The organism is Paenibacillus sp. QJM3NY_38, assembly GCF_056173265.1.
In genome coordinates this window covers 6537501-6592991 of sequence record NZ_CM149665.1, presented here as the reverse complement: position 1 = coordinate 6592991, position 55491 = coordinate 6537501, and the positions used below count along the sequence as shown (strand labels likewise).

General features: G+C 48.0%; 70 protein-coding genes and 1 other annotated feature. Of the genes, 67 read left to right on the top strand and 3 right to left on the bottom strand.

The window, feature by feature from the left end; all coding sequences use genetic code 11:
- Positions 1–118 precede the first annotated feature (118 nt).
- Positions 119–514 (bottom strand): nucleoside triphosphate pyrophosphohydrolase family protein, encoded by a 396-nt coding sequence (locus tag AC0VZ8_RS30775; protein WP_071221035.1) that lies wholly within the window; start codon positions 512–514, stop codon positions 119–121.
- A gap of 397 nt (positions 515–911) precedes the next feature.
- Between AC0VZ8_RS30775 and AC0VZ8_RS30770 the strand changes: the two genes are divergently transcribed.
- From AC0VZ8_RS30770 to AC0VZ8_RS30450, 65 genes are all read left to right on the top strand, one after another.
- Positions 912–2000, top strand: coding sequence for a PIN/TRAM domain-containing protein (locus AC0VZ8_RS30770; RefSeq protein ID WP_071221034.1), 1089 nt, complete (start codon positions 912–914; stop codon positions 1998–2000).
- A 77-nt stretch (positions 2001–2077) separates the two neighbouring features.
- The gene (gene ispD, locus AC0VZ8_RS30765; RefSeq protein ID WP_475485319.1) at positions 2078–2773 is read left to right on the top strand and encodes a 2-C-methyl-D-erythritol 4-phosphate cytidylyltransferase; all 696 of its coding nucleotides are present in this window, start codon (positions 2078–2080) and stop codon (positions 2771–2773) included.
- The gene (gene ispF / locus AC0VZ8_RS30760; protein ID WP_071221032.1) at positions 2770–3258 is read left to right on the top strand and encodes a 2-C-methyl-D-erythritol 2,4-cyclodiphosphate synthase; all 489 of its coding nucleotides are present in this window, start codon (positions 2770–2772) and stop codon (positions 3256–3258) included. The genes ispD and ispF overlap by 4 nt, the downstream gene beginning before the upstream one ends.
- Before the next feature lie 70 nt (positions 3259–3328).
- A complete protein-coding gene (gltX, locus tag AC0VZ8_RS30755; RefSeq protein WP_071221031.1) occupies positions 3329–4792 on the top strand; it encodes a glutamate--tRNA ligase in 1464 nt (487 codons plus the stop codon).
- A 688-nt stretch (positions 4793–5480) separates the two neighbouring features.
- Positions 5481–6170, top strand: coding sequence for a serine O-acetyltransferase (gene cysE, locus AC0VZ8_RS30750; RefSeq protein ID WP_260069226.1), 690 nt, complete (start codon positions 5481–5483; stop codon positions 6168–6170).
- A gap of 57 nt (positions 6171–6227) precedes the next feature.
- Positions 6228–7634, top strand: coding sequence for a cysteine--tRNA ligase (cysS, locus tag AC0VZ8_RS30745; RefSeq protein ID WP_260069227.1), 1407 nt, complete (start codon positions 6228–6230; stop codon positions 7632–7634).
- Positions 7631–8074, top strand: coding sequence for a Mini-ribonuclease 3 (locus AC0VZ8_RS30740; protein WP_475485318.1), 444 nt, complete (start codon positions 7631–7633; stop codon positions 8072–8074). Before cysS ends, AC0VZ8_RS30740 begins: the two co-directional genes overlap by 4 nt.
- An 87-nt stretch (positions 8075–8161) precedes the next feature.
- Positions 8162–8914 (top strand): 23S rRNA (guanosine(2251)-2'-O)-methyltransferase RlmB, encoded by a 753-nt coding sequence (rlmB, locus tag AC0VZ8_RS30735; RefSeq protein ID WP_475485317.1) that lies wholly within the window; start codon positions 8162–8164, stop codon positions 8912–8914.
- Between the two features lie 5 nt (positions 8915–8919).
- The gene (locus AC0VZ8_RS30730) at positions 8920–9438 is read left to right on the top strand and encodes an NYN domain-containing protein (RefSeq protein WP_071221026.1); all 519 of its coding nucleotides are present in this window, start codon (positions 8920–8922) and stop codon (positions 9436–9438) included.
- Between the two features lie 205 nt (positions 9439–9643).
- Positions 9644–10288 (top strand): RNA polymerase sporulation sigma factor SigH, encoded by a 645-nt coding sequence (gene sigH, locus AC0VZ8_RS30725; RefSeq protein ID WP_194544959.1) that lies wholly within the window; start codon positions 9644–9646, stop codon positions 10286–10288.
- A 575-nt stretch (positions 10289–10863) separates the two neighbouring features.
- Complete coding sequence (rpmG, locus tag AC0VZ8_RS30720) at positions 10864–11013, top strand: 50S ribosomal protein L33 (RefSeq protein ID WP_006212941.1); 150 nt, start codon at positions 10864–10866, stop codon at positions 11011–11013.
- Positions 11014–11037: 24 nt separating this feature from the next.
- Positions 11038–11229 carry a preprotein translocase subunit SecE gene (gene secE / locus AC0VZ8_RS30715; protein ID WP_006212940.1) on the top strand — a complete coding sequence of 64 codons (192 nt, stop codon included), beginning with the start codon at positions 11038–11040 and terminating at the stop codon, positions 11227–11229.
- Positions 11230–11250: 21 nt separating this feature from the next.
- Positions 11251–11784 (top strand): transcription termination/antitermination protein NusG, encoded by a 534-nt coding sequence (nusG, locus tag AC0VZ8_RS30710; RefSeq protein ID WP_006212939.1) that lies wholly within the window; start codon positions 11251–11253, stop codon positions 11782–11784.
- Positions 11785–11855: 71 nt separating this feature from the next.
- Complete coding sequence (gene rplK, locus AC0VZ8_RS30705) at positions 11856–12281, top strand: 50S ribosomal protein L11 (RefSeq protein ID WP_006212938.1); 426 nt, start codon at positions 11856–11858, stop codon at positions 12279–12281.
- 80 nt (positions 12282–12361) lie between these two features.
- Positions 12362–13054, top strand: coding sequence for a 50S ribosomal protein L1 (rplA, locus tag AC0VZ8_RS30700; protein ID WP_009591966.1), 693 nt, complete (start codon positions 12362–12364; stop codon positions 13052–13054).
- A gap of 69 nt (positions 13055–13123) precedes the next feature.
- Positions 13124–13282: a sequence feature (ribosomal protein L10 leader region), on the top strand.
- Positions 13283–13340: 58 nt separating this feature from the next.
- The gene (rplJ, locus tag AC0VZ8_RS30695) at positions 13341–13844 is read left to right on the top strand and encodes a 50S ribosomal protein L10 (RefSeq protein ID WP_009591975.1); all 504 of its coding nucleotides are present in this window, start codon (positions 13341–13343) and stop codon (positions 13842–13844) included.
- Positions 13845–13912: 68 nt separating this feature from the next.
- Positions 13913–14275 (top strand): 50S ribosomal protein L7/L12, encoded by a 363-nt coding sequence (gene rplL / locus AC0VZ8_RS30690; RefSeq protein ID WP_071221025.1) that lies wholly within the window; start codon positions 13913–13915, stop codon positions 14273–14275.
- Between the two features lie 182 nt (positions 14276–14457).
- Positions 14458–15063 (top strand): class I SAM-dependent methyltransferase, encoded by a 606-nt coding sequence (locus AC0VZ8_RS30685; protein WP_475487787.1) that lies wholly within the window; start codon positions 14458–14460, stop codon positions 15061–15063.
- A 348-nt stretch (positions 15064–15411) separates the two neighbouring features.
- Complete coding sequence (rpoB, locus tag AC0VZ8_RS30680; RefSeq protein WP_071221023.1) at positions 15412–18957, top strand: DNA-directed RNA polymerase subunit beta; 3546 nt, start codon at positions 15412–15414, stop codon at positions 18955–18957.
- 93 nt (positions 18958–19050) lie between these two features.
- Entirely contained in the window at positions 19051–22665 is a 3615-nt protein-coding gene (gene rpoC / locus AC0VZ8_RS30675; protein WP_071221022.1) for a DNA-directed RNA polymerase subunit beta', read from the top strand.
- A gap of 171 nt (positions 22666–22836) precedes the next feature.
- A complete protein-coding gene (locus AC0VZ8_RS30670; RefSeq protein WP_015737626.1) occupies positions 22837–23088 on the top strand; it encodes a ribosomal L7Ae/L30e/S12e/Gadd45 family protein in 252 nt (83 codons plus the stop codon).
- Between the two features lie 140 nt (positions 23089–23228).
- Entirely contained in the window at positions 23229–23648 is a 420-nt protein-coding gene (gene rpsL, locus AC0VZ8_RS30665) for a 30S ribosomal protein S12 (RefSeq protein WP_006212930.1), read from the top strand.
- Positions 23649–23701: 53 nt separating this feature from the next.
- Positions 23702–24172: a 30S ribosomal protein S7 gene (gene rpsG / locus AC0VZ8_RS30660; RefSeq protein WP_006212929.1), complete on the top strand. Its 471-nt coding sequence runs from the start codon at positions 23702–23704 to the stop codon at positions 24170–24172.
- 48 nt (positions 24173–24220) lie between these two features.
- Positions 24221–26302, top strand: coding sequence for an elongation factor G (fusA, locus tag AC0VZ8_RS30655; RefSeq protein ID WP_071221021.1), 2082 nt, complete (start codon positions 24221–24223; stop codon positions 26300–26302).
- A gap of 95 nt (positions 26303–26397) precedes the next feature.
- Positions 26398–27588, top strand: a complete 1191-nt coding sequence (gene tuf / locus AC0VZ8_RS30650) for an elongation factor Tu (protein ID WP_071221020.1) — start codon at positions 26398–26400, stop codon at positions 27586–27588.
- Positions 27589–28048: 460 nt separating this feature from the next.
- Positions 28049–28357, top strand: coding sequence for a 30S ribosomal protein S10 (gene rpsJ / locus AC0VZ8_RS30645; RefSeq protein WP_009589214.1), 309 nt, complete (start codon positions 28049–28051; stop codon positions 28355–28357).
- 41 nt (positions 28358–28398) lie between these two features.
- On the top strand, positions 28399–29022 hold the full coding sequence (gene rplC, locus AC0VZ8_RS30640; RefSeq protein WP_009589211.1) for a 50S ribosomal protein L3: 624 nt from the start codon (positions 28399–28401) through the stop codon (positions 29020–29022).
- A gap of 26 nt (positions 29023–29048) precedes the next feature.
- Positions 29049–29672, top strand: a complete 624-nt coding sequence (gene rplD, locus AC0VZ8_RS30635) for a 50S ribosomal protein L4 (protein WP_071221019.1) — start codon at positions 29049–29051, stop codon at positions 29670–29672.
- Positions 29672–29965, top strand: coding sequence for a 50S ribosomal protein L23 (gene rplW, locus AC0VZ8_RS30630; protein WP_006212919.1), 294 nt, complete (start codon positions 29672–29674; stop codon positions 29963–29965). The genes rplD and rplW overlap by 1 nt, the downstream gene beginning before the upstream one ends.
- A 29-nt stretch (positions 29966–29994) precedes the next feature.
- The gene (rplB, locus tag AC0VZ8_RS30625) at positions 29995–30825 is read left to right on the top strand and encodes a 50S ribosomal protein L2 (RefSeq protein WP_006212918.1); all 831 of its coding nucleotides are present in this window, start codon (positions 29995–29997) and stop codon (positions 30823–30825) included.
- Positions 30826–30896: 71 nt separating this feature from the next.
- Positions 30897–31172: a 30S ribosomal protein S19 gene (gene rpsS, locus AC0VZ8_RS30620; protein ID WP_006212917.1), complete on the top strand. Its 276-nt coding sequence runs from the start codon at positions 30897–30899 to the stop codon at positions 31170–31172.
- Between the two features lie 36 nt (positions 31173–31208).
- On the top strand, positions 31209–31541 hold the full coding sequence (rplV, locus tag AC0VZ8_RS30615; protein ID WP_015737624.1) for a 50S ribosomal protein L22: 333 nt from the start codon (positions 31209–31211) through the stop codon (positions 31539–31541).
- Positions 31542–31554: 13 nt separating this feature from the next.
- Positions 31555–32220, top strand: a complete 666-nt coding sequence (rpsC, locus tag AC0VZ8_RS30610; protein ID WP_006212915.1) for a 30S ribosomal protein S3 — start codon at positions 31555–31557, stop codon at positions 32218–32220.
- Between the two features lie 2 nt (positions 32221–32222).
- Entirely contained in the window at positions 32223–32657 is a 435-nt protein-coding gene (gene rplP, locus AC0VZ8_RS30605) for a 50S ribosomal protein L16 (protein ID WP_009589221.1), read from the top strand.
- The gene (gene rpmC / locus AC0VZ8_RS30600) at positions 32647–32844 is read left to right on the top strand and encodes a 50S ribosomal protein L29 (RefSeq protein ID WP_007132561.1); all 198 of its coding nucleotides are present in this window, start codon (positions 32647–32649) and stop codon (positions 32842–32844) included. The genes rplP and rpmC overlap by 11 nt, the downstream gene beginning before the upstream one ends.
- 45 nt (positions 32845–32889) lie before the next feature.
- The gene (rpsQ, locus tag AC0VZ8_RS30595; RefSeq protein WP_009589223.1) at positions 32890–33156 is read left to right on the top strand and encodes a 30S ribosomal protein S17; all 267 of its coding nucleotides are present in this window, start codon (positions 32890–32892) and stop codon (positions 33154–33156) included.
- A gap of 36 nt (positions 33157–33192) precedes the next feature.
- Positions 33193–33561, top strand: a complete 369-nt coding sequence (gene rplN / locus AC0VZ8_RS30590) for a 50S ribosomal protein L14 (protein WP_006212911.1) — start codon at positions 33193–33195, stop codon at positions 33559–33561.
- A 77-nt stretch (positions 33562–33638) separates the two neighbouring features.
- A complete protein-coding gene (gene rplX, locus AC0VZ8_RS30585; RefSeq protein ID WP_006212910.1) occupies positions 33639–33995 on the top strand; it encodes a 50S ribosomal protein L24 in 357 nt (118 codons plus the stop codon).
- Positions 33996–34023: 28 nt separating this feature from the next.
- Positions 34024–34566 carry a 50S ribosomal protein L5 gene (gene rplE, locus AC0VZ8_RS30580; protein WP_007132558.1) on the top strand — a complete coding sequence of 181 codons (543 nt, stop codon included), beginning with the start codon at positions 34024–34026 and terminating at the stop codon, positions 34564–34566.
- Positions 34567–34612: 46 nt separating this feature from the next.
- Positions 34613–34798: a type Z 30S ribosomal protein S14 gene (locus AC0VZ8_RS30575; RefSeq protein WP_074961883.1), complete on the top strand. Its 186-nt coding sequence runs from the start codon at positions 34613–34615 to the stop codon at positions 34796–34798.
- A 33-nt stretch (positions 34799–34831) separates the two neighbouring features.
- Positions 34832–35230 carry a 30S ribosomal protein S8 gene (gene rpsH, locus AC0VZ8_RS30570; RefSeq protein WP_006212908.1) on the top strand — a complete coding sequence of 133 codons (399 nt, stop codon included), beginning with the start codon at positions 34832–34834 and terminating at the stop codon, positions 35228–35230.
- Between the two features lie 29 nt (positions 35231–35259).
- Positions 35260–35802: a 50S ribosomal protein L6 gene (gene rplF / locus AC0VZ8_RS30565; RefSeq protein WP_071221018.1), complete on the top strand. Its 543-nt coding sequence runs from the start codon at positions 35260–35262 to the stop codon at positions 35800–35802.
- A gap of 111 nt (positions 35803–35913) precedes the next feature.
- The gene (gene rplR, locus AC0VZ8_RS30560) at positions 35914–36282 is read left to right on the top strand and encodes a 50S ribosomal protein L18 (RefSeq protein WP_071221017.1); all 369 of its coding nucleotides are present in this window, start codon (positions 35914–35916) and stop codon (positions 36280–36282) included.
- A gap of 26 nt (positions 36283–36308) precedes the next feature.
- Positions 36309–36806 carry a 30S ribosomal protein S5 gene (gene rpsE / locus AC0VZ8_RS30555; protein WP_009589212.1) on the top strand — a complete coding sequence of 166 codons (498 nt, stop codon included), beginning with the start codon at positions 36309–36311 and terminating at the stop codon, positions 36804–36806.
- 12 nt (positions 36807–36818) lie between these two features.
- Positions 36819–37004, top strand: a complete 186-nt coding sequence (gene rpmD, locus AC0VZ8_RS30550; protein WP_006212904.1) for a 50S ribosomal protein L30 — start codon at positions 36819–36821, stop codon at positions 37002–37004.
- A gap of 46 nt (positions 37005–37050) precedes the next feature.
- Positions 37051–37491 (top strand): 50S ribosomal protein L15, encoded by a 441-nt coding sequence (gene rplO, locus AC0VZ8_RS30545; RefSeq protein WP_071221016.1) that lies wholly within the window; start codon positions 37051–37053, stop codon positions 37489–37491.
- Positions 37491–38789, top strand: a complete 1299-nt coding sequence (secY, locus tag AC0VZ8_RS30540; protein ID WP_071221015.1) for a preprotein translocase subunit SecY — start codon at positions 37491–37493, stop codon at positions 38787–38789. Before rplO ends, secY begins: the two co-directional genes overlap by 1 nt.
- An 89-nt stretch (positions 38790–38878) precedes the next feature.
- Complete coding sequence (locus AC0VZ8_RS30535; protein ID WP_071221014.1) at positions 38879–39523, top strand: adenylate kinase; 645 nt, start codon at positions 38879–38881, stop codon at positions 39521–39523.
- 5 nt (positions 39524–39528) lie between these two features.
- Positions 39529–40281 (top strand): type I methionyl aminopeptidase, encoded by a 753-nt coding sequence (gene map, locus AC0VZ8_RS30530; protein ID WP_006212900.1) that lies wholly within the window; start codon positions 39529–39531, stop codon positions 40279–40281.
- Positions 40282–40290: 9 nt separating this feature from the next.
- On the top strand, positions 40291–40596 hold the full coding sequence (locus tag AC0VZ8_RS30525; RefSeq protein WP_113061149.1) for a KOW domain-containing RNA-binding protein: 306 nt from the start codon (positions 40291–40293) through the stop codon (positions 40594–40596).
- A gap of 2 nt (positions 40597–40598) precedes the next feature.
- On the top strand, positions 40599–40814 hold the full coding sequence (infA, locus tag AC0VZ8_RS30520; RefSeq protein ID WP_006212898.1) for a translation initiation factor IF-1: 216 nt from the start codon (positions 40599–40601) through the stop codon (positions 40812–40814).
- Between the two features lie 131 nt (positions 40815–40945).
- Positions 40946–41059: a 50S ribosomal protein L36 gene (gene rpmJ, locus AC0VZ8_RS30515; protein WP_003333770.1), complete on the top strand. Its 114-nt coding sequence runs from the start codon at positions 40946–40948 to the stop codon at positions 41057–41059.
- A gap of 20 nt (positions 41060–41079) precedes the next feature.
- Entirely contained in the window at positions 41080–41448 is a 369-nt protein-coding gene (gene rpsM, locus AC0VZ8_RS30510) for a 30S ribosomal protein S13 (RefSeq protein ID WP_006212897.1), read from the top strand.
- Positions 41449–41467: 19 nt separating this feature from the next.
- Positions 41468–41863, top strand: a complete 396-nt coding sequence (rpsK, locus tag AC0VZ8_RS30505; protein ID WP_009589209.1) for a 30S ribosomal protein S11 — start codon at positions 41468–41470, stop codon at positions 41861–41863.
- 134 nt (positions 41864–41997) lie between these two features.
- Positions 41998–42942, top strand: a complete 945-nt coding sequence (locus AC0VZ8_RS30500) for a DNA-directed RNA polymerase subunit alpha (RefSeq protein ID WP_071221012.1) — start codon at positions 41998–42000, stop codon at positions 42940–42942.
- 39 nt (positions 42943–42981) lie between these two features.
- The gene (gene rplQ, locus AC0VZ8_RS30495; protein ID WP_071221011.1) at positions 42982–43347 is read left to right on the top strand and encodes a 50S ribosomal protein L17; all 366 of its coding nucleotides are present in this window, start codon (positions 42982–42984) and stop codon (positions 43345–43347) included.
- Positions 43348–43660: 313 nt separating this feature from the next.
- The gene (gene truA / locus AC0VZ8_RS30490; protein WP_475485316.1) at positions 43661–44443 is read left to right on the top strand and encodes a tRNA pseudouridine(38-40) synthase TruA; all 783 of its coding nucleotides are present in this window, start codon (positions 43661–43663) and stop codon (positions 44441–44443) included.
- 309 nt (positions 44444–44752) lie between these two features.
- On the top strand, positions 44753–45190 hold the full coding sequence (gene rplM / locus AC0VZ8_RS30485) for a 50S ribosomal protein L13 (RefSeq protein ID WP_071221009.1): 438 nt from the start codon (positions 44753–44755) through the stop codon (positions 45188–45190).
- Between the two features lie 20 nt (positions 45191–45210).
- Entirely contained in the window at positions 45211–45603 is a 393-nt protein-coding gene (rpsI, locus tag AC0VZ8_RS30480; RefSeq protein WP_006212891.1) for a 30S ribosomal protein S9, read from the top strand.
- Between the two features lie 320 nt (positions 45604–45923).
- Positions 45924–46376, top strand: coding sequence for a MarR family winged helix-turn-helix transcriptional regulator (locus AC0VZ8_RS30475; RefSeq protein ID WP_071221008.1), 453 nt, complete (start codon positions 45924–45926; stop codon positions 46374–46376).
- 9 nt (positions 46377–46385) lie between these two features.
- Positions 46386–48035, top strand: coding sequence for an MDR family MFS transporter (locus AC0VZ8_RS30470; RefSeq protein WP_475485315.1), 1650 nt, complete (start codon positions 46386–46388; stop codon positions 48033–48035).
- 190 nt (positions 48036–48225) lie between these two features.
- Positions 48226–48918 (top strand): phosphoadenylyl-sulfate reductase, encoded by a 693-nt coding sequence (locus AC0VZ8_RS30465; protein WP_475485314.1) that lies wholly within the window; start codon positions 48226–48228, stop codon positions 48916–48918.
- 56 nt (positions 48919–48974) lie between these two features.
- Positions 48975–50144, top strand: a complete 1170-nt coding sequence (gene sat / locus AC0VZ8_RS30460) for a sulfate adenylyltransferase (protein WP_475485313.1) — start codon at positions 48975–48977, stop codon at positions 50142–50144.
- A gap of 70 nt (positions 50145–50214) precedes the next feature.
- The gene (cwlD, locus tag AC0VZ8_RS30455) at positions 50215–50988 is read left to right on the top strand and encodes an N-acetylmuramoyl-L-alanine amidase CwlD (RefSeq protein WP_475485312.1); all 774 of its coding nucleotides are present in this window, start codon (positions 50215–50217) and stop codon (positions 50986–50988) included.
- 63 nt (positions 50989–51051) lie between these two features.
- The gene (locus AC0VZ8_RS30450; protein WP_216535514.1) at positions 51052–52146 is read left to right on the top strand and encodes an Mrp/NBP35 family ATP-binding protein; all 1095 of its coding nucleotides are present in this window, start codon (positions 51052–51054) and stop codon (positions 52144–52146) included.
- Positions 52147–52227: 81 nt separating this feature from the next.
- Here AC0VZ8_RS30450 and gerD read toward each other — a convergent pair whose 3' ends face one another.
- Positions 52228–52947, bottom strand: coding sequence for a spore germination lipoprotein GerD (gene gerD / locus AC0VZ8_RS30445; protein ID WP_216535515.1), 720 nt, complete (start codon positions 52945–52947; stop codon positions 52228–52230).
- Positions 52948–53185: 238 nt separating this feature from the next.
- On the opposite strand from gerD, the gene AC0VZ8_RS30440 reads away from it, so the two are divergent.
- Positions 53186–53779, top strand: coding sequence for a KinB-signaling pathway activation protein (locus AC0VZ8_RS30440; protein WP_076326206.1), 594 nt, complete (start codon positions 53186–53188; stop codon positions 53777–53779).
- 57 nt (positions 53780–53836) lie between these two features.
- Here the strand turns inward: AC0VZ8_RS30440 and pdaB are convergent, their stop codons facing one another.
- Complete coding sequence (pdaB, locus tag AC0VZ8_RS30435; RefSeq protein WP_475485311.1) at positions 53837–54640, bottom strand: polysaccharide deacetylase family sporulation protein PdaB; 804 nt, start codon at positions 54638–54640, stop codon at positions 53837–53839.
- A gap of 94 nt (positions 54641–54734) precedes the next feature.
- Between pdaB and AC0VZ8_RS30430 the strand changes: the two genes are divergently transcribed.
- Positions 54735–55343, top strand: coding sequence for a stage II sporulation protein M (locus tag AC0VZ8_RS30430; protein ID WP_475485310.1), 609 nt, complete (start codon positions 54735–54737; stop codon positions 55341–55343).
- The last annotated feature ends 148 nt before the right edge of the window (positions 55344–55491 follow it).

Below are 55491 nucleotides of genomic sequence, written 5' to 3'. Positions count from 1 at the left end.
ATTCGGACATATCTCCAAATAAAAAGCATTTATTTCCCTGCTAGCGCAGCGAGATAAATGCTTTTTTTTGTATGCATGGAGTGCCTTGCCGTTACGAACCGTCATCATGGTAACGGTCTTACGACAGGTTGAAAATACCCAATGTGGAGCATTTCTGCGACTCCTTGACAACAACCTCATCCAGTTGAATGTCCAGAAGATTCGCAAGGGCAGACATATAAAATAGGTTGCGGCCAAGCTCGGTGCTTACCGCTTCACGGCAATTCTCGCACAGATGGCCTTCGACGTGCGTGCCGGCTAATTCCCGGGCTGATTCGAGATCAGCACCGATATCGAAGGTTTGCTTCGTAGCGTGGAGCTCGATGCATCCGCATTCTGTGATGGCCTTGGTTACGGCCCGGTTGACTGAAGCATTGCTTTGACCATTTTTAGACAGAACATCCAAGAGACTGCGGTGACGGAGCAACAATTCGGAAACTTGGTCCTGAAAAGCCTGTAAACTAGGAGCGCTCATTTATACATCCACCTCGATATTATGAATTGAGTTCATTATATTCCACTACTTCAGGCGATTTCAACCAATTTCAGGTGTCTGCAGGCGGTCAATTCCATTTGTGAGGTTGATGTCAGTACACGTCAAAGCCTGATGGGGGTAGGCGAAACCGGTAGAATATGGGGATATGGAAATATTATAAAAAAAACGTCAATCGATGCACTTCAACAGAAGAGACACCGCGTTTTTGAGGATGTTTATCTTGCGATTATCCAATTTATTGGGTTCCACCGAAAAACGTTACATTCGATAATCTTAAAAAAAGATGGGTCGGCACGATTACGACTTTATAAATTGGACCATACTGGAAAATAGAAGCAAAGATATTCAGGTATAAAAAGGAGGTGTGCGGAAGCTCATGTTAAAAAAAGCTATTTTAGCATTTACAGTATTATGCGGAGCATGGGGCGGGTATACGTTATATCATACAATGGAACGGTCTTTCTCAGGGCTCTCGCCTATTTTTGGACAAGGTTTATTTGCAGCGGGAAGCGGAGCCTTCGCGGTGCTTGGAGGATTATTGTTTGGCATGATCGGCGTGCTGTCAGCGGATCGGGTCACGAGATGGCTGCACAGCCTGATCACTTCGTTCTCCCGGATTCCGATGAATGAGCTGGCTGCGGGTACAGCGGGACTGTTGAGCGGCCTGCTGCTGTCGCTATTGCTGTCACCGGGGTTGTCCTTGCTTGGACAAGCAGGGCAGCTGCTGCAGGTTGGCATTACGCTGCTCGGCGGTTACATCGGGTTTCGCATTGGACTGGAGAAGAAGGATGAATTGGCGTCCTTGTGGATGTCGGGCAAGTGGAGCCAAGCCGCTGAGCCTGAGGGCCGGCGCATAGAGGAACATAAGATTTTGGATACGAGTGTCATTATTGACGGGAGAATTGCGGATATTTGCAAGACCGGATTTATCGAAGGAACGATTGTCATTCCTGAGTTTGTTCTGGAGGAACTTCAGCATATTGCGGATTCCTCAGACCTTCTTAAGCGAAATCGCGGCCGGCGCGGCCTTGATATTTTGAACAAAATCCAGAAAGAACTGGACGTCAAGGTACTCATTTATGAAGGCGACTTTGAGGAAATATCTGAGGTCGACAGCAAGCTGGTGAAGCTGGCCAAAGTGCTTCAAGGCAAAGTGGTCACCAATGATTTTAACTTAAATAAGGTTTGTGAGCTGCAGGGTGTGTCGGTCCTGAACATTAATGATCTCGCTAACGCGGTCAAACCGGTGGTCCTGCCAGGGGAAGAAATACTGGTACAGATTATCAAGGACGGCAAGGAGCATGGTCAAGGCGTCGCGTATCTGGATGACGGCACGATGATCGTCGTGGAGGGCGGTCGCGAGTACATCGGCACGATGATGGAAGTGCTCGTTACCAGCGTACTGCAAACCTCGGCGGGCCGAATGATCTTCGCAAAACCAAAACTGTTGGAAAAAGCCCAGTAAAGGGGTATGATGGGGATATACATATCCGCTATTCGTCCGTTTAGGGCGTGTTGGGTGAGACAGGAGTTTGGTGCTTGATGAGTAACTTCGGCGCTGTCATTGTAGCAGCGGGAAAAGGAACGAGGATGGGCACCCGGGAGAGCAAGCAGTACCTGGCTCTGAACGGAAAGCCCATTATCGTTCATACGCTTGAAGCATTCAGCCGGATACCATGGCTGCAGGAAATTGTGCTTGTGACGGGGATGGAGGATGTCCATCGCTGCGAATCCTGGATACAGGAATACGGTTTGGGCAAGGTGTCCGCTGTAATCCCGGGGGGAAGCGAGAGGCAGCAGTCCGTATACCAAGGCATCAAGCAAATTTCTTCAGAATGGGTAATGATACATGACGGCGTAAGGCCGTTTGTAACGCAAGAAGAGATTGAAGCCTGCCGCGATGCGGCAATCCGCGAGGGCGCCTCGGTACTTGGGGTTCCCGTGAAGGATACGATTAAACAGGTGAACGGTAAGGGGCAGATTACAGGCACCCCGGACCGTCAAAGTCTGTGGGCCGTTCAGACCCCACAGGCTTTTCGTCTTTCCGACCTGCTGTCCGCCCATGAGGCAGCGGCGAAGGATGGGTTTACAGGCACCGACGATGCCATGCTGATGGAGCGGGCAGGACATCCGGTAACCGTGGTGGAGGGGAAATACAGCAATATTAAAATCACCACGCCGGAGGATCTGGAATATGCGGCTTTTTTACAGAAACGTAAGGGAGAGGACATGGAATGATTCGAGTAGGACAGGGGTTTGACGTACATCAGCTTGTAGAAGGAAGGCCGTGCATCATCGGAGGCGTCACGATTCCTTATGAGAAAGGGCTTCTCGGGCACTCCGACGCCGACGTGCTGTTGCACGCCGTAACGGACGCGATCCTGGGGGCGCTTGGGCTCGGCGACATTGGGCGCCACTTTCCCGATAACGATCCTGCCTTTAAAGACGCCGACAGCCTGAAGCTTTTGGAGCAGGTATGGGTCATGGCCAAGGAACGCGGGTATACACTTGGTAATATCGATTCCACGATTATTGCGCAGAAGCCAAAGATGGCGCCCTATATTCCGCAGATGGCGGAAGTGATCGCCAAAGCGCTGGATGCTGAGGTGGATCAGGTGAACGTGAAGGCGACCACTACCGAGCAGCTCGGGTTTACCGGCAGGGGCGAAGGAATCGCCGCGCAATCGGTTGTCTGCCTCGTAAAAGGTGTGCTATCATCTTGAAGTATGTGTTCAATAAGGGAATTTTTTGAGCTAGGAATCTTGAAAGAATAGGGAAGCGGAGGGGTTTACAATGACCGGAGAAGTCCGCGTGCGCTATGCACCGAGTCCAACGGGACATTTACATATCGGCAATGCCAGAACGGCATTATTCAATTATTTATTCGCCCGCAAAAACAACGGGAAATTCATTATTCGCATCGAGGATACGGATGTAAAACGCAACGTAGAAGGCGGAGAGCAAAGCCAGCTGAAATACTTGAAGTGGCTGGGCATGGACTGGGATGAAAGCGTGGATGTCGGGGGCGAGTACGGGCCTTATCGCCAGACCGAGCGTCTTGATATTTATAAACAATATTGGCAGGACCTTCTGGATCGCGGGCTTGCTTACCGCTGCTACTGCACGGAAGAAGAGCTGGAGCAGGAGCGGGAAGAGCAGATGGCTCGCGGCGAAACGCCGCGCTATTCCGGGAAGCACCGGGAGTTGACGGAAGAGCAGCGTCAGGCGTTTGAGGCTGAAGGCCGTGTGGCCAGCATTCGCTTCCGCGTTCCGGAAGACCGTATCTACACATTCGATGATATGGTGAAGGGTACGATTTCGTTTAACAGCAAAGAGACGGGCGACTTCGTTATCGTCAAAAAAGACGGCATTCCTACCTACAATTTCGCGGTAGCCTTAGACGATCATCTGATGAAGATCAGCCATGTGCTCCGCGGGGAGGATCATATCTCCAATACGCCGCGCCAGCTGATGATCTATGAAGCCTTCGGGTGGGAGCCGCCTCAGTTCGGACATATGACCCTGATCGTGGGCGAAGATCATAAGAAGCTGAGCAAGCGTAATGAATCGATCATCCAGTTCATCGAGCAGTATGACCAGCTTGGCTATTTGCCTGAAGCGCTGTTCAACTTCATCTCGCTGCTAGGCTGGTCTCCGGAAGGGGAAGAGGAAGTGTTCTCCCAAGAGCAGCTGATCTCGATCTTCGATGAGCATCGTCTGTCCAAGAGCCCGGCGGTATTCGATACGAACAAGCTGGCTCACCTGAACAACACGTATATCAAGAACGCGGATCCGGATCGGATCGCCGATTTAGCCATTCCGCATCTGCAAAAAGCCAGCCGCTTGCCGTCCGAGCTTACGGCCGAGCAAGAGGAGTGGGCACGCGCGCTCGTGGCGCTCTATCAGGAGCAGCTGACGGCGGCTTCGGATATCGTGGATCTGTCGGAAGTGTTCTTCCGTACGCATTTGGAGCTGGATGCCGAAGGGATTGAAGTGATGGGCGGCGAGCAGGTACCAGTCGTATTGTCGGCATTCCTTGCGAAGATCGAGCAGACGGATGAGTTTAACGCTCCGAAGATTGCGGCGCTGATCAAGGAAGTTCAGAAGGAGACCGGATTTAAGGGCAAACAGCTCTTTATGCCGATCCGCGTAGCCTTGACGGGACAAACCCATGGCCGCGACCTGAACCAGACGATCTGGCTGCTTGGCAGGGATCGCGTGCTTGACCGTTTGCGTTCTCAGATCAAAGGCGCATAATTCGGGCGGCTTCCTCGATAAACGTTCCTTGTCAGCCCGTATCTCATCAGTTATAATTACACCAAACTATAAGTGAAGTATTCTTTGATCTAGGTTAAGGTTTGGTAGCAGTCACTCTTACGGCGAAAGTAGCGGAGAGGCCGGAATTGTGCTGTAGAAGCGAAGCGTTCGCCTTTGCATTCCGATTTCCACCTAAGTAATAATCGTTAAAGAAATCGGAAGGCAACAGCGATCGGAAGCACAATCCGGAATCGCAGCGTTCTATAGAGCGTTGTCGTTGTTGCCATCAACTAGATCAACAAATATTAAACATATAAAAGCTACGATCAGGAGAAGTACGCGTAAAACAGGCACGTTCCAGAGAGGACAATCGGCAGAAGACAAGGACCACTTGAATTTGCCGGCTGAGAGTTGTCCCGTCGCCTGCAGCGGAAATGCACCTGTGAGCTGCATGGTTGAAGCGAACACAATCGTTAGATCATGCCGGTCGTCTGCCGTTAATGACATGAAGAGAATCGGTAGAATCCGTCCCTGACGAAGGGAGGAAGCTTGTGCCGGTTCTAAGCAGAGTGGAACCGCGGTCTAGCGCCTCTGCAGCGATAAGCTGCAGGGGCGTTTTTTATTTACAGGAATAACGATGGATAGCAAGTTGCATGCGCGATTGGAAGAGGGGAAAGAGGGAGCGTTCATGTTTAAACAGATGAAATCGGATATTCGGACAGTGTTCGAGAATGACCCGGCTGCCCGGGGACTTTTTGAAGTGGTATTCACCTACTCGGGGCTTCACGCACTGTGGGCGCACCGGGTAGCTCATGCATTATTTAAGCGGCGATGGTATACGCTGGCCCGGTTGATATCCCAGTTCAGCCGGTTTATGACAGGGATCGAGATTCATCCGGGAGCCCGTATCGGGCAGCGGCTGTTCATTGACCACGGGATGGGGGTTGTCATTGGAGAGACCTGTGAGATTGGGGATGACGTGGTGATCTACCAGGGGGTTACGCTTGGAGGAACCGGTAAGGAAAAAGGCAAGCGGCACCCGACCATCGGCAACAATGTGGTCATCGGATCGGGGGCGAAAGTGCTAGGTTCCTTTACGATTGGGGATAACTGTAACATTGGTTCCAATGCAGTCGTATTAAGACCTGTTCCTCAAAACAGCACCGTTGTCGGCAATCCGGGAAAAATCGTGAAACAGAACGGGGAGCGGGTGCGCGACCGGCTGGATCACACGAATCTGCCCGATCCGATTGTTGATATGCTCCGCTCGATGCAGAAGGAGATCGATCAGCTCCGGGCGGAGCTTCATGAGAGCAAACGAAACCAGCCTAAAGGCATGGTATCCGAGGCCGTTGTGACTTCGGCCAAAGAAGAGTAAGCCCGTAAGCCGTGAAGGAACAATAAGCGATGGAATGAAAGGATTGAGATGTTACCTATGGCACTGCAAATCTATAACACGCTAACCCGCATGAAAGAAACGTTTGTTGCTCAGGAACCCGGAAAGGTAAAGATCTACGTGTGCGGTCCTACCGTGTACGATTATATCCATATCGGGAATGCTCGGCCGATGATCTTTTTCGACGTGGTTCGAGCTTACTTTGAGAACCAGGGTAATGATGTGAATTACGTGGTGAACTTTACGGATGTGGATGACAAAATGATCCGGAAAGCGGAGCAAACCGGGACGACCGTTCCGGAGGTCGCGGATAAGTTTATTAACGCCTATTACGAGGATCTGGACGGTCTTGGCATACCAAGAGCGACATTGAATCCACGGGTAACGGACAATATGGAGAACATTATCGAATTCATCCAGGAACTCATTGACCGCGACTTTGCTTATGAGAACGGGGGAGATGTATTCTACCGGACCCGCAAGTTTGACGATTACGGGAAGCTGTCCCAGCAAAATCTCGACGAGCTGCAATTCGGTATCCGGATTGAGGTGGATAAGCGGAAAGAAAATCCGGAAGACTTTGTCCTATGGAAAGCCGCGAAGCCTGGAGAGATCTACTGGAGCAGTCCTTGGGGCGACGGCCGTCCAGGCTGGCATATTGAGTGCTCCGCCATGGCCCGTCGTTATCTCGGGGATACGCTGGATATCCATGGCGGCGGCCAGGACCTGCAGTTCCCACACCATGAATGCGAAGTTGCGCAGTCGGAGGCACTGACAGGGAAACCGCTGGCGAACTATTGGATGCACAATGGATATATCCGCATCAATAACGAGAAAATGTCGAAATCGTTAGGCAACGGTGTATTGGTTAAGGAACTTCGTGAACAATATACGAAAGAAGCTATCCGCTATTTCATGTTGTCCACCCATTACCGCAATCCGCTGAATTATAGCGATGAGGTGATGGAGCAGGCGCAGAACAGCGTGGAACGTCTGGCGAATGCGGCGGCTAATATCGAGCATCGATTGAGTACCGCGATCGGTTCGAAGGACGATAACGTAAGCCAGGAAGTTGCGGATAAAATATCGGCCGTCCTTGTCGAATTTCACCAGAAAATGCAGGATGATTTCAACACGCCGGACGCCATCACCGCCATGTTCCAATGGGCCAGCGAGGCGAATCAGCTGTTGAAGGAAGCCTCGATTCCTGCGGCGGACCTGCATGAAGTGCTGCGCGCTTTCAACGAAATGAACGGCGTGCTGCGCATCGTAAATACAGGCACGGATGAGTTGCTGGATGAGGAGATTGAAGCTCTGATTGCCGAACGTGTCGAAGCCCGGAAGAATAAAAACTGGGCCCGAGCGGATGAAATCCGCGACAAGCTGGCGGATGAAGGCATCGTGCTTGAGGATACGGCGCAGGGTATGCGCTGGCGGCGTAAATGAGCGGGCCTGAGTTTCATGATCCCGCAGTAGGCTGGTTCGATTTTCCGCCGTCGAAGCCGGCCCGGTTAATCCCGCCCATCGTGCTTGCCTATATCGGAGATGCCATTTATGAGGTGGCGGTGCGGCAGTTTTTGATATCGAGAGCGAATCTCCGCCCCCATCACTTGCACCGTTCCGCAACAGGATTTGTGTCGGCGAAGGCACAGAGCCGAATATTGGCTTATCTGGATCCGGAGTTGACGGAAGAAGAGCGCGATATTGTGCGTCAGGGACGCAACGCCAAATCTGGCAGCATCCCCAAAAATGCCGACGTCCTCGAATACCGGCATGCAACGGCATTTGAGACGCTGGTTGGGTATTTATATTATACGGGTGAGCAGGACCGGCTCCGTGAGCTCATAGGGAAGAGCATCGAGTATATTGAGGGGGCTGTTAAATAGACCGTTAGACAATATCGCATCACATTGAAACGATACAGCCGGTGTTTCCGCAAGGGGACGCCGGCTGATATGCAGGAGGAGAACTACATGTTGCAAGAAGAGGAAGTAGTAGCTGGTAAGCACTCCGTAACGGAAGCGCTCAAATCAGGACGTACGATCAACAAAATATGGATTGCCGAAAATGCGCAAAAGCACCTGACCCTGCCGATCATCGCGGAAGCGAAGAAACTGGGTATTGTCATTCAGCATGTGGACAAACGCAAGCTGGATCAGATGGTTCCGGGAGTTCAGCATCAAGGCGTGGTTGCGCAAGCGGCACCCTATGCTTATGTGGAAGTGGAGGATTTGCTGAAGGTTGCAGAGGAAAAAGGCGAACCGCCTTTCTTGCTGCTTCTCGACGAGATCGAGGATCCGCACAATCTGGGCTCGATTCTCCGGACGGCAGACTGCACGGGTGCTCATGGCGTCATACTGCCTAAGCGCAGATCCGCACAAGTAACGGCAACGGTATCCAAAACATCTGCCGGCGCAGTGGAGTATGTGCCCGTAGCTAGGGTGACCAATCTGGGCCAAACCATCGATCAGCTGAAGGAAATGGGTGTATGGGTTGTCGGGACCGTTGTTGATGCCGTTCAGGAATTGTATGACACCGATGTTTTTGACGGGCCGGTTGCTATCGTTATCGGTAATGAGAATAAAGGGATGGGGCGTCTGATCCGTGAGAAATGCGATGTGCTTGTGAAACTGCCGATGGCCGGAAAGATCAATTCGCTTAACGCCTCGGTTGCCGCAGGTGTCGTTATGTACGAAGTGCTTCGCCGTCGCCGCCTTCAAGGTTAGCAATGATGGCCGATTGGCGGGATGTGCTGCTGGTCGACGGTTATAATATGATCGGCGGCTGGCCATATCTTGCGAAGCTCGCCAATAGCAGCATGCATGAAGCGCGAGACATGCTGCTGGAGAAATTAGCGGATTACCAGGCGTTCTCAGGCCTCAGAGTCGTGGTGATTTTTGACGCATACCGTGTTCCTGGACTGGGGAAATCCTACACGCAAGGCAAGGTTCAGGTGTTTTTTACGAAGGAGAAAGAAACCGCCGATGAGTGCATTGAACGGCTAGTCGGGGAGTTTAGCCACCGCCGGCGAAAAATTTATGTGGCGACCAGTGATTTAATTGAGCAGCACGTGATTTTTGCTCGGGGAGCACTCCGGCTGTCCGCCCGGGAGTTGCTTAACGAGGTGGAGCAGAGCGAGCGCGAAGTGAAGCAGAAAATAACGAAAGAGCAGACCAAGAGCAGGAATACACTTGACGGGAAGCTACCGCCGGATGTGAGACAGGCGTTCGAGCGCTGGCGAAGGGAATAGAACTGTTTTACACAATAGGGACGAGAGGTCGGCTCATTTGGAGAATGAAAACGGTATATGAATCTATGAAAAAGTTTACATTAAATGTTATTATCGGTCTATTTTAGGTAGAACGTAGTTGACGGTCTAGTAGACATCATATATACTTGTCATATATTTCAAGCGAGTGACGGGCTACCGTGCGTTCCGGGCCGGAGGGATTCTATTGAGTGTGGACCTCAAGGAAGTCATGTTGTCAGGGTATGATGTGATAAGCGATGAAGACATTGTCGAGGCGGTCCGCGAGGGTGATAGCGGGGCGCTGGAGTATTTGATCAATAAATACCGGAATTTTGTACGTGCTAAAGCCCGCTCCTATTTTCTGATTGGCGCTGACCGGGAAGATATTGTCCAGGAAGGCATGATCGGGCTGTACAAGGCAATTCGTGATTTTAAAGGGGATAAGCTGTCCTCGTTCAAGGCCTTTGCCGAGCTCTGCATTACCAGGCAGATCATTACGGCAATTAAGACCGCTACGAGACAGAAGCATATTCCGCTCAATTCGTATGTCTCATTGGACAAGCCGATTTATGATGAGGATTCGGACCGTACGCTGCTGGATGTCATTTGCGGTACTGCGGTAAGCGATCCGGAGGAACTGATCATCAATCAAGAGGAATTTGTCGGCCTGGAAGACAAGATGTCAGAGATCTTAAGCGAGCTGGAACGGAAAGTCCTGATGCTCTATTTGGACGGTCGATCCTATCAAGAGATTGCGGTAGATTTAAGGCGTCATGTAAAATCGATTGACAATGCACTCCAGCGAGTAAAGCGAAAGCTTGAACGTTATCTGGAAGTCAGGGATAATTAATAGCAAGTGTCGGATAAGAAGCAGAAGGCTCAATCAGAGCCTTTTTTTAATTGCCTGATCGTTATTGAATCAGGATGGCCGGCGAAGGATCTTTTTTATACTTTGTCGCCATTTATTTTTAGCTGGCAGATATGATAGGACGAAATTCCAAGATGTCCATTTTCGCAAAACGCAAAATGTGTAATATTTGGTGTTTCATCTCTTGGAAGATTGAACATACTGGATATAGACTAAATGCTATGCAGGATGGACAAAGACTGTGAAACGCCACAGTTTTTTACAGCGAGATGTTTACAATATTCCGGGGACTCATTCCCTGGTTTAGCTGGCAATGGCATTTATTGCAGCCCGCAATCAGAGAGAAAAAGGCTTGAAATGGCGCTATCCTTGTGATAAAGTGTTTTAGGTAGGCCTAAATTCGCGTGTTTTATGAATGGATCGTTGTTACAGCTTTTGGAACAACGGTTTTATTCATCTCGCAGAAATAACCGGGTTTCGATGAGAACAAGGTTGTTTCTACTAGGATCAATATCGATTCTTCTGACAAAGAAGGACGTCTTCGGGAGGTGCACATCATGCGGGTAATTATCACTTTGGCTTGTACAAGCTGCAAACAAAGAAACTACACAACCACCAAAAACAAGCGAAATCACCCCGACCGCATGGAGATGAAGAAATTTTGCAAGTTCTGTAACGAGCAAACTCCTCATCGCGAAACCAGATAGTTTTCTTTTGGAGGTGTAGTCGGCGTGAAACGTGGTTTCAAGTCTCTGTTTTCCTTTTTCTCTGAAAGCTGGGCGGAACTTAAAAAAGTTCGCTGGCCCAATCGTAAAGAACTGACGAACTATACTTTAATTGTTCTCGGCACCATTGTGTTTGTCACGATTTATTTTTGGGTTGTAGACATCGGTATTTCCGCTGTGATCGAAGCGATAATTTAGAAGGGTCCCAGGTGGCTTGATATGGAAAAAAGATGGTACGTAGTTCATACCTACTCTGGGTATGAGAATAAAGTCAAAGCCAATTTGGAAAAACGTGTCGAGTCCATGGGCATGGAGGACAAAATATTCCGCGTTCTTGTTCCGATGGAAGAAGAAATCGTAAACAAAGACGGCAAGAAAAAAACCGTCATGCGTAAAGTTTACCCGGGATATGTCTTGGTCGAAATGATTCAGACCGATGATTCTTGGTATGTTGTCCGCAATACACCAGGAGTGACCGGTTTTGTTGGTTCGACAGGGTCCGGTTCTAAACCGACGCCTTTGCTTCCAGAAGAAGTAGAACAGATTCTGAAGCATATGGGCATGGAAGAGCCGAAACCGAAGATCGAATTCGACATCAAGGAATCCGTTCGTATCAAGGTTGGTCCTTTTGCGAATTTTGTGGGCTCCGTGGAAGAGATTTTGGCTGAAAAGAGCAAGTTGAAAGTTCACGTCAACATGTTTGGACGGGAAACCCCGCTGGAGTTGGATTATACTCAAGTGGAGAAGATTTAATTCTTCAGGTTTCTTGTGGGAGGGCGTGTCAAAGCGTCCGCTACCACTATTGATGCAAGGAGGTGTCAACCATGGCTAAGAAAGTTATCAAGATTGTGAAACTGCAAATTCCTGCAGGTAAAGCGAATCCGGCTCCTCCAGTAGGTCCTGCATTGGGTCAAGCGGGTGTCAACATCATGGCATTCTGTAAAGAGTTCAACGCACGTACTGCTGATCAAGCTGGTCTGATCATTCCGGTTGAAATTTCGGTGTTTGAAGATCGTTCCTTTACGTTCATCACTAAAACTCCACCGGCTGCTGTTCTGCTTCGTGTGGCTGCTAAGATCGAAAAAGGATCCGGCGAGCCTAACAAGAAGAAAGTTGCAACTGTTAAGCGTGACGCTGTTCGTCAAATCGCTGAGCAAAAAATGCCTGACCTGAACGCTGCATCTGTTGAAGCTGCAATGAAGATGGTAGAAGGTACTGCCCGTAGTATGGGTATCACAATCGAAGACTAATTGTCTTTTGATTGAAACCGAACTAGGTTCGGATTATGTGGGAGGAATTTCCGCTAACACCACAAAGGAGGAAAACAAACATGGCTAAACACGGTAAAAAATACGTTGAAGCTGCGAAGCTGATTGACAGCGAAGCAACTTATGAGCCTTTGGAAGCTGTAGAGCTTGTGAAGAAGGCTGCAACTGCCAAATTCGACGAAACTGTTGAAGCGGCTGTACGTTTGGGTGTAGACCCGCGTAAACAAGACCAGGCTGTTCGTGGTGTTGTTGTCTTGCCTCACGGCACAGGTAAAACACAACGCGTTCTGGTATTTGCAAAAGGTGAAAAAGCGAAAGAGGCAGAAGCTGCTGGCGCTGATTTTGTTGGCGATCAAGACATGATCAACAAAATCCAACAAGGCTGGTTCGAGTTCGATGTCTGCGTAGCTACACCTGATATGATGAGTGAAGTCGGTAAACTTGGCCGTCTGCTCGGTGGTAAAGGCCTGATGCCTAACCCTAAAGCTGGTACGGTTACATTCGATGTTGCTAAGGCTGTTCAAGAAATCAAAGCCGGTAAAATCGAGTACCGTCTGGACAAAGCAGGTCAAATTCACGCGCCGATCGGTAAAGTGTCTTTCGATGCAGCTCAATTGAATGAGAACCTCAAAGCTCTCATCGATGCATTGAATCGTGCGAAACCAGCTGCTGCTAAAGGTGTATACCTGAAAGGCATCGCTGTTTCCTCGACAATGGGACCAAGCGCTCGCGTGAACACAACCGTCTACAGATAATATTACCATTGACATTGGTCGATGAGGTTTGATATTATGTAACAGTTGTGAGTCTTCGAGACTGACCCTTAAAGTTGAATATGCTTACCGTAGACAGTAGGTGCCCTAAGCAGGCTTAATTTCCTACCGAGGTGTTATGATAGAACGTCAACAATTTGTCCGGTTACTCCGGCCAAATGATGATTCATCAGGCCTTCGTGATTCTACGGAGGCTTTTTTAGTGCCCGTAGGAAGAGCGGAGAGCTTGGTGCTCTTACGCTACTAATACAACCAGGAGGTGTAATCATTGGCAAACGCAAAAGTGATTCAAGCGAAACAAGAAGCGGTTGATGTCGTTGCTGCTAAACTGCGCGAGAGCGTATCGACAGTAGTTGCTGACTATCGCGGACTGAACGTTGCGCAAGTAACTGAACTTCGTAAACAGCTTCGTGAAGCTGGCGTCGAGTTCCAAGTGCTGAAAAACACGCTGCTTCGCCGTGCAACTGCGGCAGCAGAGCTGACTGATCTGGACGAAGTCTTGACTGGTCCAACAGCTGTTGCATTTGGTACCAATGACGCTGTCGCTCCAGCAAAAATCCTTAACGATTTTGCTAAGAAAAACGACGCGTTGAAATTGAAAGGCGGCGTAGTAGAAGGCCGTGTAATCGGAGAGAGCGAAATCAAAGCTCTGGCAGAACTTCCGTCCCGCGAAGGTCTCCTCTCCATGCTCCTCAGCGTGCTTCAAGCTCCAGTGCGCAACTTCGCGCTTGCAGTTAAGGCTGTTGCTGAGAAGGAAGAACAAGGCGCATAAGCTTTGTCTTGCTGAAGCTGTGTAACAACAACTATAAAATCTTAATAATAAATGGAGGTTCAACTTAAATGAGCAAAGAGCAAATCTTGGAAGCAATTAAAGGTATGTCCGTTCTGGAACTGAACGATCTCGTTAAAGCAATCGAAGAAGAATTTGGTGTAACTGCTGCAGCTCCAGTAGCTGTTGTAGGTGGCGCTGGTGTAGCTGCTGAAGCAGAGCAGTCCGAGTTCGACGTAATCCTGACTAGCGCAGGCGCGTCCAAAATCAATGTAATCAAAGTGGTTCGCGAAATCACAGGTCTTGGCTTGAAAGAAGCAAAAGAACTGGTTGACAACGCTCCAAAACCATTGAAAGAAAAAGTAGCTAAAGAAGAAGCAGAAGCTGTTAAAGCTAAATTGGAAGAAGCAGGCGCATCCGTAGAAGTTAAGTAATTAACTTCTTGAGATTCACGTCAGCAAGAATCAAACCCCTTGAATATTTGTTCAAGGGGTTTGTTATTGTGGCGGGGAGATCACAAGGTACTGATTCTCCGCAAGAAAGGTTATACTGGGATAAGAGCGCTTAAGAGCGAAATATCTTAGGCGGCAGACTTTGATTCAAGACGGAGGAAATGATGCCGAATCAACATTATTACTCGAATCAGCCGGAAATTGCTCATGACCGTAAGGAGTTAAAGACGGAGCTTCGGGGGCAGACTTTCAACTTTCTCAGTGACGCGGGCGTATTCTCTAAGAGTGGCGTAGATTATGGGAGCAAGGTATTAATAGAGGCTATGAACTTTAATCAGCATGCTGAGGTGTTGGATGTAGGCTGCGGATATGGTCCGATCGGTCTGTCAGCGGCAAGAATGGCACCCCAAGGACATGTGACGATGATCGACATTAATAGCCGTGCTGTCGAATTAGCCAAGGAGAATGCGAAACGTAATGGTATATCCAATGTGACGATCTTGGAGAGCGATTTGTTTGCTGCGGTGCAGGGTCAGCAATTCGACGTGGTTCTTACCAATCCGCCGATTCGTGCCGGGAAAGAGACGGTGCATGCCATATTCGAAGAAGCGTGGAAGCATCTGCGCGAGGATGGGCAGCTGTGGGTTGTGATTCAGAAGAAGCAAGGCGCTCCTTCAGCCAAAGCGAAGCTGGAGAGTCTATTTCATCATGTTGAGGAAGTAACGAAGGATAAAGGATACCGGATATTCAAAGCGACGAAATCTTCTTAAAATAGTTCGACTAGGCTGTTGACTTGGGTATGCTGGTATGGTATTATTATAAAATGTCAGTATTAGGATGGTCTCTTTGTCTTTAGTTGGCTGAAATGTCAAGACTTAATATGCGGAAAGATGCATAAAGTCGATCATATTGACGTATAATATGTACATTTTGGGCAAATCTACAGGATATGAGATGATTATCATAACCATGGATAAGCTGCTCTTTTTTCGAAAAGGTATTCGATAAGGGCTTTTCTCTATTTATGGGAGTGTCCTCTGTATGTTCCATTATAGTGTTACAAACAGAGGTTCGCAATGAAATTTTTAAAGTGAGTAGACATGAGGGGTGAGTTTAAGTTGGCAGGACATCTTGTTCAATATGGTCGACGCACTCGGCGAAGTTATGCTCGTATTAACGAGGTACTCGAAGTTCCGAACCTGATTGAAATCCAACAAAAATCTTATGAATGGTTTTTGGAGGAAGGACTCCGCGAAATGTTCCAGGACATCTCGCCGATTCAGGATTTCACAGGTAATTTGGTACTAGAGTTCATTGACTACAGCCTTGGAGAACCGAAATACACCGTCGATGACGCGAAAGAACGCGACGTTACTTATGCGGCGCCGCTCCGCGTGAAAGTCCGGCTCATTAACAAGGAGACCGGAGAGGTCAAGGAGCAGGAAGTGTTCATGGGAGACTTCCCGTTAATGACGGAAACCGGAACATTCATTATCAATGGTGCCGAACGGGTTATTGTCAGCCAGTTGGTTCGCTCTCCCAGCGTCTATTTCAGCACAAAAGTGGATAAAAACGGTAAGACAACGTACACTGCAACAGTTATCCCTAACCGCGGCGCTTGGCTTGAACTGGAGATGGACGCGAAGGACATTATCTATGTCCGGATCGACCGTACCCGTAAAATCCCTGTAACGGTACTTTTACGTGCACTTGGTTTTGGTACAGATGCCGAGATTCTGGATCTTCTGGGCAATGATGAATATATTCAAAATACGCTGGATAAAGACAACACCGACTCTACGGAAAAAGCGCTCATCGAAATCTATGAACGTCTTCGTCCGGGCGAGCCGCCAACACTGGAGAATGCGAAGAGCCTTCTCGTTGCCCGTTTCTTCGATCCGAAGCGTTATGATTTGGCTAACGTTGGTCGCTACAAGATCAACAAGAAGCTTCATATTAAGAACCGTCTCTTCAATCAGCGTTTGGCAGAAAGTTTGATAGACATCGATACGGGTGAGATCATTGCAGAAGCTGGTCAAACCGTAGACCGCCGTCTTTTGGACGAGATCATGCCTTACCTTGAGAAGAGCGTAGGCTTCAAGAATTATCATGTTACCGGCGGTGTGATGGACAGCGAGGATATCCCGCTGCAAACGATCGATGTATTCTCGCCGATCGAGGATGCCAAAGTCGTGAAGGTCATCGCGAACGCAAACATCGATAAATCGGTGAAGCACATTACACAGGCAGATATCATTTCTTCCATCAGCTACTTCATCAACCTGCTGCATGGGATTGGCAACACGGATGATATTGACCACCTGGGTAACCGTCGTCTGCGTTCTGTAGGCGAATTGCTTCAAAATCAGTTCCGTATCGGTTTGTCCCGTATGGAACGTGTCGTTCGTGAAAGAATGTCGATTCAGGATGCAAACGTGATTACGCCGCAGGCGCTTATCAACATACGTCCGGTTATCGCATCGATTAAAGAGTTCTTCGGCAGCTCCCAGCTGTCCCAGTTCATGGATCAGACCAACCCGCTTGCGGAACTGACGCATAAACGTCGTCTGTCTGCTCTCGGACCCGGTGGTTTGACTCGTGAGCGTGCGGGCTTTGAAGTGCGGGACGTTCACCACAGTCACTATGGCCGTATGTGTCCGATCGAGACGCCGGAGGGACCGAACATCGGTCTGATCAACTCCTTGTCGACGTTTGCGCGCATCAACGAATATGGCTTCATTGAAGCTCCGTATCGTTGGGTGGATCCGAAGACCGGTAAAGTAACGGACCAAATCGATTACCTGACTGCAGACGAAGAGGATAACTACATCGTTGCCCAGGCGAACGCCGAACTCAACGAAGATGGTACCTTCGCTGACGAAATGGTAATCGTCCGGTATAACAAGCAGTCCGATAACATCCTTCCTATGCCGAGCGACCGTGTAGACTACATGGACGTATCGCCTAAGCAGGTCGTGTCGGTAGCGACGGCGCTCATTCCGTTCCTTGAGAACGATGACTCCAACCGCGCGCTGATGGGATCCAACATGCAGCGGCAGGCTGTTCCGCTTCTTATTCCTAAAGCTCCGCTCGTCGGAACCGGAATGGAACACAAGTCTGCGAAAGACTCCGGTGTATGTATTGTATCCAAACATGACGGGATTATTGAACGTTCATCCGCTAATGAAATCTGGGTCCGCCGTGTGGAAAATGTCGACGGACAAGAAGTCAAAGGCGATCTTATTAAACATAAATTACACAAATTTATGCGTTCGAACCAAGGAACATGCATCAATCAGCGTCCAATCGTTAAACGCGGCGATGTCATCAAAAAAGGTGACATTCTCGCAGACGGTCCATCCACGGAGATGGGTGAATTGGCACTGGGCCGCAACGTCGTTGTTGCGTTCATGACTTGGGAAGGTTACAACTACGAGGATGCGATTCTTCTCTCCGAGAAACTGGTCAAAGAGGATGTGTACACTTCGATTCATATCGAGGAGTACGAATCCGAAGCTCGTGACACGAAGCTCGGACCGGAAGAAATTACGCGTGATATTCCTAACGTAGGTGAAGAAGCGCTGAAGAACCTTGACGAGCGCGGAATTATCCGCATCGGTGCCGAAATCAGCGCCGGAGATATTCTCGTAGGTAAGGTAACGCCTAAGGGTGTAACCGAGCTGACGGCAGAAGAGCGTCTCCTGCATGCGATTTTCGGTGAGAAGGCTCGCGAAGTGCGCGATACCTCGCTGCGCGTTCCTCACGGTAGTGACGGAATCATCGTAGACGTGAAGGTGTTTACACGTGAGAACGGCGACGAGTTGCCGCCGGGCGTTAACCAACTGGTTCGCGTATACATCGCACAGAAACGTAAAATCTCCGAAGGTGACAAAATGGCCGGACGTCACGGTAACAAAGGTGTCGTTGCCCGTATTTTGCCTGAAGAAGATATGCCGTTCCTGCCAGATGGCACGCCGGTCCAAGTTGTGTTGAACCCTCTAGGGGTTCCATCACGGATGAACATCGGTCAGGTGCTCGAGGTTCACTTGGGTATGGCTGCGCTCCAGCTTGGCATTCACGTAGCTTCGCCGGTATTTGATGGTGCAAGCGAGTATGACGTGTTTGATACGATGGAAGAAGCAGGCATGCAACGCAATGGTAAGACCGTATTGTACGACGGACGGACGGGTGAACGATTTGAACGTGAGGTTACCGTCGGCGTCATGCACATGATCAAGCTCGCGCACATGGTTGATGATAAAATTCACGCCCGTTCTACGGGACCCTACTCTCTCGTTACGCAGCAGCCGCTGGGTGGTAAAGCTCAGTTCGGTGGACAGCGCTTCGGTGAGATGGAAGTGTGGGCACTTGAAGCTTACGGTGCTGCTTATACGCTGCAAGAAATTCTTACCGTCAAGTCGGATGACGTGGTCGGCCGGGTGAAAACCTACGAATCCATCGTCAAAGGCGAGAATGTTCCGGAACCGGGTGTTCCTGAATCGTTCAAGGTATTGATTAAAGAGCTTCAGTCTCTCGGTATGGATGTCAAAATCCTGAGCGAGAATGAAGAGGAAATCGAGATGAAAGAACTCGATGACGAAGACGATGCTCAAGGTGATAAACTGAGCCTTAACTTGGAAGGCACTGAAGTCGGAGTGGAATAACGGTCAATCATTCACCCCCGTCGGCTTATAAGTCGGCGGTGGTGTTATGGTCGTATAGCACATAAATAGGACTAGGTTGAGGAGGGTTGCTCCTTGTTGGACGTTAACAATTTTGAGTACATGAAAATCGGTCTTGCTTCACCGGAAAAAATTCGCTCTTGGTCTCGCGGAGAGGTGAAGAAGCCGGAAACGATTAACTACCGTACATTGAAGCCGGAGAAAGAAGGCTTGTTCTGTGAACGGATTTTTGGTCCGCAGAAGGACTGGGAATGTCATTGCGGTAAGTATAAGCGTGTCCGTTATAAAGGAGTAGTCTGCGATCGCTGTGGCGTTGAAGTAACACGCGCTAAAGTCCGTCGTGAACGGATGGGCCATATCGAGCTTGCGGCTCCTGTATCGCATATTTGGTATTTCAAAGGCATTCCAAGCCGTATGGGTCTGGCTCTGGATATGTCCCCACGATCTCTGGAGGAGATCATTTACTTCGCATCTTATGTTGTAACCGATCCGGGAGATACACCGCTGGAGAAGAAGCAACTGTTGTCCGAGAAGGAATATCGCAGCTACCGTGAGAAGTACGGTTACGGATTCCAAGCAGGCATGGGTGCTGAAGCGGTTAAGAAACTTCTTCAAGACATCGACATTGACAAAGAGCTTGAGTTCCTTAAGGAAGAATTGCGCACTGCACAGGGTCAGCGCCGCAACCGGGCCATCAAACGCCTGGAAGTAATTGAGGCGTTCCGTAACTCCGGCAACAATCCGGAGTGGATGATCATGGATGTGCTGCCGGTCATTCCGCCGGAGCTTCGCCCGATGGTTCAACTTGATGGTGGACGCTTTGCGACCTCTGACTTGAATGATCTGTACCGTCGTGTTATTAACCGGAACAACCGTCTGAAAAGACTGCTGGATCTCGGCGCGCCGGATATTATCGTACAAAACGAGAAGCGCATGCTGCAGGAAGCTGTCGATGCACTGATCGATAACGGCCGCCGCGGTCGTCCGGTCACAGGTCCTGGTAACCGTCCGCTTAAGTCCCTCAGCCACATGCTGAAAGGTAAACAAGGACGTTTCCGTCAGAACTTGCTCGGTAAACGGGTTGACTATTCCGGTCGTTCCGTTATCGTTGTAGGTCCTTACCTGAAAATGTATCAATGCGGTCTGCCTAAGAAAATGGCGCTTGAGCTCTTCAAGCCGTTTGTTATGAAAGAACTGGTCAATAAAGGCCTTGCACATAATATCAAAAGTGCGAAGCGCAAAGTAGAACGTGTAAGTCCAGAAGTATGGGATGTGCTCGAAGAGGTTATTAAAGAGCATCCGGTTCTTCTGAACCGTGCACCGACGCTTCACAGACTCGGTATTCAAGCATTTGAACCGATTCTGGTTGAGGGCCATGCGATCCGTCTTCACCCGCTCGTATGTACAGCGTATAACGCTGACTTTGACGGTGACCAAATGGCGGTTCACGTTCCTTTGTCTGCTGAAGCTCAAGCTGAAGCACGTCTTTTGATGCTGGCATCGGGTAACATTTTGAACCCGAAAGACGGTAAGCCGGTTGTTACGCCTTCTCAGGATATGGTACTGGGTTCCTTCTATCTGACCATGGATAACAAGGAAGAAAAAGGTACCGGCATGATTCTGGGCAGCGTGAACGAAGCGGTTTCCGCTTATCAGCGTGAAGCAGCTGGTCTGCATGCACGCGTAGCGATTCCGGTGAAAGCTCTTGGCAAAACCAGCTTCACGGAAAAACAGCAGGATGCGATTTTGATTACGACGATTGGCCGGATTATCTTTAACGAGATTTTCCCTGCCAGCTTCCCGTACATCAATGAAGCGACTCGTACGAACCTGCTGCAAGGCACGCCTGAGAAGTATTTCGTATACGAGAAGGGTGCAGATATTCAAAAAGTGATTCAGGAACTGCCAATCAGCGGTGCTGTTGGTAAGGAATATCTGGGTTCCATCATTGCACGCTGCTTCGAAACGTACCATACAACGGAGACCTCTGTGATTTTGGATAAAATCAAGCAGCTCGGTTTCACCTATTCCACACGTGCAGGCGTAACGGTTGCGGTATCCGACGTTATCGTACCTGACGAGAAAAATGAAATTCTGAAAGAGTCCGACGAGAAGGTTAAAGTGGTAACGAACCAATATCGCCGCGGCTTGATTACGAATGAAGAACGTTATGATCGTGTTATCGATATCTGGTCTAAGACCAAGGATGATATCACGGATGTACTCATGAAATCGATGGACCGCTTTAACTCCATCATGCTCATGGTAGATTCCAAAGCACGGGGTAACAAATCGCAGATCACTCAGCTTGGCGGTATGCGGGGTCTGATGGCCAACCCGTCGGGTCGTATCATCGAACTCCCAATCAAATCGAACTTCCGTGAAGGACTGACGGTACTCGAGTACTTCCTGTCCACGCACGGTGCGCGTAAAGGTCTTGCCGATACGGCGCTTCGTACCGCTGACTCCGGTTACTTGACTCGTCGACTTGTTGACGTAGCCCAGGATGTTATCGTTCGCGAAGATGAGTGCAGCACGGATAAAGGCTTTACCGTTAGCCGTATTCAGGACGGTAAAGAAGTTATCGAGGATCTCTACGACCGTATTGAGGGACGTTATGCATTTGAAACTGTCCGTCATCCGGAAACGAAAGAGATTATCGTGAACCGTAACGAATTGATTGACTCCGACAAAGCTGAGGAAATCGTAGCAGCTGGCGTTGAGAAGCTTCAAATTCGTTCCATCTTGAGCTGCCGTGCACGTTATGGCGTCTGCAAAAAATGTTACGGCCGTAACCTGGCTACTGGTAAGCATGTTGAGATTGGTGAAGCGGTTGGTATTATCGCAGCTCAATCCATCGGCGAACCGGGAACACAGCTCACGATGCGTACGTTCCACACGGGCGGCGTTGCCGGCGATGATATTACACAAGGTCTTCCGCGTATCCAGGAGCTCTTTGAAGCCCGTAATCCTAAAGGTCAAGCGACCATTAGTGAGATCGACGGCGTGGTTAAAGAGATCCGCGAAACGAAGGACCGTCGTGAAATCGAAGTACAAGGTGAAGCTGAGACTAAGGTTTACGCTGTTACCTATGGCTCCCGTCTGCGCGTAAGTGAAGGCAAGCAAATTGAAGCCGGGGATGAACTGACCGATGGTTCCATTGATCCGAAGGAAATGCTTCGTATCAAAGGTATCCGCGGCGTGCAGAACTACATCCTTCAGGAAGTTCAACGCGTATACCGTAACCAAGGCGTGGAAATTAACGATAAACACGTTGAAGTTATGATCAGACAGATGCTGCGTAAATTCCGTATCGTTGATGCGGGAGATACGAACCTGCTGCCAGGCTCCTTCGTGGATATGCATGAATACGAGACAGCGAATAAAGACGCTATTCTCTCCGGAAAAGAACCAGCGGTTGCTAAACCGGTTCTCCTCGGGATTACAAAAGCATCTCTCGAAACGGATTCGTTCTTGTCAGCAGCCTCCTTCCAGGAGACGACTCGCGTGTTGACTGACGCTGCCATTAAAGGCAAAGTCGATCAGCTGCTTGGTCTGAAAGAGAATGTTATCATTGGTAAACTGATCCCTGCAGGTACCGGTATGAACCGTTATCGCAGCGTGAAGTTCGAGGGACAAAACGATGTGAATGACGAAAGTCAGGAACTCGAAACAGCTTCTATAGATTAAGAAACAGTCAGGTGATGAGGAGATTTCCGTATCTTAAGATGCGGAAGACCTCCTCGTCCCAAAGTTTCTTTTTTCCTGATTTAATAGCTTGACATCGATTAGGGCAGATGCTAATATAGCAAAGGTGCGTGAATAGTTTCTTTGTTCCCTGTTCTTTTGGAGGAATGACTTGTGTCTAATGATAAAGGATTACAGGATGCACACATCAAGATTGGCACCAAACAAACGATGAAGGCCGTTGAATCCGGTTTGGCTACAGAGGTATATGTGGCTGAAGATTGCGACCAACGTTTGATTTCAAAAGTCGTATCCGAGTGTGATAAGAATGGCGTGCATATCAATTATGTACCCACGATGATAGAGCTTGGAGAAGCATGCGGTATTGAAGTTGGTGCAGCTATGGTAGCAGTCTTGAAATCATGATTTGAGAAATCGTTTTTGTTGGAGAAGACGTTACTTCTCTCGGCAAAAACTTTTCATTTGTTCTTTTATGAACCGCCTGGGTCTGTGGACTTAAACGGGGTTTGTAATCGAATGATAAATACGGGAAGGGGGTGGCTAGCATGCCAACAATTAACCAACTGGTTCGCAAGGGCCGTCAAGCTAAAGTTTACAAATCGAAATCTCCAGCTCTTCAAAAAGGTTTTAACGCTTTGAAACGTGAGGAGACCGACTTGAGCGCTCCGCAAAAACGCGGTGTATGCACTCGTGTAGGCACAATGACGCCGAAAAAACCGAACTCCGCACTTCGTAAATATGCTCGTGTTCGCTTGACGAACCGCATTGAGGTGACGGCTTACATTCCGGGTATCGGACATAACTTGCAAGAGCACAGTGTTGTATTGGTTCGCGGTGGACGGGTAAAAGACCTTCCGGGTGTACGTTACCATATCGTTCGCGGCGCACTTGATACCGCTGGTGTAAACAACCGGATGCAAGCTCGTTCCAAATACGGCACGAAGCGTCCTAAAGCAAAAAGCTAATTGATGCTCATGTTTTCGTAACATGACTCATGACTGAAGAAAGGGGGATATCCATGCCACGCAAAGGTCCAGTAACTAAAAGAGACGTGCTGCCAGATCCAGTGTATAACAGCAAGCTGGTGACTCGTCTGATCAACCGCATCATGTTGGATGGTAAAAGAGGTGTTGCTCAAAGCATCCTTTACAATTCGTTCAACATCATCAAGGAACGTACTGGTAATGATCCGATGGAAGTGTTTGAAGCAGCTATCAAGAACATCATGCCAGTATTGGAAGTTAAAGCTCGTCGTGTCGGCGGTGCTAACTACCAGGTTCCGATCGAAGTTAAACCAGAGAGACGTACATCCCTTGGATTACGTTGGCTCGTAAACTACTCCCGCAACCGCGGCGAGAAAACCATGGAAGAGCGTTTGGCGGCTGAGATCATCGATGCTTCCAACAACACAGGCGCTTCCGTTAAGAAACGCGAAGATACACACAAAATGGCTGAAGCGAACAAAGCGTTTGCTCACTACCGTTGGTAGGATTCAGCAACTAATTAATACTTCTAATTTTGAAGGGAGACTATTCGCATGGCGACAAGAGAGTTCTCCTTGAAAAATACACGTAATATCGGGATCATGGCGCATATTGACGCTGGTAAAACGACCACTACAGAGCGGATTTTGTTCTATACAGGCCGTACGCACAAAATCGGGGAAGTTCACGAGGGTGCAGCTACAATGGACTGGATGGAGCAGGAGCAGGAGCGCGGTATCACGATTACATCCGCTGCGACTACCGCTTCTTGGAAGGGTCATCGCGTTAATATTATCGACACCCCGGGGCACGTTGACTTCACAGTAGAAGTTGAACGTTCCCTTCGTGTATTGGATGGGGCAGTAGGTGTATTCAGTGCGAAAGAGGGCGTTGAACCTCAGTCGGAGACTGTTTGGAGACAAGCAGACCGTTATGGAGTTCCGCGGATCGCATACGTAAACAAAATGGATATTATCGGTGCCGACTACTTGAACGTAGTTAAAGATATGAGAGAGCGTCTGCAAGCGAATGCGGTAGCGATTCAGCTTCCAATCGGTGCAGAGAATGATTTCATTGGCATCATCGATATTATCGAGGAAAAAGCTTTTATGTATAAGGATGACCTCGGTCAAAATATCGAAGAAACCGAAATTCCAGCAGAATTCAAGGATCAAGTGGAAGAGCTTCGCAACGAGCTTGTTGAGAAGGTAGCAGAACTTGATGAAGACTTGACAATGAAATATCTTGAAGGTGAAGAAATCACCATTGCTGAGTTGAAAGCTGCTCTGCGTAAAGGTGTTGTCGAAGTTAAGATCTTCCCGGTTATCTGTGGTTCTTCTTACCGTAACAAAGGCGTTCAGCTGATGCTTGATGCCGTAATCGATTATTTGCCGGCTCCAACTGACGTTCCAGACATCAAGGGTACCCTTGAAGATGGAACTGAAGCTATCCGTCATTCCTCCGATGAAGAGCCGTTCTCGGCTTTGGCATTCAAAATCGCTACGGACCCTTATGTTGGTAAGCTGACTTTCTTCCGCGTATACTCCGGTGTACTGCAATCCGGCTCTTACGTACTGAATGCAACTAAAGGTAAGCGCGAGCGCATCGGTCGTATCCTTCAAATGCATGCGAACAGCCGTCAAGAAATTTCCGAAGTATTCGCCGGAGATATCGCAGCTGCCGTAGGTTTGAAAGATACGGGTACAGGTGATACACTATGTGATGAGAAAAATCCGGTTATCCTGGAGTCCATGAACTTCCCTGATCCGGTTATCGAAATCGCAGTAGAACCTAAGACAAAAGCTGACCAAGATAAAATGGGTGTGGCTCTCGGTAAGTTGACGGAAGAGGATCCAACTCTTCGTGCACATACTGATGAAGAAACAGGCCAAACGATCCTGGCAGGTATGGGTGAGCTTCACTTGGACATCATCATCGACCGTATGCGTCGTGAGTTCAAGGTAGAAACTAACGTGGGTAAACCACAAGTAGCTTACCGCGAAACATTCCGTGCTCCAGCTCGCGTTGAAGGTAAATTCGTTCGTCAGTCCGGTGGTCGTGGACAATACGGTCACGTATGGGTTGAGTTCGAACCTCTGGAACCAGGTAGCGGTAACCAATTCGAGAGCAAAGTTGTCGGTGGTTCGGTACCAAGAGAATATATTGGTCCAGCTCAACAAGGTATTGAAGAGCAAATGAAGAACGGTGTACTCGCCGGCTTCCCGCTTGTTGACGTTAAAGCAACAATCGTCGACGGTTCTTACCATGATGTTGACTCCAATGAAATGGCGTTTAAAATCGCCGGTTCCATGGCTCTGAAAGCAGCTAAAGACAAGTGTAAGCCTGTCCTGCTTGAGCCAATCATGAAAGTTGAAGTTACCGTGCCTGAGGAATACATGGGCGACGTAATGGGTATGCTGAACTCCCGCCGTGGACGTATCGAAGGTATGGACTCCCGTGGTGGTACTCAAATTATCCGTGCGAAAGTACCTCTTTCCGAAATGTTCGGTTACTCCACTACCCTTCGCTCCGGTACACAAGGACGCGGTGTGTTCTCCATGGAACTCTCCCACTACGAAGAAGTTCCTAAGAATATCTCCGATGAAATTGTGTCTAAGATCAAAGGCGGAGAGTAATAACGTTTTACCTGCTGGATAGGAGGCGGGATCAACATCCCGTTAACTCCGCTTCCGGCCTAACATATATATCCCCTTAAGGAGGAATTGTTCAAATGGCAAAGGCTAAATACGAACGTACGAAACCCCATGTTAACATCGGTACTATCGGTCACGTTGACCATGGTAAAACAACTTTGACTGCTGCAATCACAACTGTATTGTCCAAAACTTACGGTGGTGCTGCTGTAGCATTCGACCAAATCGACAAAGCTCCAGAAGAGCGCGAGCGCGGTATCACAATCTCCACTGCTCACGTTGAATACGAAACTGATACTCGTCACTATGCACACGTTGACTGCCCAGGTCACGCTGACTATGTTAAAAACATGATCACTGGTGCTGCTCAAATGGACGGAGCTATCCTGGTTGTATCCGCAGCTGACGGCCCAATGCCGCAAACTCGCGAGCACATCCTGTTGTCCCGCCAAGTAGGCGTTCCTTACATCGTTGTATTCTTGAACAAATGCGACATGGTTGAAGACGAAGAGCTTCTGGAATTGGTTGAAATGGAAGTTCGCGACCTTCTGAGCGAGTATGACTTCCCAGGCGACGACACTCCGATCACTCGTGGTTCCGCTCGTGAAGCTCTGCAAAACCCAGATGGCGAATGGGCACAAAAAATCGTTGAAATGTTCAAAACAATCGACGAGTACATCCCATTGCCAGAGCGCGACACTGACAAGCCTTTCTTGATGCCTGTCGAGGACGTATTCTCCATCACTGGTCGTGGTACCGTTGCTACAGGTCGTGTAGAGCGTGGTACGATCAAAGTTGGTGACGAGATCGAAATCGTTGGTATCGCTGAAGAAACTAAGAAATCCGTTGTTACGGGCGTAGAAATGTTCCGTAAATTGCTGGATTCCGCTCAAGCTGGTGACAACATCGGCGCATTGCTTCGTGGTGTTGAACGTACTCAAATCGAGCGCGGTCAAGTACTTGCTAAGCCCGCTTCTGTTAAGCCACACACTGAGTTCACAGCTCAAGTATACGTACTGAGCAAAGAAGAAGGCGGACGTCATAAGCCTTTCTTCACTGGCTACCGTCCACAGTTCTACTTCCGTACAACGGACGTAACTGGTGTGATCAACTTGCCAGAAGGTTCCGAAATGGTTATGCCTGGTGATAACATCACTGTAACGGTTAACCTGATCAACCCAATCGCGATTGAAGAAGGAACTAAGTTCTCCATTCGTGAAGGCGGCCGTACCGTAGGTGCTGGTTCCGTTGCTAGCATCATTAAGTAATTAAGGCTTACGAACAGCCTTGAATATAGCAACAGTGTATTGTAACGAGTAACAATGTGTTGTCCTGATATAAGAGTCTGGTCCTTTGGATCAGGCTCTTTTCCTTTTTGAGGTCAGTCCGAGTAACCCGATTACAATATCCAAATGGATGTTAGCTACTTAGATTCGGAACAATCTATTATATAGAAGAGAGAACTCGGTACAATATGATATGCTGAAGCGACGGAATCTATTAACCAAGTCCTGCAACTTTCGGTTAATGATGCAAATGCATATTAATTATGAATTAGTGCTTGCAATACGCCTATCTTTTATATATAATAGTGAATGTTGTTCTGCGACGTTGCGATGATGCGAGAGGTTACCGACACACCCGGCCCCTTTGCCATGAGGCAGGTGGTTGGAAAATTTTCGCGGAGTATGTCCGATACCAAATTGGGCGATAGAAGGAGGGAATAAAATGGCAAAGCAAAAAATTCGTATTCGCTTGAAAGCATACGACCACAGAGTTCTTGATCAATCCGCTGAGAAAATTGTTGAGACAGCAAAACGTTCGGGTGCTGGTGTATCCGGTCCGATCCCGCTGCCAACTGAGAAACAAGTAATTACCATTCTCCGTGCGGTGCACAAGTATAAGGATTCTCGGGAACAGTTCGAAATGCGTACACATAAACGCTTGATCGACATCGTGAACCCGACTCCACAAACTGTGGATGCCTTGATGCGCTTGGACCTGCCGTCCGGTGTAGATATCGAAATCAAACTGTAAGCATTGCATAACGAATTAGAGAAGAGAAAAGAGGTGTCAACATGAAAGGTATCTTAGGTAGAAAGCTCGGAATGACTCAAGTGTTTACCCCTGAGGGTGTTGTAATTCCTGTAACGGTTATCGAAGCAGGTCCTTGTGTTGTTCTTCAAAAGAAAGATCTGGAAAACGACGGATACGAAGCGATTCAAGTCGGTTTCTCTGATAAGAAAGAGAACAGATCTAACAAACCAGAAGCAGGCCATGCGAAAAAAGCAAACACTGCGCCTAAGCGCTACGTTCGCGAAATTCGCGGTGTTGACCTCGCGAGTGTCGAGGTTGGACAAGAGCTGAAGGCTGATGTCTTCGCAGAAGGCGAATTTGTTGACGTAACGGGTATTTCCAAGGGTAAAGGTTTCCAAGGTGTAATCAAGCGTTGGGGCCAAAGCCGCGGACCAATGTCTCACGGTTCCCGTTATCACCGTAGACCAGGTTCCATGGGTTCGATCCAGGCAAACCGAGTTCCTAAAGGAAAACGCCTGCCAGGTCACATGGGCAATGAGACAGTTACGATTCAAAAGCTCGAAGTTGTTAAAGTCGATGCAGAGCGTAACGTAATCCTTGTAAAAGGCTCCATTCCTGGACCTAAAAAAGGTTTCGTTCAAATCAAAGAAACGGTGAAGAAATAATCGCCTAAAGAAAGGAGGAACAAACAATGCCTAAAGTAGCACTTTATAATGTCAGCGGTAGCCAAGTTGGCGAAGTAGAATTGAATGAAGCTGTATTCGGCATCGAGCCGAACGCACACGTACTGCACAGCGCAGTATTGCTGCAGCGCGCTTCCCTTCGTCGTGGTACCCACAAAGTAAAAGGACGTTCTGAAGTACGCGGCGGCGGACGTAAGCCTTGGAAACAAAAAGGTACCGGCCGTGCTCGTCAAGGTTCGATCCGTTCTCCACAATGGAAAGGCGGCGGCGTGGTATTTGGACCAACTCCGCGCAGCTACACATTTAAACTTCCTAAGAAAGTCCGTCGTTTGGCTATCAAATCCGCATTGTCTTCCAAAGTGATTGACAACGCGATTATCGTATTGGATCAATTGACGCTGAATGCGCCGAAAACAAAAGAGTTTGCTAACATTCTTAGCAACCTGAAAGTAGGCCGTAAAGCTCTGATCGTTGCTCCAAGCTATGATGATAATGTAGCCCTTTCCGCTCGTAATATTCCTGGTGTGAAATTCGTAGCGGCTGACGGCATTAATGTTCTTGACGTACTGTCGTACGATCAACTGATCATTACGAAGGAAGCAGTTCAGAAGGTAGAGGAGGTGCTCGCGTAATGAAAGACCCACGCGATATAATCAAGCGCCCGGTGATCACGGAACGTACGGCTGACTACATGGCAGAGCTGAAATATGCTTTTGAAGTGGATATCCGTGCTAACAAGACCGAGATCAAGCAAGCTGTCGAATCTATTTTTAAAGTTAAAGTATCGAACGTGAATACGATGCGTGTTCCTGCTAAACCAAAGCGTTATGGCCGTTATTCCGGTTACACAACCGAATGGAAAAAGGCAATCGTGACTTTGGCTCCAGACAGCAAACCGCTCGAGTTCTTTGAATCGGTTGAATAAGAATTTCTTAAGTAAGGAGGGAAAATTCAGTGCCTATTAAAAAGTATAAACCGACATCCCCGGCTCGACGCAACATGTCCGTGTCGACTTTCGAAGAAATCACCACGAATCAGCCGGAAAAATCGTTGCTGGCTCCGCTAAGCAAAACAGCTGGCCGTAACAACCAAGGTAAAATTACGGTTCGTCACCATGGCGGCGGACATAAGCGTAAATACCGTATCATCGACTTCAAACGGAATAAAGACGGCATTCCAGGTCGCGTTGCTACAATCGAATACGACCCGAACCGTACTTCCAACATCGCTCTGATTCACTATGTAGATGGTGAAAAGCGTTATATCATCGCTCCTAAAGGTCTGAAAGTTGGAGACCAAGTAGTATCTGGAGTGGGTGCAGACATCAAGATCGGTAACGCACTTCCACTGGAAAACATTCCGGTAGGTACCGTTATCCATAACATCGAGTTGAAACCAGGTAAAGGCGGACAATTGGTTCGTGCTGCTGGTACAGAAGCTCAGCTTCTCGGTAAAGAAGATAAGTACGTAACTGTTCGTCTTTCTTCCGGTGAAGTTCGTCGCATCCTGAAAGTTTGCCGTGCAACTATCGGTTCTGTGGGTAACCAAGACCATGAGTTGATCAAAATCGGTAAAGCTGGTCGTAGCCGCTGGCTTGGACAACGTCCTGAAGTACGTGGTGTCGTCATGAACCCTAACGATCACCCTCACGGTGGTGGTGAAGGCCGCGCTCCAATCGGACGTAAATCGCCTATGTCTCCATGGGGTAAACCAACCCTTGGTTACAAAACACGTAAAAAAGGTAAAGCTTCTGACAAATATATCGTTCGCCGCCGCACGAAGTAATGCGCGATTGTGCATAACTTCGTGACAGGCTCGAAGGTAACGAGACAATTTGGTGAAGGGAGGATTTCAATATGAGCCGTAGTTTGAAAAAAGGACCTTTTATTGACGGATATCTGCTCAAAAAAGTGGAGGACATGAACGCCGCAAGCAAAAAGGCTGTGATCAAAACCTGGTCCCGCCGCTCCACTATTTTCCCGCAATTTATCGGTCACACGTTCGGAGTATACGATGGCCGTAAACATGTACCTGTATATGTAACAGAGGACATGGTAGGACACAAGTTGGGTGAGTTCGCTCCAACTCGTACTTACAAAGGTCATGAAGATGATAAGAAAACAAGAAGATAATTAATGAAGCTCTTTGTTTGAGAGGAGGTTAAACATATGGAAGCAAAAGCACATGCTAGATCGATTCGTATTGCTCCTCGTAAAGCTCAACTCGTTGTTGACTTGATCCGCGGTAAGCAAGTCGGCGAAGCGATCGCTATTCTTCGTCACACTCCGAAAGCTGCATCTCCGGTTGTTGAGAAGCTTTTGAACTCGGCTATCGCTAACGCTGAGCATAACTACTCTTTGGATGTAACTAAATTGGTTGTGACGCAAGCTTATGTCAACCAGGGACCGACTATGAAACGTTTCCGCCCGCGTGCGATGGGACGTGCAAGCCGGATCAATAAACGCACCAGCCACATTACTTTGGTGGTAGCTGAAAAATAAGGAGGGAAAACGTGTGGGCCAAAAGGTAAATCCAGTAGGACTCCGTATCGGTATTATCCGTGATTGGGAATCCAAATGGTATGCAGGCAAAGACTTCGGTGATCTTTTGCTGGAAGACGTGAAAATCCGTGAATACCTGAAAAATAAATTGAAAGACTCCGCTGTATCCCGTATCGAAATCGAGAGAGCGGCTAATCGTGTGAACGTGACGATCCACACTGCGAAGCCAGGTATGGTTATCGGTAAAGGTGGTTCCGAAGTAGAAGTACTGCGCGGACAAGTGACTAAAATTGCCGGCGGTAAAAAAGTTCACATCAACATTTCTGAAATCAAAAACCCTGAACTGGACGCTATTCTTGTTGCTGAAAGCATTGCACAACAGCTGGAACGTCGTGTATCTTTCCGTCGTGCACTGAAACAAGCGATTCAAAGAACTATGCGCTCTGGAGCTAAAGGGATTAAAACATCGGTCAGCGGACGTCTTGGCGGAGCCGAGATTGCTCGTACGGAAGGCTACAGTGAAGGAACTGTTCCACTTCATACGCTTCGTGCAGACATCGACTATGGTACAGCAGAAGCGCATACGACTTACGGCCGTATCGGCGTGAAAGTATGGATCTATCGTGGAGAGGTTCTTCCTACGGCTAAGAAACAAGCTGCTCAGGAAGGAGGCAACTAATCATGTTGGTACCAAAACGTGTAAAACACCGCAAACAACAGCGCGGCCATATGAGAGGTCAAGCTAAAGGCGGTACTGAACTGAACTTCGGCGAATTCGGTCTGCAAGCTACAGAACCAGGCTGGATCACGAACCGTCAGATCGAGGCTGCTCGTATCGCGATGACTCGTTACATTCGTCGTGGCGGTAAAGTATGGATTAAGATTTTCCCAGATAAGCCGATTACTCAAAAGCCTCTCGAAGTGCGGATGGGTAGCGGTAAAGGTAACGTTGAGAAATGGGTTGCCGTTGTAAAACCAGGCAAGATCATGTTTGAACTTGGAGGCGTGTCCGAGGAAATCGCCCGCGAAGCGATGCGTCTCGCCGCTCACAAGCTGCCTGTTAAAACGAAGTTTGTGAAACGAGAAGAAGTGGGTGGTGAAGCAAATGAAAGCTAATGAACTGCGCAACTTAACCACTGCAGAAATCGAGCAAAAAATCGCCGGATTTAAAGAGGAACTCTTTAACCTCCGTTTTCAATTGGCCACAGGCCAGCTTGACAACCCGACTCGGATCCGTGACGTTCGCAAAGAAATAGCTCGTGCTAAAACCGTTATCCGTGAAAGAGAACTTGGGATTAGTTAATGAAACAGAAACTCGCTGTTCTGTATTCAGGAAGGAGGCTAACAAATGAGCGAAGAACGCAATGCTCGTAAAGTGCAAATTGGTAAAGTTGTCAGCGATAAAATGGATAAAACCATTGTTGTAGCTGTTGAAACTTATAAGAAGCATGACTTGTATCACAAACGCATTAAATACACGAAAAAATTTAAAGCGCATGATGAGAACAATCAAGCTCAAATCGGAGATACCGTTAAAATCATGGAAACTCGTCCGCTCTCCAAAGACAAGCGCTGGAGATTGGTAGAAGTGGTTGAAAAAGCGGTTATCATCTAAGATATGATCAGTTTTTGATGGAAGGAGGAAATTTAAATGATTCAACCATTTACACGTTTAGCTGTTGCTGACAACTCCGGTGCGAAGGAACTGATGTGTATCCGCGTATTGGGTGGTACTGGTCGTCGTACAGCTCAAATCGGTGATTTGATCGTATGTTCCGTCAAACAAGCAACACCAGGCGGCGTTGTCAAAAAGGGTGATGTAGTAAGAGCGGTAGTCGTTCGTACGAAACGTTCTGTACGTCGTAAAGACGGATCTTACATCTCATTTGACGAGAATGCAGCTGTTGTTGTTAAAGACGACAGAAGCCCACGCGGAACTCGTATTTTCGGACCAGTTGCTCGCGAACTTCGCGAAAGAGACTACATGAAAATCGTTTCCTTGGCTCCGGAAGTAATCTAATAACACCCCAAAAAGTGACGTAACTTTTCGGGAACCCGATAAATAGTTGAACTGGCTAGTCATAGGAGGTGTAACGAATGCCTAAAGTGAAAAAAGTTCTGGAATCCCATAGCAACAAACTGCACGTGAAAAAAGATGATACAGTTATCGTCATCAGCGGTAAAGACAAAGGCAAAAAAGGCCGTGTCATCGCAGCGTACCCTCGTGAAAATCGTGTTTTGGTTGAAGGTGTGAACATGATTAAGAAGCACCAGAAGCCAAACCAAATGAACCCACAAGGCGGTATCATCGAGAAGGAAGCTCCGATCCATGTATCGAACGTTATGCACGTTGATCCGAAGAGCGGAAAAGTAACCCGTATCGGTTACAAAGTACTGGACAACGGTAAAAAAGTTCGCGTAGCAAAAAGATCCGGAGAAGTTATCGATAAATAAGACGGTTTAGAAAGGAGGTCCTTGAATCATGGCAGCAAGAATGAAAGAACGTTTTTTGAACGAAGTAACTCCTGCTCTGATGCAGAAGTTTAGCTATAAGACAGTAATGCAGGTACCAAAAATCGAGAAGGTTGTCATCAACATGGGTGTAGGTGACGCTGTAGCTAACTCGAAGGTGCTTGATTCCGCTGTGAACGACATGCAGCTGATTGCTGGTCAAAAACCGGTTATCACCCGTGCGAAGAAATCCATCGCGGGATTCAAACTGCGTGAGAACATGCCTATCGGTGTGAAGGTAACACTGCGCGGTGAGCGTATGTACTACTTCCTCGACAAGCTGTTCAACGTTACACTTCCACGTGTACGTGACTTTCAAGGCGTGTCCACCAAAGCATTTGACGGACGCGGTAACTATACGCTCGGTCTGAAAGAGCAACTCATTTTCCCTGAAATTGAGTATGACAAAGTGGATAAAGTTCGCGGTATGGATATCGTTATCGTAACGACTGCTAAAACCGACGAAGAATCCCGTGAACTGCTTGCTCAACTGGGCATGCCTTTCGCGAAATAAGACGGTTGTCCTTTTCTCCGAAACTATTTAGGAGGTGTCAGGCTAAGTGGCAAAAACTTCGATGAAAGTTAAACAACAACGTACACCGAAATACAAAGTACGGGCATATACCCGTTGTGAACGTTGTGGTCGCCCACATTCGGTACTGCAGAAGTTTAAAATTTGCAGAATTTGTTTCCGTGAATTAGCTTATAAAGGCCAGATTCCTGGCGTGAAAAAAGCAAGCTGGTAAGAAGTTTATAAACGGGAAGGAGGTTTATCCTACATGACTATGTCCGATCCAATTGCAGATATGCTAACTCGTATTCGTAACGCGAACACGGTTCGCCACGAAACAGTAGAAATGCCTGCTTCGACGATTAAAAAACAAATCGCTGACATTTTGAAGCGTGAAGGCTTCATCCGTGATGCAGAGTTTGTGGAAGACAATAAACAAGGGATCATTCGTGTATTCCTGAAATATGGTTCCAACAACGAGCGTGTAATCACAGGTCTGAAAAGAATCAGCAAACCAGGTCTTCGCGTTTACACGAAGAGCAACGAAGTACCTCGCGTACTTGGTGGTTTGGGTATTGCGATCATCTCCACGTCTAAGGGAGTTATGACCGACAAAGAAGCTCGTCAATCCAAAGCTGGCGGAGAAGTTCTCTGCTACGTATGGTAATCAACGTCACAAGATAGGAGGTGTAATGAATGTCCCGTATTGGTCGTAAACCAATTGCTATTCCAAACGGTGTGGAAGTCACACTGGATAACACTGTAATCACTGTTAAAGGACCTAAAGGTACCTTGACTCGTGAACTGCATAAAGACATGCAAATTACAGTAGAAAACAACGAGATCAATGTTGTTCGTCCTTCCGACAACAAAACACATCGCTCTCTTCACGGCACGACCCGCAGCGTTGTCTCGAATATGGTCAACGGTGTAACTGAAGGATTCTCGAAAAACCTTGAGTTGGTAGGTGTCGGATACCGTGCAAGCAAATCCGGAGATAAAATCGTTCTGAACGTGGGTTACTCCCACCCAGTTGAAATTACACCGGAGCCAGGTATCGAGTTCGACGTACCGGCAAACACAAAAATCACGGTTCGTGGTATCGATAAAGAGCGCGTAGGTGCATACGCTGCTAAGATTCGTTCCGTACGTGAGCCTGAGCCATACAAAGGTAAAGGTATTAAATACGAAGGTGAACGCATTATCCGTAAGGAAGGTAAAGCTGGTAAGAAGAAATAAGTTAGCTGACCGGGGATTCACCTGGTGGATAACTTACTTCTTCTCCCACACTTACCCGATGCGTCTAAAAGTGAAGCTTTTAAGGCAAAACTGAAGGGAGGAAATGGAAGCATGATCACGAAACAAGACAAGAACAAAGCTCGTCTGAAAAGACACCTGCGTGTCCGTAAGAAAATCCAAGGCACAGCAGAACGTCCACGTCTGAACGTGTTCCGTTCTTCGAAACACATCTATGCTCAATTGATCGACGACGTGGCTGGCGTGACTTTGGCATCAGCTTCTACGCTGGATAAAGAACTGGCTAACGACATCAAGAACGGCGGAAGCGTTGAATCCGCTCGTAAAGTCGGCGAACTCGTTGCAAAACGTGCTGCAGACAAAGGTTACAAAGTGATCGTATTCGATCGTGGTGGATACTTGTATCATGGACGTATTCAAGCACTTGCAGAGGCAGCTCGCGAGGCAGGCCTTGAATTCTAAGATATTTTCAAAAGGAGGTAAACGACTTGCGTGTAGATCCTAACACTTTAGAACTGACTGAAAGAGTAGTAAACATTAACCGCGTTGCTAAAGTTGTAAAAGGCGGACGTCGCTTTAGCTTTAGTGCACTGGTAGTTGTCGGTGATGGCAAAGGTTGGGTAGGAGCAGGTATCGGTAAAGCAGGCGAAGTACCGGATGCAATCCGCAAAGGTATTGAAGATGCTAAGAAAAACCTGATTCACATTCCACTTGTTGGAACAACTATTCCTCACCTCGTAACAGGTCACTTCGGAGCAGGCCGAGTATTGTTGAAGCCGGCATCTGAAGGTACTGGGGTTATCGCTGGCGGACCGGTTCGTGCAGTACTTGAACTGGCTGGCGTAGGCGACATTTTGACAAAATCTCTAGGTTCTTCGAACTCCATGAACATGGTCAATGCGACTTTGGAAGGGTTGTCCCGCCTGAAGCGTGTTGAAGATGTTGCCAAGCTTCGCGGCAAATCCGTCGAAGAGCTGTTGGGTTAAGGAGGGAATCTCATGGCTAAACTTGAAATCACCCTCGTACGCAGCGTGATTGGTCGTCCAGAGGATCAGCGTGCAACCGTGAAAACACTCGGACTTCGCAAAATCAACCATTCCGTGGTTCAAAGCGACAATGCTGCAATTCGCGGAATGATCAAGAAGGTAAATCACCTGGTTTCTGTTAAAGAAATCGAAGGTTAATCCCGGGCAGTTTATTCCCGGACATATTAAGGAGGTGCAACGAACGATGAAGTTACATGAGCTGAGCCCAGCACCTGGATCCCGCAAAGAGCGCAAGCGCGTTGGACGCGGTACTAGTAGCGGCACGGGTAAAACGTCGGGTCGCGGTCACAAAGGACAAAACTCTCGTTCCGGCGGTGGTGTACGTCCAGGCTTCGAAGGTGGACAGAACCCATTGTATCGTCGTCTTCCGAAGCGCGGTTTCGTAAACCCAACTCGGAAAGAGTACGCGATTGTGAACATCGAAGAACTTAACAGCTTTGCAGCAGGTACTGAAGTGACTCCAGAAGTTTTGGTTGAGAGCGGTATTGTTAACAATACAAAGAGCGGAATCAAAATTCTTGGCAACGGTGAAGTTACCGTTTCTTTGACTGTAAAAGCTACTAAGTTTTCTCAATCTGCGGTAGAGAAGATCGAGGCTGCCGGCGGTAAAACCGAGGTGATCTAATGTTTAAGACCCTGAAAAATATATGGCGTGTGGATGACCTTCGCAAGCGTATTTTGTTCACCTTATTCGTTCTGATCATCTTCCGTATTGGATCCTTTGTTCCGGTTCCCGGTGTTAACAAAGAGGTTTTTACCCAGACGAATCAGACAGGCAATGAGTTGTTCGGTCTTCTTAACACGTTCTCGGGGGGCGCACTATCGCAGTTTTCGATCTTCGCCCTTTCGATATTTCCATATATTACTGCGTCCATTATCGTACAGTTGCTGTCGATGGACGTCATTCCAAAGTTTGCGGAATGGAACAAACAAGGGGAACACGGGAAGAAACAGTTGGCTCAAATTACTCGTTATGGTACGGTAATATTGGGTTTGATCCAGGCGTTAGCGATGTCTATTGGGTTTAACCGCCTGTATGGCATGGATATGGTGCCTGGAGCAACCACTATCGACTTTATCGTGATCGCAATTGTGCTTACCGCAGGGACATCGTTCTTGATGTGGCTCGGTGAACAGATTACGGAACGCGGAATCGGTAACGGTATTTCGATCATTATCTTTGCAGGTATCGCTGCTGGTATCCCGATGCACATTCGGACAACGATCGAATCGAACTTCATTCAGGATGGTCAAGTGTTTATGAACATTCTGAAGGGTGTCATCATCCTGCTGATTTTGGTTCTGATCATTACCGGTGTTGTATTCATTCAGCAAGGTATCCGTAAGATTCCGGTTCAATACGCGAAGCGTGTTGTAGGAAACAAAATGTACGGCGGACAGAATACACACATTCCACTCAAGATTAACGGAGCAGGCGTTATTCCGGTAATCTTTGCGATGTCACTCTTGCAGTTCCCGGTTATCCTTGCCAGCTTCTGGGCTCACCAGAGTTGGGCAAAATGGGTTACGGAGAATCTGGCTTATGACAGCCCGCTTGGAATGGTACTGTATGTGCTCATGATCATTGGTTTCACGTTCTTCTACACCTTCGTGCAGATGAACCCGAACCAAATGGCTGATAATATGAAGAAGAACGGCGGCTATGTTCCGGGCATTCGTCCTGGTAAAGCTACCGAGAAGTATCTGACCCGGGTTATGACCCGTCTGACCATGACAGGAGCTCTGTTCCTGGCCGTGATCTCCGTACTTCCGGTGTTCTTTGGATCACTTGCAGGTCTTCCGCGTACGGTTCAGATTGGTGGTACGTCCCTCTTGATCGTGGTCGGTGTTGCACTGGATACGATGAAGCAGATCGAAAGCCAACTGATCAAACGTCATTACAAAGGTTTTATCAATAAATAGGCGATAGGTTCCGGCGAGTGGTCTGTATCGCTTCCCGGCGCCTATTGTGTTGTTCTTGCTAGTCAATCAAGGGGAGGGAGTGACGTAAGGTGAACATCTTATTCATGGGTCCTCCTGGGGCAGGAAAAGGGACGCAAGCAGAAAACATCGTGAATGAATTCGGTATTCCTCATATTTCAACGGGCGATGCATTTCGTCTCGCGATCAAACAAGGAACTCCCATCGGAATTAAAGCGAAGGAATTCATGGATCAGGGTCTGCTGGTACCGGATGACGTAACGATTGGTATTGTGGAAGAGCGTCTGCAGCAGTCCGATTGCGAAAAAGGTTTTTTATTGGACGGTTTTCCAAGAACCCTTTCGCAAGCGGAAGCGCTGGATGAGATTCTCGCCCGCTTGAATACTGGTCTCGATCATGTCATCAACCTGAAAGTTGATCGGGAAAAGCTTCTGGCTCGCCTTACCGGCCGCCGGATTTGCAAAAACTGTGGTTCGACTTATCATGTGATCTTTAATCCTCCTAAACAGGAAGGCATTTGTGATAAATGCGGCGGCGAATTGTACCAGCGCTCCGATGATAACGAAGAGAGCGTCGGCATTCGTTTAGACGAATATATCAACAAAACAGCACCACTCCTCACGTTTTATGAGAACAAAGGTCTTTTGCGTCAAATCGATGGTGATCAGGAAATCGACGCGGTTTCAACACAAATTGCGTCTATACTGAGAGGTTAAGTATAATGATCATTTGTAAATCCGAAACGGAACTGAGCTTGATGAGAGAAGCAGGAAGGATCGTGGCGGAATGCCACAAACTCCTTGCAGCTCATGTAGAACCGGGCATTACGACCGGGGAACTTGACCTTATGGCCGACAAGTTCATTCGAAGCCAAGGCGCTGTGCCATCTTTTAAAGGCTACAACGGATTTCCTTCCAGCATTTGCGCATCAGTCAACGAAGAATTGGTGCATGGATTTCCAGGCAAACGCAAATTAATCGAGGGCGATATCGTTACGTTTGATATCGGTGCACAGTACCAGGGTTACCATGGTGACTCGGCATGGACCTACGCTGTAGGAGAGATTTCCGAAGAGGCCCAGCGTCTGCTGGACGTAACGGAAGGATCGCTCTATGCTGGACTTGCGCTAATCAAACCCGATGTCCGCTTGTTTACAATCTCTCATGCCATACAGCGTCATATCGAGGATGCAGGTTTCTCTGTCGTCCGGGAATACGTTGGTCATGGTGTGGGTACCGATCTGCATGAGGATCCGCAAATTCCGAACTATGGCATCCCTGACCGCGGACCAAGACTCAAACCGGGCATGGTGCTCGCGATTGAGCCGATGGTCAATGCGGGTAAGCGGAACGTCAAGACGCTGGAAGACAACTGGACGGTTGTAACGGTAGACGGCTCACTATGTGCTCACTTCGAGCATACGGTAGCAGTCACGCCGGATGGCATGGAAATTTTGACGAAGCTGCCGGAATAGGGTGATAACATGAATAATGAAGTCACGCTTCAGCCCGGGCAGATTGTTAAGATACTGAAAGGCAGAGATGCCGGACAGTATGCCGTTATCGTTTCGATTGAGGACAGCAGGTTCGTGTGGATCGCGGATGGGGACAAACGCAAGTTTGACGGGGCCAAGAAGAAGAATGTTCTTCATCTTGAACCTCAATCCTACATTAGCAGTGAAGTGGTAAACAGTTTGCAAGAAAGCGGTCGGGTTACAAACGGTAAGCTGCGTTTCGCACTGGACCGGTTTGTATCCGATAAATCCAAGGCAGATCAGAAAGGAGACTAACTGTGGCTAAAGAAGATGTCATTGAAGTCGAAGGAACGGTCATTGAGCCGTTGCCGAATGCTACCTTTAAAGTCGAGCTGGAGAATGGTCATCAAATTCTCGCTCATGTTTCCGGAAAGCTGCGGATGCACTTTATCCGTATCCTTACAGGAGACAAAGTGGTTGTTCAACTCTCGCCGTATGATTTAACCAAAGGTCGTATCACGTACCGTAAATAGATTCAAGGTTCCCCTGGGGAATTAAGGAAAGCTGCGAAGCGGTTTTACTGACGTAAAACTCAGCAGCGGTAACAAACTACTTTAGTTTCGAAGCTGGTTTTACAACGTAAAACTTGGAGGAGGTAATTAGCATGAAGGTAAGACCTTCTGTAAAGCCTATTTGCGAAAAATGCAAAGTCATTCGCCGCAAAGGGAACGTAATGGTTATCTGTGAAAATCCGAAACACAAACAAAAACAAGGTTAAAGAAGGGGGTGTAGCGTAAAATGGCTCGTATAGCTGGTGTGGATTTGCCACGTGACAAACGCGTTGAGATCGCCTTGACTTACATTTTCGGAATCGGTAAAACGACTTCCCAGAAAGTACTGAAAGAAACTGGAATCAATGCAGACACTCGTGTCCGTGATTTGACAGAAGATGAAGTCAGCAAATTGCGCGAAACGATCGATGGTATGGTTAAGGTAGAAGGTGACCTGCGTCGTGAAATTTCCTTAAATATTAAACGTCTCACGGAGATCGGCTGCTACCGCGGTATTCGTCACCGTCGTGGATTGCCTGTTCGTGGTCAACGTACTAAAACGAATGCTCGTACACGTAAAGGTCCTCGTCGTACCGTAGCGAACAAGAAGAAATAAGAAAGGGGGATAATAGACAATGGCTAAACCAAAAAAAGTCGTACGTACTAAACGTCGTGACCGCAAAAATATTGAAAGTGGCGTGGCTCATATCCGCTCCACATTCAACAATACAATCGTAACGATTACGGATCCTCACGGAAACGCGATTTCTTGGGCAAGCTCCGGCGGCCTTGGATTTAAAGGTTCCCGTAAGTCGACCCCGTTCGCTGCGCAAATGGCTGCTGAAACAGCTGCCAAAGCGGCTATGGAACACGGTATGAAAGCGGTGGAAGTAATGGTTAAAGGTCCTGGTGCTGGTCGTGAAGCAGCAATTCGTTCTCTGCAAGCAGCAGGTCTCGAAGTCAACCTGATCAAAGACGTTACACCAATTCCACATAACGGATGCCGCCCACCAAAACGTCGTCGCGTATAATGAAGTCATCCTGTTAATGTGGTATAAATCCGTTGCAATCTGCTAATAATGGTTGTTTAGGCATACTACTACATGGATTACTGGATAAGATGACAGTTTCATATAGGAGCGACGTTTGAAGGAGGGGTACTTGCGTGATTGAAATCGAAAAGCCGAAAATTGAGACCGTTGATGTCAATGAAGATGGAACCTATGGGAAATTCGTTGTTGAGCCTCTGGAGAGAGGGTATGGCACGACGCTGGGGAACTCGCTTCGCCGCATCTTGTTATCCTCACTACCGGGAGCTGCAGTCACATCGATTCAAATCGATGGCGTACTGCATGAATTTTCCACGATTCCGGGTGTCATGGAAGACGTGACCGAGGTCATCCTGAACCTGAAAGCTTTGTCTCTGAAAATTCATTCCGATGAAGAGAAAGTGTTCGAGATTGATGCGGAGGGTGAAGGGGTTGTTACTGCTGGTGACATCCGTGCGGATAGTGATGTGGAGATTCTGAATCCAGATCTTCATATTGCAACGCTCGGCCCTGGTGCAAGACTTCATATGCGTATTTTTGCCAGTCGCGGTCGTGGCTATGTCCAGGCGGATCGGAACAAACGCGATGACCAGCCTATCGGCGTCATTCCCGTCGATTCGATCTATACTCCGATTAGCCGTGTTAACTACGGTGTGGAAAATACGCGTGTTGGTCAAGTAACCAACTACGATAAACTGACGCTTGAAATTTGGACGGATGGCAGCATCCGCCCGGAAGAAGCTGTTAGTCTCGGCGCGAAAATCTTGACTGAGCATCTCTTCCTCTTCGTAGGTCTGACCGACGAAGCGAAGGATGCTGAGATCATGGTTGAGAAAGAAGAAGACAAGAAAGAAAAAGTGCTTGAAATGACGATCGAAGAGCTGGATCTTTCCGTTCGTTCCTACAACTGCTTGAAACGTGCCGGCATTAATACGGTACAAGAGCTGACCACGAAAACCGAAGAGGATATGATGAAAGTCCGGAACCTCGGACGCAAATCCTTGGAGGAAGTACAAGAGAAGCTTGAAGAGTTGGGCCTGGGACTTCGTACGGAAGAATAGCATAGATTCGGCTTAGCTTAGCAAAGGAGGGAAAAACACATGGCATACCAAAAGTTGGGCCGCGATTCCAGTGCGCGTAAAGCGTTGTTCCGTGACCTGGTAACCGACCTTTTCTTATATGAGCGCATTCAAACGACTGAAGCCAAAGCGAAAGAAGTTCGTTCGATCGCTGAGAAGTTGATCACAAAAGCAAAAAAAGGTGATCTTCACGCTCGTCGTCAAGTAGCTGCATTCGTGCGTCGTGAAACAGTAGACGGTGAACAAGATGCAATTCAAAAATTGTTCTCCGAAATCGCTCCTCGTTACTCCGAGCGTCCAGGCGGATACACTCGTATCCTGAAACTGGGACCTCGTCGTGGTGACGCAGCTCCAATGGTTTACTTGGAACTGGTAGATCGCGCGTAATATAGCTTTGTTCCATTGAAGTGACTGTAGTTATGTATGCCCGGCTCTGTAGATGTTTATTCTTGGAGCCATGAACGGGAAGTGGTGCGAGATATAGTCGATCATCTGGTTCGACTCGTCTCGACTACTCCATGGGCAACAATAACGGGGACCTTCTAGTCATGTGGCTGACTCGAAGGGTTCGGCTTAACATGATGAAAAGGAGCTCCTATGGGGCTCTTTTTTTGATGGATGTAGAATGTATAAGTTATCAGCGAAGCTGATGGCACTCTATAATCGAAAGAAAACTTCCGCTATACTCAGGAGGTCAGCAATGCGTAATCTTCTGATGAAGGTCAGTTACGACGGTACCGATTATAACGGCTTTCAGACCCAGCCCGGTGGCCACACGATTCAGGACTATTTGGAGGAAGCGATCCGCCGTTTATCTGGTGAACAGCTCAAGATTACGGCTTCTGGCCGGACAGATGCTGGGGTGCATGCTCGTGCCCAAGTTTTTAATTTCTACACAGCTTCTCCAATTCCCGTTGAGCGTTGGTGTATGGCATTAAACACCTGGCTGCCGGAAGATATCGTGGTTTCCGATGCGATGGAGGTACCGATGGAATTCCACTCCCGCCACGCAGCGAAACGCAAAACCTATCGTTTTACCATCAATGCAAACCAATATCCGGATCTATTCAATCGGAGGTACCAGATCCATCATCATGGAAAACTGGATATCGCAGCCATGGAGCAGGGACTTTCTCATCTGATTGGAACGCATGACTATACAACGTTTGCGTCACGGAAGTCGACGAAGCCGTCTCACGTTCGTACTATTTTTGATGCATGGATCGAGAAGGATACGTCAATGTGCCGTCCAGGCACGAGAGATCAAGGAGTCATTCATACGTACGTATCCGGGAACGGGTTTCTGCAGCATATGGTTCGGATCATTATGGGGACGTTGATTGAGGTAGGGGAAGGCAAGCGCCATCCGGATGATATGTTGGCCATACTGGAAGCCAAAAACCGGGCAGCAGCCGGTCCAACAGCCATGGGCAAGGGCCTGATGTTATGGGAAGTGGAGTATGATATCGCCGGAAAGGATTAACCTCAATGCCCGTCGATATCAGACTACGGATAAGGCGATCACATAAAGAAGAAGAAATCGCTTCTGGATGTGATGGGCGACTTGTTAGAATAACACGCATGGTGTAAGGTGGAAAACCAAAAAACACTTGCGGAAGTGGGCGTAATCCTGTATTATATAAGTTGTGTTTTCTTAACGGCTCTCCCACAGCCCCGGTTAAGAAAATGCCGAATGCAAGACTGCAACACCATGACAATGCTTTAAACATGAATGAAGATAAATAATGAAAATTAATGATGATTTTCGGACGAATACAAGGAGGAACTATACATGCGTACCACCTATATGGCGAAGCCAAATGAAGTTGAGCGCAAATGGTACATCGTTGATGCCGAAGGCAAGACGCTTGGCCGTTTGGCAAGTGAAGTTGCGGCTCTGATCCGCGGCAAACATAAGCCTCAATTCACTCCACATGTTGACACAGGGGATTTCGTGGTTGTTATCAACGCCGAGAAAATCCACCTCACTGGCAAAAAGATGGAGAACAAAAAATACTACCGTCACTCCCTGCATCCAGGTGGATTGAAAGTAACTACAGCTCAAGACCTGATTGCGAAATACCCAGAGCGTGTAATCGAAAGCGCGGTTCACGGCATGCTTCCTAAAACTCGCATGGGCGAGAAAATGAAGCTGAGACTGAAAGCATATGCAGGCACAGCACATCCACATGAAGCACAAAAACCAGAAGCTTACGAACTTCGCGGTTAATTAAAAAGGAGGACAGTTTCATGGCACAAGTACAATACTATGGGACAGGTCGTCGTAAACACTCGGTAGCACGTGTACGCCTCGTACCGGGTGAAGGACGCATTGTCATCAATAAACGTGATATTAATGAATATTTCGGTTTGGAAACACTCAAGCTGATCGTTAAACAACCTTTGAATCTGACAGAAACACTGGGCAAATATGACGTGCTTGTCATCGCTCACGGTGGCGGCATCTCCGGTCAAGCTGGAGCAATCCGTCACGGTATCTCCCGTGCTCTTCTGAAAGCAGATCCAGAATTCCGTCCATCTCTGAAAAGAGCTGGATTCCTGACTCGCGACCCTCGTATGAAAGAGCGTAAGAAATACGGTCTTAAAGCAGCTCGTCGCGCGCCTCAGTTCTCCAAGCGTTAATATTTCCGACTTACCAAGCCCTTGGCCATTATGGTCAAGGGCTTTTTTATGTTTAGAGAAAGCGGTTGTCCACAAAGATATTCACAGGATGGACAAGACAGTCGGATTATATTGGCCAAATCTAGAACCGGTTGTTCACATGCTGTGCACAACCTGCGGATAGATGGATGTAGATAGGGATGATCTTACATCGTTAACCACTTGACTTGATATGTAAATAGAGATATATTATTAATTGCGAATTAATTAAGTACTTAAATAATTAATATTTAATCATTAATTAAATAAGTAATTTTCGGAGCAGAGAAGGGGGGATATGGTTGGATCGCAATGAAGAGATTTTTAAGGTATCGTCGATGTTCCGGGCACTACTGAAGAACATTCATCAGGAATGGAACAAGTCGAGCGCCGGGAAGTACAACTTAAGCTTTCCACAATTTCAGGTGCTGTATGTATTAAAGCTGCGAGGGCCACTGAAGGTATCGGAGCTTGCAGAAGCTTTGTCTTTAACACCGCCAGCTATAACCGGCCTAACGGATAAATTGGTTGCGGAAGGATACTTGCAGAAAGAGCGTGCAGAGGATGACCGGAGAGTTGTCAATATCACACTCTTGGAACCAGGTCTAGATGTAATTAGGAAAGTGAAGAAGGATCAGAAGGAAATGATTCAGGGGTTTTTCAATTTTCTCTCTGAGGAAGACATTCAGCATTTGAGAAGAATCTTCTCCTTGATGCTGTCAAACATAGATAAAGATAATCACAACAACGGGTAGAGGTGGAGCATGGAGCATTTAACGCTTAAACGTAAAGTTTCAATTATGATTGCGATCATGGCTGCGATGTTCTTCGCAGCCATTAACCAGACGATAACGAGCACCGCAATGCCGCGGATTATCGCCATTCTTGATGGCATGGATTATTACACATGGACCATCAATATTTATTTGTTAACATCAACGATCGCAACGATATTGGTAGGTAAGCTGTCCGACATGTTCGGACGTAAGCCGTTTATTTTGATAGGTATATTATTTTTTATGTTAGGGGCTTTCCTGACGGGTACATCAACAGACGTGTATCAATTCATTATTTATCGCGGTATTCAAGGTATAGGTGCCGGTATTATCCAATCAACCGCATTTATGTCGGTCGGGGACTTATTTCCACCGCGCGAACGTGGCAAATGGATGGGGCTGATGACCGCGGTATTCGGTTTTTCCAGTGTCCTTGGTCCTACGCTTGGCGGATATCTGGTCGATAACATCGAATGGCGTTGGTTATTCTGGATCTTCCTGCCGCTGGGTGTAGTTGCCTTCATCATGATTTGGACGTTGTTTCCGAAGGTTGAACGCAAGCCTGGCCAGTCCATTGACTATTTAGGTTCCTTATTCCTTACAACGTCCATCGTTCCTTTACTGCTGGCCTTTTCTTGGGCAGGTACGGAATATGCTTGGGGATCACCGCAGATTATTGGTCTCATCGCAGCTTCAGTCGTATCAGCTTTTATCTTTATCTTGGTGGAGATGAAGGCGAAGGAACCGGTATTGCCACTTAGTTTGTTCAAAAATAGTGTCGTTACGGTTTCTAATCTGATTGGATTTTTTATGAACTTTGGTCTGATGGGTGCCATGATTTATATTTCCTTCTATGTTCAAGGTGTGCTTGGCATCTCACCAACCTATGCCGGCTATGTAACCATCCCGATGTCGATTTTCATGATGGGTACGAGTGCTATAGCAGGTCAACTCATTGCTAAAAGTGGTAAGTACAAACGGTACGCACTTCTTGGAGTTCCAATAATGATGGTCGGTATGGGCATTATGGTGTTCATGGACAACATTTGGCTTACTGTAGTTAGTACCATTATTTTTGGTATCGGTCTTGGTTTGGGTATGCCGGTATTCTCGCTGGCTACTCAGAATGCGGTACCCCACAATGAGCTCGGTGTAGCAACAGCTTCATCCCAGTTGTTCCGTAATCTCGGCGGCACAATCGGGATCGCGGTTATGGGAACGGTTATGTCGAACAGTCTGACGAAGAATTTGAAGGAAGCACTTCAGTCGAGTAATGCACCGGATTTTAGCTCGGTGGATCCGCAGCTAGCACAGCAGATGTTGTCCTTCGCTAATCCGCAGACACTGATGAATAAACCGCTGATTGAACAAACGCAGGCAAGTCTTCCTGCCGATGTACAGCCTTTGTTCGCGCAAATGATACAAAGTATCCGCGATGCGCTTGGAAATACATTGTCCATGGTGTTCCTCACAGGTACGTTAGTCCTCGTAGTCGCGCTGCTGCTCGTATTCTTCTTAAAGGAGATTCCGCTGCGAACGACGAATCAGGCATCCGCTCCCAAATCCGAGGACTCGGAAGGGAAGAGTGCCGGCGCAGGTACTAGAACTAAAGAGGTATCCGTAGCAACAACAGACTAAGATTGGTATTTGTCAAAATGTTTGGAAATCGAAGAGAAAAAAGACCCTTTCTGCTTATGCAGGAAGGGTTTTTTCGTTTTTCATGGTAACGATTTGATGGTTGACATTTATTAGGAATGTTTTATACTGTATTTAATTCATATTATTTCAGTAGGATTATCGGGATTAATATCGGGGGAGGCATCCAATCATGAATTTGCTGGAGAAAGAGGATTTGATCCGAGTGCAAGCAGAAGAGCTTGAGCATGCATCGGCTGAGGAAGTCATCGCATATGCGATCAAGACATTTCCCAATATAACGTTTGCTTGCAGCTTTGGAGCAGAAGATGTGGTATTGGTGGACATGATTCAAAAGATTAGCCCGTCGACGGATATTTTTTATCTGGATACCGATTTTCACTTCAAGGAAACATACGAAACGCGGGATCGTATGGCCGAACGTTATGGCCTGGAATTCGTGCGGGTCTCTCCGCTCATTACGCCGGAAGAGCAAGCGGCTCAGCATGGTGAGGCATTATGGAGCGTCAACCCGACTGAGTGCTGCAACATCCGAAAGGTAGAACCATTAACTCGGATTCTGTCTCAATATGAGGCTTGGATTACAGGAATACGAAGAGATCAAGCCCCTACCAGGGCGAATTCGAAGAAGATTGAATATGATACCAAGTTCGGTTTGGTGAAGTTCAATCCGATCGCAGGCTGGACTAGCGAGGATGTGTGGAACTACATCCGAGCTAACGATATTATCTACAACCCGCTGCATGATCAGAATTATCCGAGTATTGGCTGCGAACATTGCACACGACAGGTTATGCCAGGAGAAGATCCACGCGCTGGACGCTGGTCAGGCCATGAGAAGACCGAATGCGGACTTCATAAATAAACCAATCAAAATCGACTTAGGATCGTAAGTTACAGCATAAGAAGGAGGAATTATTCATGACAGCCATACTCCCTCATGGTGGTACGCTGGTACAGCGGGTAGCCCAAGGGGCAGAGCGTGAAGATTTATTGAAACAGGTCGGCACTCTTCATAAGATCCCTGTAAACGCTTGGAGCATCTCGGACCTGGATTTGATCGGGGTCGGGGCATTTTCGCCACTGCAAGGATTTTTGAACGAGCAGGATTACAAGTCTGTGGTTTCCTCTATGCGTTTAGCGGACGGTACGGTCTGGAGCATACCGGTTACACTGGCTGTTGATGAATTTACAGCGGCTAAACTTGCCGTCGGCGAGAAGGCGGCACTTGTAGGCGAAGAAGATGGGGTCGTCTATGGCGTTATCGATGTTGAGAGCGTCTATAAGGTGGATCAGCAAGCTGAGGCTGTTCAAGTATTTAAGACGGATGATCCTGAGCACCCAGGCGTGAAGAAACTTTTCGAACGTCCTTCAACCTATGTAGGCGGGCCGATTCAAGTGCTGAATCGTCCGCAGCCGGAACGGTTTGGCGAGTTTTATTTTGATCCGGCAGAGACCCGGGAACAGTTCAAAGCGAAGGGCTGGAATACAGTTGTTGGCTTTCAGACACGTAATCCGGTTCACCGTGCACATGAATACATTCAGAAGAGCGCCATGGAAATCGTAGACGCATTATTCCTCAATCCGCTTGTAGGAGAGACCAAATCGGATGACGTTCCTGCCAATGTGCGAATGAAGAGCTATCTGACCTTGCTGGAGAACTACTATCCCGCGGAGCGCACCTTCCTGGGCGTATTTCCGGCTGCCATGCGTTATGCGGGACCTAGAGAAGCTATATTTCATGCAATGGTGCGGAAAAACTATGGCTGTACCCATTTTATCGTTGGCCGGGATCATGCAGGAGTCGGTGACTATTACGGCACGTATGAGGCTCAGGAAATTTTCAAGAATTTTACTGCAGAAGAGCTGGGTATTACCCCGCTGTTCTTTGAGCACAGCTTCTTCTGCACCACTTGCGGAAACATGGCTTCAAGCAAAACATGCCCGCATCCGAAGGAGGATCATCTGACCTTGTCGGGAACGAAGGTTCGTGGCTTGCTTCGCGAAGGACAGTGCCCGCCACCGGAATTTACGCGCCCCGAAGTCGCGCAAGTGCTGATCGAAGGCATGAAAGAGCAGATTACGGTCTAACAAAGGCATAAATAGCCACCTTGTCCCATATGATGGAGTAGAACAACTCATGGGACGAGGTGGTTTTGTTATGTCTAGGCGGAGATCGGACAAGGTTACGGTATGGATATCGCTGAAGAGAATCAAGCAAACCCTGATTGGAGCTGCGCTGCTGTCACTGCTCATTATCGTTGTAACATACGAAATCCCCTCTGCCAAAACGTCGAATACCTGGAGTTTGCCGCTTGCCGGCAAAGTCATTGCCCTTGATGCAGGACATGGCGGCCCAGATGGCGGGGCGGTAAGCCGACAAGGTGTCATCGAGAAGGATGTAAACCTGGCCATCGCCTTGTATTTGCGTGATTATTTGCAGCAGGCTGGCGCGCTCGTTATTATGACAAGAGAAGGAGACTATGACCTGGCTGCAGAAAGCACAAAGGGGTATTCCAAGCGTAAAACGGAAGACCTCAAACAACGCGTGCGGATGATCGAGGACAGTAAGGCGGATCTATTTATCAGCATGCATCTGAACAGCATACCGTCCAATCGGTGGAGAGGGGCGCAGACCTTTTTCCCTCCAAATAATGAGGAAAGCAAAAAACTTGCCGAATGGATTCAGGCTGAAATCCGGCATAACCTGGAGAATACGCAGCGTTTGGCCAAAACGGATGATAAGATATTTTTGCTTCAAGCCCTGCGCATGCCTTCTGCATTGGTAGAGGTCGGTTTCTTGTCCCATCCGGAGGAATCCGAATTGCTGCGTGATGAGAAATACCAGAGAAAGGTCGCAGCTTCTGTGTACAATGGCATTTTACGTTATACCTCCGGAGAGTCCGCCAGCGAGTCGTCACAAGCTGCAGAGTAATGGTATAATAGACAGGAATATCGAAACATTGTCTATTCCATTACATAGAGCAGAGGTGCTTATATGCTGACTAGAGAAACGGTACAGGAGATACTCCAGCCTTTACGCGATCCCGAAACCGGGAAGAGCCTAATGGAGCTCCAGCGTATTCGGGATATTGTTGTGAAGGAACGCACGGTCCGATTATCCGTGACTTACAGCAGTGAAGATGTACGCGCTTCCTTGGAGGCGCAGATCAGAGAAATTCTTGAAGCTATGGGGGCAGAGGATATCCATATCCGCATGCGCCCTCTGGACAATGCCGTTAGCGGAGCAGACCGGGAGGAAGATAACGATCGCGAGAAGCTGACAAAAGGACATGCCGCCGGCATGGAACAGAATATGCTCCTTAGCGAGCAATCCGGTGTTCATTTCATTGCGATTGCAAGCGGCAAAGGCGGCGTGGGTAAATCCACCGTTACGGTGAATTTAGCTGCAGCTTTGGCTCGGCAAGGCAAGAAGGTAGGTTTGATTGATGCGGATATTTATGGCTTCAGCGTACCGGATATGATGGGCATTGAAGAGGGGCCGTCCGTAACCGAGGAGGGTGTCATCCATCCGGTTGAGCGTTTTGGTGTCAAGGTGATGTCCATGGGCTTCTTCATCCGCGAGAATAGTCCGGTGATTTGGCGCGGACCGATGCTTGGCAAAATGCTGCGTCAATTTTTCACGGATGTCGCTTGGGGAGATTTGGACTACATGCTGCTGGACCTGCCGCCAGGAACAGGGGACGTGGCGCTGGACGTGCATCAGATGATTCCGCAGAGCAAAGAGATCATCGTAACCACCCCGCATGCTACGGCGGCGTTTGTAGCTGCCAGAGCGGGTGCCATGGCCTTGCAGACCGATCATGAAATCTTAGGCGTCGTCGAGAACATGTCTTATTATGTCTGCTCCCATGGCGGGGAGAAGGATTATGTATTTGGTCGTGGAGGCGGAGGGAAGCTTGCTGAGACGCTTCATACCGAGCTGCTCGCGCAGCTTCCGTTAGGAGCGCCGGATAACCACCCTTCAGAGCCGGACTTCTCCCCGTCGGTGTATAAGGCAGGTACCGAGAGCGCAGGGATTTACGATGAAATAGCCGCAAGGATTGCAGCCAAGCTTGAGGAATCCATCTAGATGGTCAATACGCATATAATGAAACAGGCTCCCTAGTTAGGGAGCCTGTTAATGTTTATGGGAGAGGTGGGGAGATGCTGCTTAACTACCGCCGCCTTCACCGCCGCCTTCTTCTCCTTCGCCGCCGCCTTCACCGCCACCTTCACCACCGCCGCCACCGCCTTGCTCTTCTTGTCCTTGTCCTTCGCCTTCTTTTTTCTTCTCCACTTTAGGCTGAAGTTCGTCTTTTACGACCGTTTTAAGCAGTTCCAGCACCTCCATGCGGAACAGCGGGTTCTGCATAGCTTCCTGCATCACGGTCATGGACTGTTTGCGATAATCCGGGGTGTTGGTCAGTTCAAGAAACGATTTCATCACGTCAGGAGATTTTAACATATCTTGAATCGCTTTTTGATACGTCGGGTCCTTGATGAGCTGCATATGCAGCTGCTTGCTCTCGGAATTGATGGCTTTGGCAAAATCACCCGCGAATTGCGGATCGGTCATAATCTTCTCAATTTCCTTCTTATATTCCTCCGATACCAGTGTATCCTTAACGGCCATGCGAATTTGATCCCCGGACTGGGCGGACATCATCCGCATCCCCATGGATCCGCCGCTTCCGGAGGAGCCGCCGGATCCGCCGCCAAGCGCTTCCTCTACCGCTTTTTTACCTTCGTCGGTTTTCAGAATGTCGACCACCATGGACTTGATTTCTTTATATCCGAGCTGCGGGGACGAGCTTTGTTCTGCACCACAAGCGGTAAGCACCACGGCAGCAACGAAGACGATAATACATAAACGAAATAACGGCCACTTCATTACCGTTGTCCTCCTTTTTCAAGATCATTGAATTTATAAGCGAAGCCGAACAAATTCGATAATCGCAAGAAAAACATCCGCAGCATTATGGTAGGTCCTCTGGTGAAGTACGCTCGATCGATGTTTTTCTTACGGTTCTTCGCATAGTATGTGATGGATTTGCAGAAATATGTCGGATTCAGAATGGTTTTTTATTGTGAACGTTGGTAAAATAATGATCTGTGGGGGTGGAAGTTAGTTGAGCTTACGAAAGTGGTCTAAATTGTTTTTGAAAACGCTGCTCGTCGGGGCAGTGGCGGCATTAATTGTAGGTCTGATCCTGCAGTTGTTTAATGGCGCGATCGAATTTACGGGAATGGCCGATTTATTGATATACCCGCTGATTTTGTTGGGCTCTGGGGCACTGGTGAGCGTATACTCCCAGATGGGCTTTTTTGCGTACCTGACTTTAAATTATATGGGGATAGGCATATTCCGCCGAAAAACTTGGCAGTACATTCAGATTGTGTTGGCTGTTCTAGCATTGCTGGAGCTAATGTTCTTCCGTACCTTTGTCGGCGGATCCACTAGCCTGCAGCAGGATTTGATTTTAGGTATTTCCATTTTGGTTATTGCCGTTGTTGTTGCTTATCTCAAAGTGAAGAGCACAAACGCTAATGCATGGATTCCGACCCTCTTCTTCATGATGGCCATTTCCATTGTGGAGATTATCGGTGTACTGCAAATTGGAGTCAGCAACGCCACGATCTTTATGGTGGTACCATTGCTAATCTGTAATGCATACCAAATTCTGACGCTTCATAAAGTTACACAAGACGAAAAAAAGAGCTAACACCTTAGCTCTTTTTTTGTTAAACATTATTCAATTACAAAGGTTCCTCTCGAGAGTTTAAAGTCCGCCTGCATCCTCGATGCTCTTCTGCACTGAAGCGTGATCACGAACCTCGGTGCCTTGGGCGCTGCCCTGTTGAAGCAGATCGGTTACCGTAACGAACTCGTAGCCTTTATTGCGCAGTTCCTTGATGATGAGAGGGAGAGCTTCATGTGTTTGCTTCACGGAGTCGCTGGCATGCATCAGCACGATGTCTCCCGGATGTGCTTTGGAGACGACGCGGTCCACAATTTTGTCGACGCCGATATTCTTCCAGTCCCTGGAGTCGGTATCCCACTGGATCACCGTGTAGTTAAGGCTCTGGGCTATGCCGAGCACTCTTTTGTCAAAATCCCCGTTAGGCATTCGTATTAATTTGGGTTCTTGTCCGGTCATTGCGGTTAAAATAGTATGTGCCGAAGAAATCTGCTTGCGAATTTCCTCATCGGTGAGCGTGCTGTAATTATCGTGCTTGAAGCCGTGGCTCCCGATTTCATATCCGCTTTCCTTAATGGCATTCACGATATCGGGATGCGTTTTGCTCCATGGCGCAGACAGGAAGAAGGTTGCTTTTTGAACTCCATTGTCTTTTAAGGCCTGTAAAATAGGCTCTGCGCGTTTTTCGCCCCAGCTGATGTCAAACGTTAACGCGATCTGTTTCTTATCCGTAGACACGCTGTAAATCGCTGACGGGTTGTTCTCGGAGAAGACCGAGATGTTGTCACTCTCCACATAAATAACGCCGATTGCAAAGATCGCCGCGGCAAGGACGAAGAAAAACCGCTTAATCTTTCTGCCGTTGAATACATAAAAAGAATTCATAATACGTGCGCCCCTCTCCCTTCAGTGTGCAATAGCTTGTTTACTTTCAACATATGCTCGTACTTGCGAGTTATACCAATTTAGGAGGTAGCGAATGTTACGTTTTAGCATTTTTCTCAGAGATTTAAGATCGATCCGGAAGGCATTGCTCTTGGCAGCGGTCTTATTTATCGCCGGAATCGTGGCGGGGGCAAGTTCAGAGGGGTTCGAGCAATTCCTTCTTGGTCAGCTTCAAGGATTAGGAGAGATAAGCCAGCAGCTCGGTTCCTCCGATCATCCCGAATGGAATTTCTTTGTCTTTATCTTTCTTAACAACAGCATTAAGAGCGTGCTGGTCATGTTCTCAGGCTTGCTGCTTGGCGTAATACCGTTCTTCTTCCTGGTCATTAATGGCATGGTGATAGGTTTCTTACTGAAGGTTGTGGGGGAGAGCGGAGAGAGTCTGTTTGATCTGATTGTGAAAGGGCTGCTGCCACATGGGATCATTGAGATACCGGTCATTGTGATTGCCTGTGGATATGGCCTGGCTCTTGGCGGGCTGGTGTTAAGAAGTATAACGGCGAGAGGCGAACGCAGAAGCGGGATAGGTGCGGAGTGGCGCGGGTTTTGGCGCAAGCTGGGTACTGCATCCTTATGGGTTGTCGTGCTGCTGCTCATTGCGGCAATAATCGAAAGCACAATTACGTTGTGGCTGATGTCATAATTTTCCCTGAAATTGTGCATACCTAATAAAGCAGCTTAGCAGAGTAAAGAGAGAGCTGCGTGGACAGGACGTTCATCATCATGCGCAGACAGCATTCATTCGGTTTAGAGATCCCGCCAATACGGTTAATCACCAATACATAGGCAAG

What these genes read in the sequence shown, in the direction of transcription:
- AC0VZ8_RS30775 (WP_071221035.1), bottom strand. Translation starts at nt 514, where the DNA reads ATGAGCGCTCCTAGTTTACAGGCTTTTCAGGACCAAGTTTCCGAATTG.
- AC0VZ8_RS30770 (WP_071221034.1), top strand. Translation starts at nt 912, where the DNA reads ATGTTAAAAAAAGCTATTTTAGCATTTACAGTATTATGCGGAGCATGG.
- ispD (WP_475485319.1), top strand. Translation starts at nt 2,078, where the DNA reads ATGAGTAACTTCGGCGCTGTCATTGTAGCAGCGGGAAAAGGAACGAGG.
- ispF (WP_071221032.1), top strand. Translation starts at nt 2,770, where the DNA reads ATGATTCGAGTAGGACAGGGGTTTGACGTACATCAGCTTGTAGAAGGA.
- gltX (WP_071221031.1), top strand. Translation starts at nt 3,329, where the DNA reads ATGACCGGAGAAGTCCGCGTGCGCTATGCACCGAGTCCAACGGGACAT.
- cysE (WP_260069226.1), top strand. Translation starts at nt 5,481, where the DNA reads ATGTTTAAACAGATGAAATCGGATATTCGGACAGTGTTCGAGAATGAC.
- cysS (WP_260069227.1), top strand. Translation starts at nt 6,228, where the DNA reads ATGGCACTGCAAATCTATAACACGCTAACCCGCATGAAAGAAACGTTT.
- AC0VZ8_RS30740 (WP_475485318.1), top strand. Translation starts at nt 7,631, where the DNA reads ATGAGCGGGCCTGAGTTTCATGATCCCGCAGTAGGCTGGTTCGATTTT.
- rlmB (WP_475485317.1), top strand. Translation starts at nt 8,162, where the DNA reads ATGTTGCAAGAAGAGGAAGTAGTAGCTGGTAAGCACTCCGTAACGGAA.
- AC0VZ8_RS30730 (WP_071221026.1), top strand. Translation starts at nt 8,920, where the DNA reads ATGGCCGATTGGCGGGATGTGCTGCTGGTCGACGGTTATAATATGATC.
- rpmG (WP_006212941.1), top strand. Translation starts at nt 10,864, where the DNA reads ATGCGGGTAATTATCACTTTGGCTTGTACAAGCTGCAAACAAAGAAAC.
- nusG (WP_006212939.1), top strand. Translation starts at nt 11,251, where the DNA reads ATGGAAAAAAGATGGTACGTAGTTCATACCTACTCTGGGTATGAGAAT.
- rplK (WP_006212938.1), top strand. Translation starts at nt 11,856, where the DNA reads ATGGCTAAGAAAGTTATCAAGATTGTGAAACTGCAAATTCCTGCAGGT.
- rplA (WP_009591966.1), top strand. Translation starts at nt 12,362, where the DNA reads ATGGCTAAACACGGTAAAAAATACGTTGAAGCTGCGAAGCTGATTGAC.
- rplL (WP_071221025.1), top strand. Translation starts at nt 13,913, where the DNA reads ATGAGCAAAGAGCAAATCTTGGAAGCAATTAAAGGTATGTCCGTTCTG.
- AC0VZ8_RS30685 (WP_475487787.1), top strand. Translation starts at nt 14,458, where the DNA reads ATGCCGAATCAACATTATTACTCGAATCAGCCGGAAATTGCTCATGAC.
- rpsL (WP_006212930.1), top strand. Translation starts at nt 23,229, where the DNA reads ATGCCAACAATTAACCAACTGGTTCGCAAGGGCCGTCAAGCTAAAGTT.
- rpsG (WP_006212929.1), top strand. Translation starts at nt 23,702, where the DNA reads ATGCCACGCAAAGGTCCAGTAACTAAAAGAGACGTGCTGCCAGATCCA.
- fusA (WP_071221021.1), top strand. Translation starts at nt 24,221, where the DNA reads ATGGCGACAAGAGAGTTCTCCTTGAAAAATACACGTAATATCGGGATC.
- tuf (WP_071221020.1), top strand. Translation starts at nt 26,398, where the DNA reads ATGGCAAAGGCTAAATACGAACGTACGAAACCCCATGTTAACATCGGT.
- rpsJ (WP_009589214.1), top strand. Translation starts at nt 28,049, where the DNA reads ATGGCAAAGCAAAAAATTCGTATTCGCTTGAAAGCATACGACCACAGA.
- rplC (WP_009589211.1), top strand. Translation starts at nt 28,399, where the DNA reads ATGAAAGGTATCTTAGGTAGAAAGCTCGGAATGACTCAAGTGTTTACC.
- rplD (WP_071221019.1), top strand. Translation starts at nt 29,049, where the DNA reads ATGCCTAAAGTAGCACTTTATAATGTCAGCGGTAGCCAAGTTGGCGAA.
- rplW (WP_006212919.1), top strand. Translation starts at nt 29,672, where the DNA reads ATGAAAGACCCACGCGATATAATCAAGCGCCCGGTGATCACGGAACGT.
- rpsS (WP_006212917.1), top strand. Translation starts at nt 30,897, where the DNA reads ATGAGCCGTAGTTTGAAAAAAGGACCTTTTATTGACGGATATCTGCTC.
- rplV (WP_015737624.1), top strand. Translation starts at nt 31,209, where the DNA reads ATGGAAGCAAAAGCACATGCTAGATCGATTCGTATTGCTCCTCGTAAA.
- rplP (WP_009589221.1), top strand. Translation starts at nt 32,223, where the DNA reads ATGTTGGTACCAAAACGTGTAAAACACCGCAAACAACAGCGCGGCCAT.
- rpmC (WP_007132561.1), top strand. Translation starts at nt 32,647, where the DNA reads ATGAAAGCTAATGAACTGCGCAACTTAACCACTGCAGAAATCGAGCAA.
- rpsQ (WP_009589223.1), top strand. Translation starts at nt 32,890, where the DNA reads ATGAGCGAAGAACGCAATGCTCGTAAAGTGCAAATTGGTAAAGTTGTC.
- rplN (WP_006212911.1), top strand. Translation starts at nt 33,193, where the DNA reads ATGATTCAACCATTTACACGTTTAGCTGTTGCTGACAACTCCGGTGCG.
- rplX (WP_006212910.1), top strand. Translation starts at nt 33,639, where the DNA reads ATGCCTAAAGTGAAAAAAGTTCTGGAATCCCATAGCAACAAACTGCAC.
- rplE (WP_007132558.1), top strand. Translation starts at nt 34,024, where the DNA reads ATGGCAGCAAGAATGAAAGAACGTTTTTTGAACGAAGTAACTCCTGCT.
- rpsH (WP_006212908.1), top strand. Translation starts at nt 34,832, where the DNA reads ATGACTATGTCCGATCCAATTGCAGATATGCTAACTCGTATTCGTAAC.
- rplF (WP_071221018.1), top strand. Translation starts at nt 35,260, where the DNA reads ATGTCCCGTATTGGTCGTAAACCAATTGCTATTCCAAACGGTGTGGAA.
- rplR (WP_071221017.1), top strand. Translation starts at nt 35,914, where the DNA reads ATGATCACGAAACAAGACAAGAACAAAGCTCGTCTGAAAAGACACCTG.
- rpmD (WP_006212904.1), top strand. Translation starts at nt 36,819, where the DNA reads ATGGCTAAACTTGAAATCACCCTCGTACGCAGCGTGATTGGTCGTCCA.
- rplO (WP_071221016.1), top strand. Translation starts at nt 37,051, where the DNA reads ATGAAGTTACATGAGCTGAGCCCAGCACCTGGATCCCGCAAAGAGCGC.
- secY (WP_071221015.1), top strand. Translation starts at nt 37,491, where the DNA reads ATGTTTAAGACCCTGAAAAATATATGGCGTGTGGATGACCTTCGCAAG.
- map (WP_006212900.1), top strand. Translation starts at nt 39,529, where the DNA reads ATGATCATTTGTAAATCCGAAACGGAACTGAGCTTGATGAGAGAAGCA.
- AC0VZ8_RS30525 (WP_113061149.1), top strand. Translation starts at nt 40,291, where the DNA reads ATGAATAATGAAGTCACGCTTCAGCCCGGGCAGATTGTTAAGATACTG.
- rpmJ (WP_003333770.1), top strand. Translation starts at nt 40,946, where the DNA reads ATGAAGGTAAGACCTTCTGTAAAGCCTATTTGCGAAAAATGCAAAGTC.
- rpsM (WP_006212897.1), top strand. Translation starts at nt 41,080, where the DNA reads ATGGCTCGTATAGCTGGTGTGGATTTGCCACGTGACAAACGCGTTGAG.
- rpsK (WP_009589209.1), top strand. Translation starts at nt 41,468, where the DNA reads ATGGCTAAACCAAAAAAAGTCGTACGTACTAAACGTCGTGACCGCAAA.
- rplQ (WP_071221011.1), top strand. Translation starts at nt 42,982, where the DNA reads ATGGCATACCAAAAGTTGGGCCGCGATTCCAGTGCGCGTAAAGCGTTG.
- truA (WP_475485316.1), top strand. Translation starts at nt 43,661, where the DNA reads ATGCGTAATCTTCTGATGAAGGTCAGTTACGACGGTACCGATTATAAC.
- rplM (WP_071221009.1), top strand. Translation starts at nt 44,753, where the DNA reads ATGCGTACCACCTATATGGCGAAGCCAAATGAAGTTGAGCGCAAATGG.
- rpsI (WP_006212891.1), top strand. Translation starts at nt 45,211, where the DNA reads ATGGCACAAGTACAATACTATGGGACAGGTCGTCGTAAACACTCGGTA.
- AC0VZ8_RS30470 (WP_475485315.1), top strand. Translation starts at nt 46,386, where the DNA reads ATGGAGCATTTAACGCTTAAACGTAAAGTTTCAATTATGATTGCGATC.
- AC0VZ8_RS30465 (WP_475485314.1), top strand. Translation starts at nt 48,226, where the DNA reads ATGAATTTGCTGGAGAAAGAGGATTTGATCCGAGTGCAAGCAGAAGAG.
- sat (WP_475485313.1), top strand. Translation starts at nt 48,975, where the DNA reads ATGACAGCCATACTCCCTCATGGTGGTACGCTGGTACAGCGGGTAGCC.
- cwlD (WP_475485312.1), top strand. Translation starts at nt 50,215, where the DNA reads ATGTCTAGGCGGAGATCGGACAAGGTTACGGTATGGATATCGCTGAAG.
- AC0VZ8_RS30450 (WP_216535514.1), top strand. Translation starts at nt 51,052, where the DNA reads ATGCTGACTAGAGAAACGGTACAGGAGATACTCCAGCCTTTACGCGAT.
- gerD (WP_216535515.1), bottom strand. Translation starts at nt 52,947, where the DNA reads ATGAAGTGGCCGTTATTTCGTTTATGTATTATCGTCTTCGTTGCTGCC.
- pdaB (WP_475485311.1), bottom strand. Translation starts at nt 54,640, where the DNA reads ATGAATTCTTTTTATGTATTCAACGGCAGAAAGATTAAGCGGTTTTTC.
- AC0VZ8_RS30430 (WP_475485310.1), top strand. Translation starts at nt 54,735, where the DNA reads ATGTTACGTTTTAGCATTTTTCTCAGAGATTTAAGATCGATCCGGAAG.